Annotated in this window: 45 protein-coding genes and 1 pseudogene (1 of these 46 running past the window's edge); 25 read left to right on the plus strand and 21 right to left on the minus strand. The window is 39.7% G+C overall.

The genetic code is table 11. From position 1 onward, the window contains the following. The first annotated feature begins 1,231 nt into the window (after positions 1–1,231). The 4 genes from metA to aceK all read left to right on the plus strand — a co-directional run bounded on the left by metA (position 1,232) and on the right by aceK (position 7,350). Positions 1,232–2,161, plus strand: a complete 930-nt coding sequence (gene metA, locus PR809_RS17580; RefSeq protein WP_102140242.1) for a homoserine O-acetyltransferase MetA — start codon at positions 1,232–1,234, stop codon at positions 2,159–2,161. A 365-nt stretch (positions 2,162–2,526) separates the two neighbouring features. Further along, a complete protein-coding gene (gene aceB / locus PR809_RS17585) occupies positions 2,527–4,125 on the plus strand; it encodes a malate synthase A (protein ID WP_206277035.1) in 1,599 nt (532 codons plus the stop codon). 56 nt (positions 4,126–4,181) lie between these two features. Beyond that, on the plus strand, positions 4,182–5,489 hold the full coding sequence (gene aceA / locus PR809_RS17590; protein WP_102140209.1) for an isocitrate lyase: 1,308 nt from the start codon (positions 4,182–4,184) through the stop codon (positions 5,487–5,489). A 127-nt stretch (positions 5,490–5,616) separates the two neighbouring features. Next, the gene (gene aceK, locus PR809_RS17595) at positions 5,617–7,350 is read left to right on the plus strand and encodes a bifunctional isocitrate dehydrogenase kinase/phosphatase (protein WP_206277034.1); all 1,734 of its coding nucleotides are present in this window, start codon (positions 5,617–5,619) and stop codon (positions 7,348–7,350) included. 67 nt (positions 7,351–7,417) lie between these two features. On the opposite strand, the gene PR809_RS17600 is transcribed toward aceK, so the two are convergent. Together PR809_RS17600 and edd are read right to left on the minus strand one after the other, a co-directional pair. Beyond that, a complete protein-coding gene (locus PR809_RS17600) occupies positions 7,418–8,059 on the minus strand; it encodes a bifunctional 4-hydroxy-2-oxoglutarate aldolase/2-dehydro-3-deoxy-phosphogluconate aldolase (RefSeq protein WP_102140211.1) in 642 nt (213 codons plus the stop codon). 27 nt (positions 8,060–8,086) lie between these two features. Further along, complete coding sequence (gene edd, locus PR809_RS17605) at positions 8,087–9,931, minus strand: phosphogluconate dehydratase (RefSeq protein WP_422121528.1); 1,845 nt, start codon at positions 9,929–9,931, stop codon at positions 8,087–8,089. Between the two features lie 318 nt (positions 9,932–10,249). Here edd and PR809_RS17610 point away from each other — a divergent pair, with 318 nt between their 5' ends. The 3 genes from PR809_RS17610 to PR809_RS17620 all read left to right on the plus strand — a co-directional run bounded on the left by PR809_RS17610 (position 10,250) and on the right by PR809_RS17620 (position 13,146). After that, positions 10,250–11,041 carry an N-acetylmuramoyl-L-alanine amidase-like domain-containing protein gene (locus PR809_RS17610; protein ID WP_102140212.1) on the plus strand — a complete coding sequence of 264 codons (792 nt, stop codon included), beginning with the start codon at positions 10,250–10,252 and terminating at the stop codon, positions 11,039–11,041. A 421-nt stretch (positions 11,042–11,462) separates the two neighbouring features. Further along, positions 11,463–11,720: a helix-turn-helix domain-containing protein gene (locus PR809_RS17615; protein WP_229597511.1), complete on the plus strand. Its 258-nt coding sequence runs from the start codon at positions 11,463–11,465 to the stop codon at positions 11,718–11,720. Positions 11,721–12,258: 538 nt separating this feature from the next. Then, complete coding sequence (locus PR809_RS17620) at positions 12,259–13,146, plus strand: N-acetylmuramoyl-L-alanine amidase (protein ID WP_102140213.1); 888 nt, start codon at positions 12,259–12,261, stop codon at positions 13,144–13,146. A gap of 76 nt (positions 13,147–13,222) precedes the next feature. On the opposite strand, the gene iclR is transcribed toward PR809_RS17620, so the two are convergent. Then, complete coding sequence (gene iclR, locus PR809_RS17625; protein WP_206276779.1) at positions 13,223–14,053, minus strand: glyoxylate bypass operon transcriptional repressor IclR; 831 nt, start codon at positions 14,051–14,053, stop codon at positions 13,223–13,225. 203 nt (positions 14,054–14,256) lie between these two features. Here iclR and metH point away from each other — a divergent pair, with 203 nt between their 5' ends. From metH to PR809_RS17640, 3 genes are all read left to right on the plus strand, one after another. After that, entirely contained in the window at positions 14,257–17,940 is a 3,684-nt protein-coding gene (gene metH / locus PR809_RS17630) for a methionine synthase (protein WP_206276778.1), read from the plus strand. A 69-nt stretch (positions 17,941–18,009) separates the two neighbouring features. Continuing rightward, positions 18,010–18,600, plus strand: a complete 591-nt coding sequence (locus tag PR809_RS17635) for a hypothetical protein (RefSeq protein WP_181490022.1) — start codon at positions 18,010–18,012, stop codon at positions 18,598–18,600. Positions 18,601–18,764: 164 nt separating this feature from the next. Continuing rightward, complete coding sequence (locus PR809_RS17640) at positions 18,765–20,240, plus strand: SEL1-like repeat protein (RefSeq protein ID WP_241098751.1); 1,476 nt, start codon at positions 18,765–18,767, stop codon at positions 20,238–20,240. Between the two features lie 61 nt (positions 20,241–20,301). Here the strand turns inward: PR809_RS17640 and lysC are convergent, their stop codons facing one another. Next, complete coding sequence (gene lysC / locus PR809_RS17645; protein ID WP_195698111.1) at positions 20,302–21,678, minus strand: lysine-sensitive aspartokinase 3; 1,377 nt, start codon at positions 21,676–21,678, stop codon at positions 20,302–20,304. Positions 21,679–22,173: 495 nt separating this feature from the next. Between lysC and pgi the strand changes: the two genes are divergently transcribed. From pgi to ubiA, 3 genes are all read left to right on the plus strand, one after another. After that, complete coding sequence (gene pgi / locus PR809_RS17650; RefSeq protein WP_102140219.1) at positions 22,174–23,820, plus strand: glucose-6-phosphate isomerase; 1,647 nt, start codon at positions 22,174–22,176, stop codon at positions 23,818–23,820. Positions 23,821–24,138: 318 nt separating this feature from the next. Further along, positions 24,139–24,651 carry a chorismate lyase gene (gene ubiC / locus PR809_RS17655; RefSeq protein WP_102140220.1) on the plus strand — a complete coding sequence of 171 codons (513 nt, stop codon included), beginning with the start codon at positions 24,139–24,141 and terminating at the stop codon, positions 24,649–24,651. Between the two features lie 151 nt (positions 24,652–24,802). After that, positions 24,803–25,657, plus strand: coding sequence for a 4-hydroxybenzoate octaprenyltransferase (gene ubiA, locus PR809_RS17660; protein ID WP_206276776.1), 855 nt, complete (start codon positions 24,803–24,805; stop codon positions 25,655–25,657). A gap of 97 nt (positions 25,658–25,754) precedes the next feature. On the opposite strand, the gene PR809_RS17665 is transcribed toward ubiA, so the two are convergent. The 5 genes and pseudogenes from PR809_RS17665 to plsB form a co-directional block, all read right to left on the minus strand. Then, positions 25,755–26,822: a hypothetical protein gene (locus PR809_RS17665; RefSeq protein WP_206276775.1), complete on the minus strand. Its 1,068-nt coding sequence runs from the start codon at positions 26,820–26,822 to the stop codon at positions 25,755–25,757. Between the two features lie 92 nt (positions 26,823–26,914). Continuing rightward, complete coding sequence (locus PR809_RS17670) at positions 26,915–27,685, minus strand: ZirU family protein (RefSeq protein WP_206276774.1); 771 nt, start codon at positions 27,683–27,685, stop codon at positions 26,915–26,917. Between the two features lie 50 nt (positions 27,686–27,735). Further along, positions 27,736–29,832: pseudogene (locus tag PR809_RS20085) on the minus strand (inverse autotransporter beta domain-containing protein). Between the two features lie 476 nt (positions 29,833–30,308). After that, positions 30,309–30,461, minus strand: coding sequence for a transposase (locus PR809_RS17685; RefSeq protein ID WP_206276771.1), 153 nt, complete (start codon positions 30,459–30,461; stop codon positions 30,309–30,311). Positions 30,462–30,618: 157 nt separating this feature from the next. Next, positions 30,619–33,102, minus strand: a complete 2,484-nt coding sequence (gene plsB, locus PR809_RS17690) for a glycerol-3-phosphate 1-O-acyltransferase PlsB (RefSeq protein WP_206276770.1) — start codon at positions 33,100–33,102, stop codon at positions 30,619–30,621. A gap of 126 nt (positions 33,103–33,228) precedes the next feature. Between plsB and PR809_RS17695 the strand changes: the two genes are divergently transcribed. Beyond that, a complete protein-coding gene (locus tag PR809_RS17695) occupies positions 33,229–33,603 on the plus strand; it encodes a diacylglycerol kinase (RefSeq protein ID WP_102140223.1) in 375 nt (124 codons plus the stop codon). A 136-nt stretch (positions 33,604–33,739) separates the two neighbouring features. Beyond that, positions 33,740–34,357 (plus strand): transcriptional repressor LexA, encoded by a 618-nt coding sequence (gene lexA, locus PR809_RS17700; RefSeq protein WP_004915217.1) that lies wholly within the window; start codon positions 33,740–33,742, stop codon positions 34,355–34,357. 160 nt (positions 34,358–34,517) lie between these two features. On the opposite strand, the gene zur is transcribed toward lexA, so the two are convergent. After that, positions 34,518–35,033: a zinc uptake transcriptional repressor Zur gene (gene zur, locus PR809_RS17705; RefSeq protein WP_102140224.1), complete on the minus strand. Its 516-nt coding sequence runs from the start codon at positions 35,031–35,033 to the stop codon at positions 34,518–34,520. Positions 35,034–35,995: 962 nt separating this feature from the next. On the opposite strand from zur, the gene PR809_RS17710 reads away from it, so the two are divergent. From PR809_RS17710 to PR809_RS17740, 7 genes are all read left to right on the plus strand, one after another. Continuing rightward, positions 35,996–36,589, plus strand: a complete 594-nt coding sequence (locus PR809_RS17710; RefSeq protein ID WP_102140225.1) for a fimbrial protein — start codon at positions 35,996–35,998, stop codon at positions 36,587–36,589. 96 nt (positions 36,590–36,685) lie between these two features. Then, positions 36,686–39,175 carry a fimbria/pilus outer membrane usher protein gene (locus tag PR809_RS17715; protein WP_195698112.1) on the plus strand — a complete coding sequence of 830 codons (2,490 nt, stop codon included), beginning with the start codon at positions 36,686–36,688 and terminating at the stop codon, positions 39,173–39,175. A gap of 33 nt (positions 39,176–39,208) precedes the next feature. Further along, complete coding sequence (locus PR809_RS17720; RefSeq protein ID WP_206277050.1) at positions 39,209–39,946, plus strand: fimbria/pilus periplasmic chaperone; 738 nt, start codon at positions 39,209–39,211, stop codon at positions 39,944–39,946. A gap of 11 nt (positions 39,947–39,957) precedes the next feature. Beyond that, positions 39,958–40,449, plus strand: coding sequence for a fimbrial protein (locus PR809_RS17725; protein WP_102140228.1), 492 nt, complete (start codon positions 39,958–39,960; stop codon positions 40,447–40,449). Between the two features lie 11 nt (positions 40,450–40,460). Then, positions 40,461–40,955 carry a fimbrial protein gene (locus tag PR809_RS17730; protein WP_102140229.1) on the plus strand — a complete coding sequence of 165 codons (495 nt, stop codon included), beginning with the start codon at positions 40,461–40,463 and terminating at the stop codon, positions 40,953–40,955. Then, positions 40,955–41,509, plus strand: a complete 555-nt coding sequence (locus tag PR809_RS17735) for a fimbrial protein (RefSeq protein WP_206277051.1) — start codon at positions 40,955–40,957, stop codon at positions 41,507–41,509. The genes PR809_RS17730 and PR809_RS17735 overlap by 1 nt, the downstream gene beginning before the upstream one ends. 66 nt (positions 41,510–41,575) lie before the next feature. After that, positions 41,576–42,439, plus strand: coding sequence for an MrpH family fimbial adhesin (locus PR809_RS17740; protein ID WP_206277052.1), 864 nt, complete (start codon positions 41,576–41,578; stop codon positions 42,437–42,439). A gap of 79 nt (positions 42,440–42,518) precedes the next feature. On the opposite strand, the gene PR809_RS17745 is transcribed toward PR809_RS17740, so the two are convergent. The 8 genes from PR809_RS17745 to PR809_RS17780 all read right to left on the minus strand — a co-directional run bounded on the left by PR809_RS17745 (position 42,519) and on the right by PR809_RS17780 (position 51,024). Next, positions 42,519–42,995, minus strand: a complete 477-nt coding sequence (locus PR809_RS17745; protein WP_102140232.1) for a FidL-like protein — start codon at positions 42,993–42,995, stop codon at positions 42,519–42,521. Then, positions 42,996–43,985: a winged helix-turn-helix domain-containing protein gene (locus PR809_RS17750; protein WP_272524589.1), complete on the minus strand. Its 990-nt coding sequence runs from the start codon at positions 43,983–43,985 to the stop codon at positions 42,996–42,998. Between the two features lie 424 nt (positions 43,986–44,409). Further along, positions 44,410–46,404 carry a TonB-dependent receptor plug domain-containing protein gene (locus tag PR809_RS17755; protein ID WP_206276122.1) on the minus strand — a complete coding sequence of 665 codons (1,995 nt, stop codon included), beginning with the start codon at positions 46,402–46,404 and terminating at the stop codon, positions 44,410–44,412. Between the two features lie 133 nt (positions 46,405–46,537). Then, positions 46,538–47,383 carry a ModD protein gene (gene modD, locus PR809_RS17760; protein WP_206276121.1) on the minus strand — a complete coding sequence of 282 codons (846 nt, stop codon included), beginning with the start codon at positions 47,381–47,383 and terminating at the stop codon, positions 46,538–46,540. Continuing rightward, on the minus strand, positions 47,380–48,198 hold the full coding sequence (locus PR809_RS17765; RefSeq protein ID WP_206276120.1) for a class I SAM-dependent methyltransferase: 819 nt from the start codon (positions 48,196–48,198) through the stop codon (positions 47,380–47,382). Before PR809_RS17765 ends, modD begins: the two co-directional genes overlap by 4 nt. A gap of 11 nt (positions 48,199–48,209) precedes the next feature. Next, positions 48,210–48,977 carry an ABC transporter ATP-binding protein gene (locus PR809_RS17770; RefSeq protein WP_206276119.1) on the minus strand — a complete coding sequence of 256 codons (768 nt, stop codon included), beginning with the start codon at positions 48,975–48,977 and terminating at the stop codon, positions 48,210–48,212. Further along, a complete protein-coding gene (locus PR809_RS17775) occupies positions 48,974–49,990 on the minus strand; it encodes a FecCD family ABC transporter permease (protein ID WP_241098633.1) in 1,017 nt (338 codons plus the stop codon). The genes PR809_RS17770 and PR809_RS17775 overlap by 4 nt, the downstream gene beginning before the upstream one ends. Further along, positions 49,987–51,024, minus strand: coding sequence for an ABC transporter substrate-binding protein (locus PR809_RS17780; RefSeq protein ID WP_102140238.1), 1,038 nt, complete (start codon positions 51,022–51,024; stop codon positions 49,987–49,989). Before PR809_RS17780 ends, PR809_RS17775 begins: the two co-directional genes overlap by 4 nt. A 200-nt stretch (positions 51,025–51,224) precedes the next feature. Between PR809_RS17780 and gntR the strand changes: the two genes are divergently transcribed. The 3 genes from gntR to gntU all read left to right on the plus strand — a co-directional run bounded on the left by gntR (position 51,225) and on the right by gntU (position 54,581). Further along, entirely contained in the window at positions 51,225–52,220 is a 996-nt protein-coding gene (gene gntR / locus PR809_RS17785; protein WP_102140239.1) for a gluconate operon transcriptional repressor GntR, read from the plus strand. Between the two features lie 466 nt (positions 52,221–52,686). Beyond that, positions 52,687–53,226, plus strand: coding sequence for a gluconokinase (gntK, locus tag PR809_RS17790; RefSeq protein WP_102140240.1), 540 nt, complete (start codon positions 52,687–52,689; stop codon positions 53,224–53,226). After that, complete coding sequence (gene gntU / locus PR809_RS17795; RefSeq protein ID WP_102140241.1) at positions 53,226–54,581, plus strand: gluconate transporter; 1,356 nt, start codon at positions 53,226–53,228, stop codon at positions 54,579–54,581. Before gntK ends, gntU begins: the two co-directional genes overlap by 1 nt. A gap of 53 nt (positions 54,582–54,634) precedes the next feature. Here the strand turns inward: gntU and PR809_RS17800 are convergent, their stop codons facing one another. The 3 genes in view from PR809_RS17800 to PR809_RS17810 are tightly spaced (at most 3 nt apart) and all read right to left on the minus strand, a layout consistent with a single transcriptional unit that may run on beyond the window. Then, on the minus strand, positions 54,635–56,620 hold the full coding sequence (locus PR809_RS17800; RefSeq protein ID WP_206276118.1) for an ATP-binding cassette domain-containing protein: 1,986 nt from the start codon (positions 56,618–56,620) through the stop codon (positions 54,635–54,637). Beyond that, positions 56,607–57,059, minus strand: coding sequence for a hypothetical protein (locus PR809_RS17805; protein ID WP_206276117.1), 453 nt, complete (start codon positions 57,057–57,059; stop codon positions 56,607–56,609). The genes PR809_RS17800 and PR809_RS17805 overlap by 14 nt, the downstream gene beginning before the upstream one ends. A gap of 3 nt (positions 57,060–57,062) precedes the next feature. Further along, on the minus strand, positions 57,063–57,671 hold the final stretch of the coding sequence (locus tag PR809_RS17810) for an HlyD family efflux transporter periplasmic adaptor subunit (protein WP_206276116.1). It continues 642 nt past the right edge of the window; the window shows 609 of its 1,251 coding nt (coding positions 643–1,251); its start codon lies beyond the right edge, outside the window — the gene reads right to left on this strand; its stop codon occupies positions 57,063–57,065.

The raw sequence follows: 57,671 nt of genomic DNA on the forward strand, positions 1-57,671 counted from the left end.
TTTTTTCTTTTTTATTTCTTTATTCCTGTATTTCTCACGCTATTCCTCCCCTTTTTATCTCTTTGGCCTATGGTGAGCCATTAATACATCTTTACCGATGAGTGTGGTGAATAGAATTGTTGGAACTAAAGTAGTGAGTAACAGCTCACAGATTATTTTGTGGAAAAGAGAATTTTAAGAATGTCACGTGAGTATTATGGATTGGGTGCTTGTTCATCATGGTGATGAATGACATCACTTGAGTCAAAGTAGTAAGTAACAGCTCACGTATTTTTTAATTAAGTGCAGGTAAGTCAATAAAATCAAATGGGTATAGTGATTTGATAATTATTTATTACTCCAGAGAATGTAATCACTTGAGCCAAAGTAGTAAGTAACAACTCACGTGTTGAAGAGCGCGCGGAGAGATAAGTGATGGCTGTGGGGTAAAAAGAGTTAAGAGAGTTAGGTTAGGCAATCGATAGGTGGCTCTTAGTGGCATTGGCTCTGTGAATGAAAATTCTGGATATAAAGTAGTGAGTAACAACTCGCTCATTTCTTAATTAATCGCAATTAAATCAATTAAATCAATAAAATCAAATGGATATAGTGAGTTGGTGATTATCTATTAATGCAGAGAATGTAATCACTCGAGCCAAAGTAGTAAGTAACAACTCACTTGTTGAGGTGGGACTGTGACTGCCGGTGATGGTCGTGGGGTGACGGGAGCTAGGAGGAGCAATGGAAGAAAAGCGGTTGTATTGGCGCGATGAATGGATGTTTTAGATACAAAGTAGTAAGTAACAACTCACTTGTTGAGGTGGGACCGTGGTTACTGGTGATGGTGGTGGGGTGATGGGAGCTAGGAGGAGCAATGGAAGAAAAGCGGTTATATTGGCGTGACAGATGGATATTTTAAACGCAAAGTAGTGAGTAACAACTTACTGGCACTACAGAATGAATTGAAATAATTGGGATAATGTAGAGATAGATTTTAAAGCTAATTATTGAGTATAAATTATGTAAAAGCCTTCTTATTATTTGTAGATAATAAAAATGAGTAACTCTCAATATAAAATATGGGAAATCAATGAGTTGATTGTTGGATATACTCATTGAGAATAAGTAATAAGTTCTAGTGCTTGAAATTATTTCATTTAACCTTGAAACACTCGACAAGACGAATAACATTAGTTAGATTATTTAGCATTCTAGAAGTCTAAACGTATAAACGGAAAAAGGGGGATGAATGATGCCTATTCGTTTACCAGATGAACTACCGGCAGTTAATTTCTTGAAAGAAGAAAATGTTTTTGTTATGACAACAACAAGAGCTAGCCATCAAGAGATCCGCCCCTTGAAAGTGTTGATACTCAATTTGATGCCAAAAAAGATAGAAACTGAAAATCAGTTTCTTCGTTTACTGTCAAACACACCATTACAGGTTGATATTCAACTATTACGAATTGATCAACGAGAGTCAAAAAATACTCCGACAGAGCACTTGAATACCTTTTATTGTGATTTTGAAGACATACAGGATCAGAATTTTGATGGCTTAATTGTAACGGGTGCTCCGCTAGGACTGGTTGAGTTTGATGACGTACTATACTGGCAGCAAATAGAAAAGGTGATAGCTTGGGCAAAGCAACATGTAACATCAACCCTTTTTGTTTGTTGGGCTGTACAAGCCGCTTTAAAGGTGCTGTATGACTTACCAAAATGGACTAGAGAAGAAAAATTATCTGGTATTTACCAGCATGATACATTAGAACCATATGCTTTGCTGACAAGAGGGTTTGATGGATCATTTTATGCGCCTCACTCTCGTTATGCCGATTTTCCTGAAGATCTTATCCGTCAGCATACGGATCTGGAGATTTTAGCAAGTTCACAGGAGGCAGGTGCTTATTTATTTGGGTCAAAAGACAAGCGCTTAGCATTTGTGACAGGCCATCCAGAATATGATGGAGATACGCTTGCACAAGAATATTGGCGTGACCTAGATGCTGGAATTTCGCCTCAGATCCCATGCAATTACTTCAAAAATGATGATCCCAATAATCCCCCAATGGTGAGTTGGCGTAGCCATGGCCACTTGTTGTTTTCAAATTGGTTGAATTATTATGTGTATCAGATCACACCTTTTGATCTTACTAATATGGAACCAACACTAGATTAAAAAAAGAAATATAAATTTAGTAATGACAATAAAATAAGTGTTTTCACTGGTTATACCAGTTTAAATTAGGCTTATATCGTAGAAACAGGTGTCACAGTTAGTCTGAAAGCAGCTATTTATTAGCTGCTTTTTTTATTTCCAACGAAAAATTTCAAAAGTACAGCTTTCTATAATTAGTTGATTTAACGACTATTTAACATTTTATTTAAAGTAAAGGAATGGATGGTCAATTCATTAATTCTTTAAAAATATATTATTATTAATAAGTTACATGTTTATTTTAATAAAATGGAAATCGTTTTTGATTTATTTTTGTTTTGATCTTATGCTTAATTCATAGTCAACGATGAATGAGGGATTGGTCGATGGAGCAGCAACTACCTGTATCGGAATTAACATTCACAAAGAATATTGAACAGCTAGAAAATCAAGTTTTATCTATTGATTCTATTGTATTTCTTTCTAAGTTAGTTGAAGAGTTTCTTCCTCGTAGAGAGAGATTATTAAAAGATAGGGTGCTCAGACAGCAAAAGATCGATGCTGGCTCTTTGCCTAATTTTATTTCGGAATTTGATTCCATAAAAAAATCGAATTGGAAGATTCAAAGTATCCCAGCAGATTTGCAAGATCGCCGTGTCGAAATTACTGGTCCGGTCGAGCGTAAAATGGTGATTAATGCTTTGAATGCTAATGTGAAAGTATTTATGGCGGATTTTGAGGATTCTCTGTCTCCTTCATGGGAAAAATTGATCGATGGTCAAGTCAACTTAGGGGATGCGATTCGTGGTGATATTTCTTATACCAATGAAAGTGGAAAGGTCTACCAATTAAAATCTAATCCTGCTGTTTTGATTGCTCGTGTTCGTGGCCTTCATTTAGATGAAAAACACGTTTTATCAGGAGAGAAGCCGATCCCTGGTGGCCTATTTGATTTCGCTATTTACTTCTTTAATAACTATCAAGCGTTATTAAAAAAAGGGAGTGGCCCTTATTTTTACATCCCAAAACTTGAATCTTGGGAGGAAGCAAAATGGTGGAGCGATGTCTTTAGTATGGCTGAAGATTTGGTGGGGATACCTCGGGGCACGATCAAAGCAACCGTACTGATTGAAACATTACCCGCAGTATTCCAAATGGATGAAATCTTGTACCACATGCGCCACCATATCGTGGGGCTGAATTGCGGGCGCTGGGACTACATATTTAGTTATATCAAAACTCTGAAGGAGCACGCAGATCGCGTCTTGCCAGACCGCCAAGTTGTCACAATGACACAATCATTTTTAAGTGCTTATTCGCGCTTATTAATTAAAACGTGTCATCGCCGTGGTGCATTTGCGATGGGGGGAATGTCTGCTTTTATACCGAGTAAAGATCCTCAAGAAAATGAAACTATTTTAGCGAAAGTAAAAGCAGACAAAGAGTTAGAAGCGAAAAATGGGCACGATGGCTCTTGGATTGCACATCCGGGCTTAGCGGATACCGTTATGAGCGTGTTTAATCAAGCTCTTGGTGGGCAGCAAAACCAGCTACATGTATCCCGTGATTTCGATGAAGAAATCTCGGCTGACCAGCTATTAGAGCCTTGTGCCGGTGAGCGAACAGAAGCAGGCATGCGAGCTAATATTCGTGTTGCGGTTCAATACATTGAAGCATGGATCTCAGGGAATGGCTGTGTACCCATCTATGGTTTGATGGAAGATGCTGCGACAGCAGAAATTTCACGGACTTCAATTTGGCAGTGGATCCGTCACGGTAAAACATTGTCCACCGGTGAGAAAGTCACTAAGGCTTTATTTGAAGAAATGCTGGATGAGGAATTACAAGTTATTCAAAAAGAACTTGGTGATAAGCGTTTTCAAAGCGGTCGTTTTCGTGAGGCTGCAGAACTGATGAGGCGCATTACAACACAGGATGAACTTATAGAATTCCTAACTATCCCCGGATACCAATTATTAGATTAAGCATAGTAAATAAAAAATTCGATAAACCCTACATATTCTTATAAAGGAAGTGGATCATGACAACATCGCGCTTAGAACAAATTGCCGAATTAGAAAATGAGTGGAAAAAACCACGTTGGAAAGGCATTACTCGCCCATATACAGCCGAAGAAGTGGTGAAATTACGTGGTTCTGTGAATATTGAACACTCTTTAGCGCGCAAAGGTGCAGAGCGTTTTTGGGATCAGTTACATGGTGGTTCAAAGAAAGGCTATGTAAATGCACTGGGCGCTTTAACGGGAGGGCAAGCGCTACAACAAGCGAAAGCAGGTATTGAAGCTATTTATTTATCAGGTTGGCAGGTTGCTGCGGATGCAAATACGTCATCGAGTATGTATCCAGACCAATCACTTTACCCTGTTGATTCAGTGCCATCAGTAGTTAAGAAAATTAATAATACATTTCGTCGTGCAGACCAAATTCAGTGGGCGAATGGTATTGGCCCTGACAACAAAGAGTATATTGATTATTTTTTACCTATTGTCGCAGATGCGGAGGCGGGTTTTGGTGGTGTATTAAATGCCTTCGAACTCATGAAAAATATGATAGAAGCGGGGGCCGCAGCTGTCCATTTTGAAGACCAATTAGCCGCGGTTAAAAAATGCGGTCATATGGGTGGGAAAGTTCTTGTTCCTACTCAAGAAGCGATTCAAAAACTGGTTGCAGCTCGTTTAGCGGCGGATGTTTCAGGTGTACCAACTATTTTGGTTGCTAGAACGGATGCCGATGCAGCAGACCTTTTAACATCTGACTGCGATGATTATGATGCGGCATTTGTTACTGGGGAACGCACCTCTGAAGGTTTTTTCCGTACTAAAGCAGGAATTGAGCAAGCGATTAGCCGCGGGCTCGCTTATGCACCATATGCAGATCTTGTTTGGTGCGAAACGTCAAAACCTGACCTTGAAGCAGCAAGACAGTTCGCTGAGGCTATTCATGCTAAATATCCAGGTAAGCTATTGGCTTATAACTGTTCTCCATCTTTCAATTGGAAAAAGAATTTAGATGACAGCACGATCGCGCGTTTCCAAGACGAACTTTCAGCGATGGGCTATCGCTTCCAGTTCATTACGTTAGCAGGTATTCACAGCATGTGGTTCAACATGTTTGATTTGGCTCACTCTTATGCACAAGGTGAGGGCATGAAACATTATGTTGAAAAAGTTCAAGAATGTGAATTTGCTGCAATGAATAAAGGTTATACCTTCTCTTCACATCAGCAAGAGGTAGGAACTGGCTATTTTGATAAAGTGACAACCGTTATTCAAGGTGGGGCTTCATCAGTAACGGCTTTAACTGGTTCAACTGAAGAAGAGCAATTCTAGTTAGATTATTTTCCTTTCAATCGGTGTTTCTGGTGTCTTTATTGGTTAGCTATATCTGTTAATTTTTCAGGCACGTTTAGTGCCTGTTTTTTATTCAAAGTGAGTCTGTATTCTTATAGGAGTGGTTATGATATTGACGACAGAACAGATAATAGCGCAAACCATTTTACAGGGTTTTGATGCGCAATATGGCCGCTTCCTTGAAATAACCTCAGGCGCACAAGAAAGGTTTGAACAGGCAGATTGGCATGCCATTCAGCATGCGATGAAAAGACGAATTCAATTGTATGACCATCATGTTGGCTTAGTTGTCGCTCAGCTACAGTTTATGGGGTTAGTGCAATCTTTAACCCCTGATAAATTGGCACAAATAAAAAATATTTATAAAACCTTATTACCGGATTACCCAAGGTTTGAAATAGCAGAAAGCTTTTTTAATTCCGTTTATTGTCGGCTATTTCAGCATCGGGAGCTGACACAAGATAACCTATTTATTTTTACGTCTCAGCCTGCGAGGCGCTTTTCTATTTCGCCTAGGCCGTTATCTCGCGAATATGTTGTTAATAATAATTTAGAGGGATTATTGTTTACAATGTTAAGTGGATTACCACTAAGGCTAAAGTGGCGGAATCTGGATTTCGATATTCATTGTATTATCAATGTATTGGAAATAAGATTTCCCGATATTGAAAACCAAAAAGTCAGCTTCCATATCGCAAATGAGCTATTTTATCGTAATAAGGCAGCTTGGTTGGTCGGTAAAATTTATATTAATGATGAGGTTTATCCATTCTTACTCCCTATTCATCATGATGATTGTCAGTACATTTATATCGATACCTGTTTAACTGAGTTTGATGAAGCCAGTATTGTGTTTGGTTTTGCTCGGTCCTATTTTATGGTGTATGCCCCTTTTCCAGCAGCTCTGGTTTTTTGGTTGAGGGAGATTTTACCCAGCAAGTCAATTGCTGAATTATATATGGCAATTGGCTGTCAAAAACATGGAAAAACAGAGTATTACAGAGAGTATCTCGCCTATATTAATTTTTCACGAGAGCAATTTACTGTCGCTCCAGGCGTGAAAGGAATGGTGATGTTAGTCTTTACATCGCCTTCGTTCGACCGTGTTTTTAAAATTATTAAGGACCAATTTGCCCCACAAAAACAGGTGACACGAGAACGGGTTTTAGAATGCTATCGTTTGGTTAAAGAGCACGATAGAGTTGGTCGCATGGCTGACACCCAAGAGTTTGAAAATTTTGTGATTAGCAAATCTGCTATCAGCGATGAACTAATGACGGAGTTATTGAAAGAAGCTCCATCTCAAATTGAAGATTTAGGCGATAACATATTGATTCATCATCTGTATATGGAAAGAAAGATGATCCCATTGAATATCTATATGGATAATGCCACTGATGCGCAATTACATCATTCATTGAATGAATATGGTTTGGCGATTAAGCAATTAGCGGCTGCAAATATTTTCCCCGGAGATATGTTGTTTAAAAATTTTGGCGTAACGCGTCATGGCCGTGTTGTCTTTTATGATTATGATGAAATCTGTTATATGACAGAGGTGAATTTTCGTAAAATTCCTGAGCCATTATACCCTGAGCAAGAGTTATCGAGTGAGCCATGGTATAGCATTGGTGAGCAAGATGTTTTTCCTGAAGAGTTTGCTTCTTTTATTTGCCAAAATGAGAAAATTCGTCATTACTTGCAACAATATCATGCAGATTTATTTTCCGCAGATTATTGGCAAAAGTTACAAAATAGGATTTTGGCGGGGCACGTAGAAGATGTTTATGCTTATCGTGAGGAATTACGTTTTTGTCATAAACTCAATGAGGTTGCATAATTTTAATCGTATTAATTAAAGAGGGACAAAAACGACCCAGCAAGTGACTGAGCCGTTTTTCGGGGCACTATCTTTTGGCGCCTTGTACAGCCTCTTGTGCAAGTTGGGTAATTTTTTCGTAATTACCTGAATTCAGTGCTTCTTCAGGAACGAGCCAAGAACCACCAATGCACAGAACACTATCTAATTCTAAATAGCTAAGGTAATTAGCTAGCGATATTCCACCCGTTGGACAAAATTTGACTTGTGAGAAAGGGCCGGCAATGGCTTTTAACGCTTTAACCCCACCGTTGGCTTCTGCTGGAAAAAATTTAAACGCTTTCAAGCCATATTGCATACCAAGCATAAGTTCAGAAACGGTTGAAATACCTGGAATTAAAGGAATATTTCCTTTAGTGGCGGCATTGAGCAATTCATCCGTCAAGCCGGGGCTGATTGCAAATTGTGCTCCAGCTTCAGTGACTTCAGCAAGTTGTTTTGCATTGATAACAGTGCCTGCGCCAATAATCGCTTCAGGTACTTCTTTCGCAATGAGGCGAATAGCATCAATAGCACATTCAGTGCGTAAAGTGACTTCTAAAACGTTAACACCACCTTTGACTAATGCTTTTGCAAGAGGAACCGCTTGTTCTAATTTTTTAATAACAATAACAGGGACGACAGGGCCTTGTTTTAATACGCTTTCAGCGGTCATTTTCCAATTATTCATTTTCTATTCCTATTCAATGAAAATAGATTAAAAATCAATGCTACAAGCGCCTTCTTCGGCACCTGATAAGTGTCTTCTTAATGCACCGAAAAGTTCCCTTCCACAACCACTACGCTCAGCAGTTAAATCAGCCTCAAAGGGTTGGCGTTTATTGAGTTCTTCTTCTTCAACCAGTAATTGTAGTTCTCCGGTCAATGCATTTACCCTAATAATATCGCCATTTTTTACTTTTGCTAACAGTCCACCATTGTAAGCTTCAGGCGTGACATGAATTGCGGAGGGTACTTTGCCAGACGCTCCAGATAAGCGGCCATCAGTAACGAGTGCGACTTTGTAGCCTTTATCCATAAGTACACCAAGAGGCGGCATTAGCTTATGAAGTTCAGGCATGCCATTTGCAGATGGCCCTTGGAAGCGGACAACGATGATACAATCTTTATTGAGTTCACCTGCTTCAAAGTGTGCGGCAATCTCATTTTGATTGTTAAATACGACTGCTGGAGCCTCAATAATTTGATTTTCTTCAGGAACAGCTGATGTTTTCATCACTGCGCGTCCTAAATTACCAGACAGTAATTTTGTGCCTCCATGAGGAGAGAAAGGGCGGTCTATATCAGCAATAACATCCAGATTGAATGAGGACTCTGGTCCTTCTCGCCATGCAAGTTGGCCATTGTTTAACCAAGGCTCCAAGGTGTAATTTGTTAGACCAAATCCTGCGACGGTATGGACATCGTTGTGCAATAAACCTTTTTGTAATAGCTGGCGGATAAGTAAAGCTACACCACCCGCAGCTTGGAATTGGTTGATATCTGCTTGGCCATTAGGATAGATACGGCAAATGAGTGGAACAATGGTAGAAATATCAGAAAAATCATCCCAATTGATAATGATCCCTGCGGCTCTTGCTATAGCCACAAGATGCATGGTTAAGTTAGTTGAGCCTCCCGTCGCGAGTAATGCGACGATACCGTTAACAATCACTTTTTCGTCAACCAGTTGACCAATAGGTAAATACTGGCCTGACTGCTCAGTTAAACGTGTAATTTGTCGTGCGGCGGCTTCTGTTAATGCATCTCGTAGTGGAGAATCGGGCGGTACAAATGACGCACCGGGTAGATGTAACCCCATCACTTCCATCATCATTTGATTTGAGTTAGCCGTACCATAGAAAGTACAGGTACCTATCCCATGGTAAGACGCAGCCTCAGCCTCTAATAAAGCGAGTCTATCAACCTTGCCTTCAGCATACAGCTGGCGAATGCGAACTTTTTCTTTATTTGGTAAACCCGTAGCCATTGGGCCTGCTGGAACAAATATTGCGGGAAGGTGGCCGAATGAAAGTGCACCAAGCATTAAACCAGGAACAATTTTGTCGCAAATGCCTAAATAGAGTGCGCCATCAAACATATTGTGGGATAGACCAATGGCGGTTGACATGGCAATGACATCTCGACTTAACATCGATAACTCCATCCCATCTTGACCTTGGGTTACACCATCGCACATTGCGGGAACACCTGCAGCGACTTGGCCAATCGAGCCGGATTCTAATAATGCTTTTTTGAGTTGTTCTGGATACTTATCGTATGGACGATGTGCTGAAAGCATATCATTGTAGGAATTGATGATAGCAATATCAGAGCGAGTCATGCTTTTAAGAATTTGTTTTTCTTCGCTTTGACAGGCTGCAAAACCATGGGCAAGGTTACCACAAGCTAATGATGCTCGATGAACAGTCATACTACGAGCCTGCTCTATTTTCTTGAGGTAAGCGGCTCGAGTTTTCACGGAACGAGAAATGATACGTTGAGTGATGCGATCAAGTTCTTTATTGATCACCGAAGGATTTGTCACTTTAGAGGTGGTCATGCTCATGATAATTGCTCCATAGCGCAGTAAAATGATGAATCAAACTGCAAGTCAATTTGGGGTGTACCTATCGTTATTTGCTCGAGTACTATAGCATCAATGTTACCGGTAACATTGTTCAATGAAAATGGAGGCGTTGCAATATGGAAAATGAATATTCGAAGCTATCTGTGATCTGAATCAAATTTATATTATGGTATGGACAGGGTAGAAAATAGACAAATAAGCATGCTATAGTGGCTTTATTGATTATTTTATCATCAAATTCAATTAGATAATTACAGAAGGTTAGGTCGTATCAATGAGAAGAGCGCAAGAATGTTAAGGCTAGCTATAGCGGCATGTATATTGCTATTGGCAAATTTTGTAAGGGCTGAAGTGATTTTAGTTTCGGGCTCATATAAAGTCTTAAATGAAGTTTTTAATGAGCAAGCAGCAATGCAATTACATAATGCGTCACAAGCAGACAAAATTGATGCAATGACTCAACGTTTTTTAACGACGCCTTATAATAAGCAAACATTGAATATGAGCCCGTTATCAGCCGAAGAATTAGTCATTAATTTGAAAGAAATGGACTGTATGACATTTATAGAGTACACCGAAGCTTTTAAGCGTTCTAAAAACTATGAACAGTTTGTTTTAAATTTAATCAATATTCGTTATATCAGTCAAAATATTACATTTAAACATCGTCGGCATTTTTTTTCTGATTGGGCACAAGAGCCTGAAGCGATTGTGGTCGATATTACCAATGAAATAAGTTCACATGCAGTTAAGGTAAATAAACGACTTAATTTTAAAAACCATAATCAGATGTATATATCGGGATTGCCGGTTAAAAATAGGTTAATAACCTATATTCCAACAGAATATGTAGATGATGACTTGGTGTTGAGGTTGAATGCAGGGGATTATATTGGTATTTATTCAAAGGATAATGGGTTAGATGTCAGCCATGTGGGGGTTGTAATACGTAGGGGGAACAAGACAATATTTAGAAATGCTTCTTCACTACGTGGAAATCTTCAGGTCATTGATATTGAATTGAGTGATTATTTAAAAGGAAAGTCTGGTATTGTTGTTTTTAGACCTAAATCAGATAATTAGTCTATTTATTTTTGATATAAAAAATAAGTAAACTCAAGTTTATGTATGTATAAAATCAATACATAAAATAAAATCAATACATGCAATAAAATAGTTTAATAATGAAAATTATACAATTGTTTTTATTGGTTGCTAATCATTGCTAGTTACATTTAAAATGTAAAAATATATTAAAATATCGATTTGATCAAAAAAAATATATATAAATATTATTTTATACCAAAAAGAGAAAAACTTTTATAAAGCAATGGATTACTTTGTAAATATGACTGGGGTCTCTTTTTTTTGTATATAAAGATGATGTTTACCTATTGTTCTTGCCATCTTTGATTGTTCATAACTATTTTAAAAGGTGATAATTAATTTTATAATGAGTAATACTAGCTAAATTATTTGTCTTATTTAAATTTAGGAGATGGTTATGCATATCGCTAAAAATAAAAATGTTTATGCATTATTAGGTAATCATTTACGTAAGGCTAGAGTAAGTAAAGGATTATCAGGGAATGAGTTAGGCGAAATTATTCATTTGAGTCAACAGCAAGTATCACGATATGAGTTAGGTATTAATAAGTTGAGTTTAGATAAACTGATTGAAATTGTGATTTTTTTAGACATCGATATTAATGAAATTACTAGAATTATTGCTAAGCAGGTTGAATATGAAAAAATGAGTTAGTGGTAAACAAAGTAAAATGCTTTTTATTTTCTATTTATGAAATTATTATAAATAATTTATTTTCTTTAAAGGTTTTTAGTATAAGAATGGGGTGTCACTTATACGTATAGGGAACTAGATGATTAATTTTTCAGAACGCTAGAAAAATAAATTTTATGGTAAGTATTTAAAATTGAAAATAATTTGGAATTAAATTATAGAAATAAGAATAATCAATTTCATGTTTTTTTATTTTTAAAGTGAATTTATTAGTGTTCATAATGACAAGTTTTCTGGAGTTTATCTCTGTTTCTTCCAATGTTTCCTACCATTTTAGGTAAGGAGACCGTTCTAGTAAATATTAAAGCCTTTTTTGTTTCTAATATGAGCTAAAAAGGTTTTAACATGATGTATTTAAAGATTTATTTTATTGTCTCTTATCTATATTCTTATGAATAAAAGGCGTCGCAGTGCTGTTGATGCATGAAAATTGATAGTATTGCTGACGACACAATGCTTAAATAAAGCTTAATGAATAATAGATGAAGGTTATGGTTCGATGTTCAAGTATATAGGGATATTATTTGCCTTTTTGCTATTAGGCTGTTCGGCTTCGAACAACGGTTACTATCTTGATAACCGTTACCCATCAAAAAATAGTAGTCAACGTATTCAATATATCATTATTCACTATACAGTCTCTGATGATGCGCATTCTATAACTCTGCTAACACAAGGCAAAGTGAGTTCCCATTACCTTGTTCCGAGTGTACCTGAAACTAAAAATGGTCTGCCTGTTGTGTTACAGCTCGTTCCTGAATCGTTAAAATCATGGCATGCAGGTGAAAGCTATTGGCGACAGCATAATGGTCTGAATGATACTTCTATTGGAATTGAAATCGTCAATGCAGGATTGCAAAAGGATGTAAAAGGAAAACTGCATTGGGCCCCTTATAATGAAGCGCAAATTGTTGCCTTGATCCCTCTCGTCAAAGATATTATGCAGCGGTATAACATTCCCCCAGAGAATATTATTGGCCACAGTGATATTGCTCCACTGCGCAAGCAAGATCCGGGTAAGGCATTTCCATGGCAACGTCTTGCTCAAAATGGAATAGGGGCTTGGCCAGACCCTAACACAGTGACTAAATTTCTAGCGGGGCGTAATGCCAATGAGCCTGCAAACGTGCTACGCGTTCAAAAAGCGCTTAATTATTATGGTTATTCAACAATTCCGTTATCAGGTAAGTTAGATCCACAGACGAAAAAAATATTACGTGCTTTCCAATTGCATTTCCGCCCGCGGGATATTGAAGGACAAGCGGATGCTGAAACAGAGGCTATCGCATTGGCACTCATTGAAAAGTATCGTGATATGCAAAAATTTAAGTTATTTGAGAAGACCTCGCAGTTGCCTAATGTTTCGACAAATCAGCAAGGCGACTAGCAGGAAGTGAAAATGCTCTATTAGGTTGATTCAAAGTGAAATACAAGTTGTTTCGTATTTCACTTTTACTGTTTGGTTAGCGGTTTGCGCCATATTCATGGCTTATTTCTTTTGCAGCTTTGATAACCATGGCGCCTAATTCAGTAATGCGGTCATCGGTGATACGAGATAATGGGCCTGAAATAGAAATGGCTGCAAAAGCGTCTTTGTGCTCATCATAAATACAAGCTCCAATACAGCGTAACCCTAAAGCATGCTCTTCGTCATCATAAGAAAAGCCTTGTTTTTTAGCCTGTTGTAAATTCTCTTTTAAGGCTGATGGGTTAGTTAATGTATAAGGCGTATAAGCATGTAAACCTTTACGGCTTAAAAGTGGAACTAGTTTATCTTCCGGTAAGTTAGCAATGAATGCTTTACCTGCCCCCGAGGCGTGTAATGGCAGTTTTCCACCGATCGGTGCTGACATTCTCATTAGCGCATTACATTGTACTTGGTCAACAATAACGGCATCGTACTCGGTATGGTCTAGGATCGCTAAGTTGACGGTTTCCCCTGATTCATCCATTAAGCGGCGCAGTATCGGGTGAACAAGGGCTAATAAATTGCGACTTTCTAAGAAGCTACTACCAATGATAAAAGCATGAGAAGCAATAACCCATAGGCCTAAATCACCCGTTTGACGAACAAAACCATGTTGTTCTAATGTCATTAATAGGCGGTGTGTTGTTGAGTTTGGTAAGCCAGCTTGCATCGCAAGGTCTGTGAGGGCGATCCCCCCTGTTGATTCGGAAATATATTCCAACAGTGTTAAGCCACGACTTAATGACTGTACTTGTCCTGCTGCAGCTGCGCCACTCGCCGGCCCTTTTGCTTTTTTAAGTTTCTTAGTAATTGGTGCCGTTGCCATTAAGTCTCTCCTGACTGTCATTTTGCTTCTATTATGAACTATTTCACCTGAAAATACTCATCGGATCAGTGAAAAGTGTGCTCTTGTGCAACCTTGAAAAACTCTCATCATAACAGCGAATTTTCGCATGAGAAGTTGTGATAGGATGTTAAAAGTAAAAATTTGACTTATTTCTCAGTGTTCCATTTCAGGAGGGCAGTGCAGTGTCCGCAAAAGTTAATCAATTAGAACAAGAATTAAAAAAACGTATATTGGTATTAGATGGTGCAATGGGAACAATGATCCAACAACATAAGTTGTCGGAAGCCCAGTTTCGCGGTGAACGATTCGCGGATTGGCCGAGTGATCTAAAGGGAAATAACGACCTATTAGTCTTAACTCAACCAGATATCATTCGTGATATTCATTCTCAATATTTTGAAGCTGGGGCGGATATTGTTGAAACCAATACCTTTAACTCAACATCCATTGCGATGGCTGATTATAAAATGGAATCGATTTCCGCTGAAATTAACGAAGTTGCTGCGCGCCTTGCCCGTGAGTGTGCCGACGAGTGGACACGTAGAACCCCTGAAAAGCCGCGTTATGTCGCTGGCGTATTAGGCCCGACAAACCGTACCGCGTCTATTTCTCCTGATGTAAATGATCCGGCTTATCGCAATATTACCTTTGATCAACTCGTTGAAGCTTATCGCGAATCTACACGATCCTTAGTGAAAGGCGGTGTGGATCTGATCATGATCGAAACAATTTTTGACACATTGAATGCGAAAGCCGCGATCTTTGCGGTAGAAACCGAACTGGAAGCTTTGGGTGTTTCTCTGCCAATTATGATCTCGGGTACGATCACGGATGCCTCTGGCCGTACATTATCAGGACAAACAACAGAAGCATTTTATAACTCATTGCGCCATGCGCAGCCGATATCATTTGGCTTGAACTGTGCATTAGGCCCTGATGAACTTCGTCAGTACATTTCTGAATTATCAAGGATTGCTGAATGTTATGTTAGCGCGCACCCTAATGCGGGGCTACCAAATGCGTTTGGAGAGTATGACCTTGATGCACAAAATATGGCTGAACAAATTCATGAATGGGCAACCGCAGGGTTCTTGAATATTGTTGGTGGATGTTGTGGAACGACGCCATTACATATCAAAAAAATGGCAGAAGCAGTAAAAGGCATCACGCCACGTCAATTACCGTCACTCCCTGTTGAATGCCGCTTATCCGGTTTAGAACCACTAAATATTGGCGAAAAATCATTATTTGTGAACGTTGGGGAAAGAACCAACGTGACTGGTTCGGCAAAATTTAAGCGGCTGATTAAAGAAGAAAATTACCAAGAAGCCTTAGATGTAGCGCGTCAGCAAGTTGAAAATGGTGCACAAATCATCGACATCAATATGGATGAAGGAATGCTGGACTCCCATGCAGCGATGGTACGTTTCTTGAATCTAATTGCTGGCGAGCCAGATATTGCACGCGTGCCGATTATGATTGACTCCTCAAAATGGGAAGTGATCGAGGCGGGGCTTAAGTGTATACAAGGTAAGGGGATAGTTAACTCAATCTCAATGAAAGAGGGGGTTGAGGCGTTTATTGAGCACGCTAAATTATTGCGTAAATATGGTGCTGCCGTGGTCGTCATGGCATTTGATGAAGTTGGCCAAGCAGATACACGTGAGCGGAAAATTGAAATTTGCCGCCGTGCTTATCAGATCCTTACCGAAGAGGTGGGCTTCCCACCTGAAGATATCATTTTTGACCCGAATATTTTTGCCGTAGCCACCGGAATCGAAGAGCATAATAACTATGCAGTTGATTTTATTGAAGTCTGTAAGGATATCAAGGCTCAGTTACCTCATGCGATGATTTCTGGTGGGGTTTCCAACGTCTCCTTTTCATTTAGAGGGAACGACCCTGTCCGTGAAGCAATTCATGCTGTTTTCTTGTATTACGCCATTCGTAATGGAATGGATATGGGGATCGTTAATGCAGGGCAGCTTGCCATCTATGATGATTTACCCGCGGAATTAAAAGATGCTGTTGAAGATGTGATTTTAAACCGCCGTGATGACAGCACAGAACGCTTACTTGAGCTGGCGGAAAAATACCGTGGAGCAGGGGCTGGAGAGCAACAAGTTCAACAAGCAGAATGGCGTAGTTGGGAAGTGGAAAAGCGCCTTGAGTATGCACTAGTGAAAGGGATTACCGAATTTATCATTGAAGATACGGAAGAAACTCGCCAACGTGCTTCCAGCCCAATCGAAGTGATTGAAGGCCCTTTAATGAACGGTATGAATGTGGTTGGTGACCTATTTGGGGAAGGCAAAATGTTCTTACCTCAAGTGGTGAAATCTGCTCGGGTGATGAAACAAGCTGTAGCCTATTTAGAACCCTATATTCAAGAGCTTAAGCAATCAGGTAGTAGTGCAGGAAAAATCTTGCTTGCTACCGTAAAAGGCGATGTTCATGATATTGGTAAAAATATTGTTGGGGTTGTATTGCAATGTAATAACTATGAAATCATTGACTTAGGTGTGATGGTTCCGTGTGAAACTATTCTAAAAACAGCACGTGAAGAGAACGTTGATATCATTGGTTTGTCTGGGTTGATCACGCCATCGCTTGATGAAATGGTGCATGTGGCAAAAGAGATGGAAAGACAAGGGTTTACCTTGCCATTATTGATAGGTGGAGCAACAACATCAAAGGCACATACCGCTGTAAAAATTGAGCAAAACTATAGTGGGCCAACGACTTATGTGCAAAATGCTTCACGCACCGTGGGAGTGGTGGCTGCATTATTATCAGAAACACAAAAAGCAGATTTTGTGGCGCGCACTCGTCGTGAATATGAAACCGTTCGTCAGCAACATGGCCGTAGAAGGCCAAAAACCCCTCCTGTAGCACTGGATGTGGCGCGAGCGAATGCCGTGAAGATTGATTGGCAAAATTACCAACCTCCGGTACCAAAATTCCTTGGTATTCAAGAAGTCACAGCACCTATTTCAACCTTGAGAGGCTATATAGACTGGACGCCATTTTTTATGACATGGTCTTTAGCAGGTAAATATCCGCGAATTTTAGAAGATGAAGTGGTGGGTTCTGAAGCTCGTAAGCTATTGAAAGACGCTAATAATATGTTAGATAAGCTAGATAAAGACGGCTTATTAACACCAAAAGGTATTTTTGGCTTATTCCCTGCAAACCGGGTTGGGGATGATGTGGAAATTTATACCGATGAGTCGCGAAACCAGGTGCAAGTGATGGGGCTGAATTTACGCCAACAAACCTTAAAAACGGAATTTCCAAACTATTGTTTATCTGACTTTGTCGCGCCAAAGGATAGCGGTAAAGCTGACTATATTGGGGCTTTCGCTGTGACTGGGGGCTTAGAAGAAGATGCGCTTGCTGATGAATATGAACAACAGCATGATGATTATAATAAAATCATGGTTAAAGCGCTGGCGGATAGACTAGCGGAAGCGTTTGCTGAATATCTACACCAACAAGTCCGTATGCGTTATTGGGGTTATGCGGCTGATGAAAACTTGAGTAATGAAGAGCTTATTCGTGAAAATTACCAAGGAACCCGTCCTGCACCGGGGTACCCGGCTTGCCCTGAGCATACAGAAAAGGCAAAAATTTGGCAGTTACTTGATGTGGAAGCAAAAATTGGTATGCAGCTCACCAGTTCTTATGCGATGTGGCCAGGCGCCTCAGTGTCAGGCTGGTATTTTAGTCATCCAGAAAGTAAATATTTTGCGGTAGCTCAGCTACAAAAAGACCAAATTGAGGATTACGCAAAACGCAAAGGGATGTCAGTGACAGAGTTAGAACGTTGGTTAGCGCCAAACTTAGCTTATGATCCTGAAGATTAAAACAAGATCAATATATTGATTTTTCATGTATTCGGCACCATCTTATAGGTAATACATTAGAGGGGTCCAATGATGAGCTATGAATTTATTATTGAAGAAGAACTGCCACGCTCGGCAGTTTTTCCTTATCAGATCCAAAACAGCGCGGCGCCTGAAACCTTTATGATGAGTGAAGATGCGGTGAGTGCCATGATGAGTGTGTTACAAATCATGGACAAGCTTGATACCGATGATTCACTGGGTGAGCACTGTTTTAATCAGATTTGGTTAAGAAGTGAGCTAACGCCTGCGAGAGCAGAAGAGATTTATCTGTTTTTAGAAGAAAATTTAGCGGTGGAACCTATCCCTTCAGAGGAGGAAATCACGGCTTTTCATCAAGCCCAACTCGATGAAAATAAGCTGTTATCCCAAGAAAGCCCTAAAGACGGTATGGTACCCGTGCATAAATTTTCGACCAATGATGGTTGGCTGGTGACTACGAAAGAGTGTGAATGGATTGCCGAAGTCTTTTCACCAGAGCTGGTGAGCGAAAACCACTTTGTGGTTTCTCAGATCTCTGAGCTGTGTAAGATTAGCTATCGCACATTGGAAGCCCTGCTAATTGAGTGGGGTAAATTTAATTTATTTGCCAGCAAACACGGTGGTTACCGCGTTAATTAAGAACTGTAGCTTATTAAGGAGACAAAAGTTTCAGCAAGAAACTGGCGTCTCCTCCGTTTTCTGAATAATTCCTTTGTAATTCTACTTTTTCAGCCAACATCCCTTATGAATTTTTTATTGGAATGATATGTTAATGACATAACGCCAATAAATGGGTCATGGTGATGAAATTACGTTCTTTTCTGTTAGTTCTCTATGTTAGCGGTATTTCCCTTGCGCAAGCTGGCAATATCGTTGAAGCGCCTTCGACGAAAAATAAACCGGATACGCTACAGGCACAGCCTAAAAGTACGCCTATGCCTGATGAGTTCAAAGCCAAATTAAAGCTAGCGAATGCTGGTGATGAAGAGGCGATGGTAGATGTTGGGCTTGCTTATATGGATGGGACTGAATTTCTAGCGGTCAATGAGAAAGAGGCTTACCGCTGGTTTAAAAAAGTGGCTGACCGAGATAATACGGATGGAGACTATTATTTAGGGATGTTGCTGCAAAATCAGGAAAAATACCAACAAGCGGAAAAGTGGTATCGCCGAGGTGCCGAAAAAGGCGATGCTTATTGCCAATATGCGATGGGTTACTTATATGAACATGGTATTGGTGTTGAGCAAAATTTAAAGCAAGCGAAAGCATGGTATGCAGAAGCCGCAGAGCAAGAACACGCTAACGCACAGTTTGCCATGGGGCTATTTTACCATGATGGTTTAGGTGGTGGTATTGACTACCAAAAGGCGCGTGAGTGGTATGAAAGAAGTGCGGGCAATAATATTGCAGCCGCAGTGAATAACTTAGCAGTGATGTATGAAAATGGTGAAGGCGTAGAACTGGATGATGAAATGGCGATTTACTTATATCGCCAAGCCGCCAATATGGGCTCTGCAACAGCGCAAGTAAATATGGGGGATTTTTATCAAGAAGGCCATAGCGCAATAGAAAAAAATAGCTACCAAGCAATGTACTGGTATAAACGCGCGGCGCAACAGAACAATATTGCGGCTCAATTGGCGATTGCGAAAGCCTATGAACAAGGCAATGGCGTTGGCAAAGACCTTGCTGAAGCCTTTATCTGGTATGAACGTGCTGCACAAAATGAATCCCAAGATGCAGGAATGAAGGTAGCTGAATTCTATGAAAAAGGGTTAGGTGGGGTTAAAAAAGACCCCAAAAAGGCTGTTGAGTGGTATATATCACTTGCCAACAATGATGGTAAAGAGGCTCAAATTAAGTTAGCAGAACTGTATGTGTCTGGAGAGCTGAAAAATGTTGATGTGAATGACATTTTGAGTTGGTTGCTGATTGCTCAAGAAAATAGCATTGAGGCTCAAAACCAGTTAGCTATCTTTTATTTAACGGGAACAGGTGTGGCGAAAAACACACACAGAGCACGGCAATTGCTGGAAAAAGCGGCATTTAAAAAGAATAGCGATGCTCAAAATAACCTTGCGGTGATGTATGCACGAGGCGAGGGCGGTGAAAAAAATATTTTCCGTTCGGTAATGTGGTTTGAACGAGCGGTAGAACTCGGTAATGAAACTGCAAAAGGGAACTTGGCGCTTTTAAAACAGAATAACGGTGTGACGGGCAAGATGCTGCAATACACCAGCAATGTTACACAACCCAGCAAACAGGCTGGAGGGGATTAACTGCATAATATAGAAGGCGATCGTGACGATCGCCTTCTGGTATTTTGATCAAACTTCCACACTATTCAAATAAATTACTGTGCAAGGTGCGAACAATCTCTTCAGCATCATTTCCGGGGACCAATAAACAAATATTGTGGCTACTTGCGCCATAGCTGATCATGCGAATATTGAATGACTCAAGTGCGCCAAAAATTTGCCTTCCTAGGCCATTCACTTGCGATAGCTCATTACCAATGATTGCGACGAGCGCTAAATCCTCTTCCACTTCGACACGACATAATGCGGATAACTCAGTCATTAGCGCATTGGTGAGTAAACTACCGTTAGTTCCTGTTGAGCCTGTTGTGTCTAAGGTTAGTGCCACACTGACTTCTGAAGTGGTAATTAAATCCACTGAAATATTGTGGCGCAGTAAAATGGTGAAAATTTCCGCTAAGAAACCGCGTGCGTGCAGCATTTTTAGGCTGTGCAAGGTGAGTAGCGTTTGTTTACGGCGCAGTGCTAATGCCCTAAATTGCGGCGGATTAGTGGTTTTATCACACACAATGGTGCCGCCAGCTTCGGGCGCTTTACTTGAACCAACAAAAACAGGGATCCCTGCGCGCACTGCAGGAAGGAGTGTCGCAGGATGCAAAATTTTTGCGCCAAAGGTCGCCATTTCAGCCGCTTCATCGAAAGCAATTTCATCAATGCGTTGGGCACTCGGTACGACGCGAGGGTCAGTGGTGTAAATTCCAGGAACATCAGTCCAAATATCGACACGTGATAAATTAAGAACCTCGGCTAACAGGGCAGCGGTGTAGTCACTTCCACCACGACCAAGAGTTGTTGTACGGCCTTTTTCATCACGGCCAATAAACCCTTGGGTGATCACAACTGACTCGGCAAGGCGTGGCATGAGTTGCTGCTCTGATAATGCTTTTAGCTGAGCAAGTTCTGGTTCAGCACGGCCAAAGCTATCATTGGTTCTCATTACTTTGCGTACATCAAACCATTGGGAGTTAGCGTTGCGTTGGCGCAGTACTTCAACAAATAGCAAGGTTGACATTAATTCGCCGTGACTCACCATTTCATCCGTTAATGCGTCAGAAGTGGCTAAAGCAGCCGAATCAGCTAAATGAGCAATATTATCGAGTAAGCGATTGATTTCTTCACGAATAACATCAGCAGTTTGTAGGTTATCAATAATTGCGTATTGAATATCCTTCACTTTTTTCAGCAGTTCATTGCGTTTATCTGCGTCGCAGCCTTCGGCCAGTTCGATTAATAAATTGGTAATGCCAGCAGAAGCTGAAAGTACCACAACTCGTACATTTGGGTTGGAAAGTACGATATTGGCGCTGTTATTCATTGCTTCAAAGTTAGCGACGCTGGTACCGCCAAATTTGGCGATAACATACGGATGGTTGTCTGCTGAAGACGCTGCGATATTCATGGTGTCAATCCCTTTGGTTAAACCTAATCTTTATATAGATTTATCGGGTAAATAGGATGGCGTCAATCAGGAATCGAAGGAAATCAGTAATTCTAATGATAGGTAATTTATTATCGCTTTTCTCAATGTACCCGTCATACTCGTCATACTTCAAGCTGCATGGGTGTTGACTGCGCTCAGATAACCGAATCACATACTTTTGTATGCTCATCGGTCTATCTTCGCTTGTCGCCTACATGCAACTTGAATTATTTAGAGTATATACTCGCCATACTTCAAGCTGTATGGGTGTTGATTAGCGTTCAGCTAGCTGAATCACATACTTTTGTATGCTCATTGGTCTAGAAAGTGCGTATTTCAATAAAAGGGACAATTAAGTCTGGAAAAGTGCGGCAGAATTGGGGAATATCAATATAACGCAGAAAACCGATAAGTCTCGTTTTCGTGACGGGGTACAATCTATTTCTATTTAAAATTATTTGGAGAGTGTTATCCATGAGAAGTATTAATCCAAGCCAAACGGCTGCATGGCGGGCGCTAGAGCAACATTTTGCGCAAATGAAAAATGTCCATATGCGTGATTTGTTTGCACAGGATAAAGACCGCTTTACTCATTTTTCGGCGACGTTCGATGGTCAAATCTTAGTGGATTTCTCCAAAAATAGAATTACTCAAGAAACATTGGAACATTTATTGGCTTTAGCAAAAGAAACAGAGCTAGAAAGCGCTATTAACAGTATGTTCCAAGGTGAGAAAATTAACCGTACTGAAGACCGTGCGGTACTACATACTGCTTTGCGTAACCGCGATAACACCCCTATTTATGTTGATGGCAAAGATGTCATGCCAGAAGTGAACGCGGTATTGGATAAAATGCAGCAATTTAGCCAGCGCATTATTAGTGGTGATTGGAAAGGTTATACCGGTAAAGCGATTACGGATGTGGTGAACATCGGTATTGGTGGTTCAGACCTTGGTCCATTCATGGTGACAGAAGCACTGCGTCCATACAAGAACCACCTAAACATGCACTTTGTATCGAACGTGGATGGTACGCAAATTGCGGAAACACTGAAAAAGCTGAACCCAGAAACAACCTTGTTTTTAATTGCGTCAAAAACCTTTACAACCCAAGAAACCATGACTAATGCGCATTCTGCTCGCGATTGGTTCTTGGCTGCGGCAAAAGATGAAAGCCAAGTGGCTAAGCATTTTGTGGCACTTTCCACAAATGGCGAAGAAGTCGCGAAGTTTGGTATTGATACCAACAATATGTTTGAATTTTGGGATTGGGTTGGTGGCCGTTATTCATTATGGTCAGCGATTGGTTTATCCATTATTTTATCGGTCGGCTTTGATAATTTCGTTCAATTATTGAACGGTGCCCATGCGATGGATAAACATTTTACCCAAACGCCGCTAGAAAAGAATATTCCTGTGTTGTTAGGTTTGATTGGCATTTGGTACAACAATTTTTTTGAAGCGGAAACTGAAGCGATTCTGCCATACGACCAATACATGCATCGTTTTGCCGCTTACTTCCAACAAGGCAATATGGAATCGAACGGTAAATATATTGATCGTGATGGAAAACCTGTTACTTATCAAACAGGCCCGATTATTTGGGGGGAGCCGGGAACCAATGGTCAACATGCGTTTTATCAGTTGATCCACCAAGGAACGAAGATGATCCCATGTGATTTTATCGCACCTGCGGTAACCCATAACCCGTTAGGGGATCATCACGAAAAATTATTATCTAATTTCTTTGCGCAAACGGAAGCATTAGCATTTGGTAAAACTCGTGAAGTGGTTGATGCCGAGTTTGCTGCGCAAGGGAAGAATGTCGCAGATATGGAATATGTTGCGCCTTATAAGGTGTTTGAAGGTAACCGCCCAACTAACTCCATCTTATTGAAATCAATCACACCTTATTCGTTAGGTGCATTGATTGCGATGTATGAGCACAAAATTTTCACCCAAGGGGCGATTTTAAACATTTTCACTTTCGACCAATGGGGTGTGGAATTAGGCAAACAGCTCGCAAGCCGTATTCTGCCTGAATTAGAAAATAGTGATACGGTGAGTAGCCATGATAGTTCGACCAATGGTCTGATTAACAGCTATAAAGCTTGGCGATAAGTTAACAACGTATTATTTAAATACTTCAATATAAGGTAGGGAGTTCCTGCCTTATATTGTTCAACAAATCATTGTCAAATTGTTCGTTTTTCAAGCAATTAAATAAAATTTATTATGATATTAATAAATTTTATTATTATCGATAACTCGCTAGTAATTAAAATATTTTTCACTATATTTTTACATTTTGTGTTGAAAATGTGACTTTTTATATAAATTGTTAGCTAACTTTAACCTTGTCGTAAAACAACGTGATATCCTATTGCGTAAGAAATACAGTAAATCATAACCATGTTACCCATGGTGGAATTTTAAGTAATGGATGAAACGCTTTTTACTTCTCAGCCGATTCATTGGCTGGCGGAGAACGATAAAAACGATAAAATAGTGCCTGCTAATATATTAGATTGGCTATTAGAGCTTGGCTCAATGACAAAGCGTTTTGAGCAGCATAGCCAGCAAGTGACCGTGATACCTTATTTAGAGTGCTATGTATCGCAAGATAAGCTGAGTGCAGATGAAGTGCAGTCTTTACCTAAAAGCCAGCGCTATTGGGTCAGAGAAGTTGTCATGTATGGTGATGGTATCCCTTGGTTACTGGGCCGAACTGTAATCCCTGAAGAGACACTGACCGATGATGACCAGCAATTGGTGGATATTGGGAGAATGCCATTAGGACGTTATTTATTTAGCCGCGATAGTTTAACTCGAGATTATATCCATATTGGTTCTTGCGCAAATCGTTGGGTGCGTTGTTCTCGGTTAAGGTTATCGGATAAACCCTTATTATTAACAGAAATATTTTTACCTGAATCACCTGCATATCGTTAACTATCCTAAGTATTTTGAATTTTCAGGTCTCTGCAATGACACTATGCCAACAAATATAAATCAGTAAGTTGTAGAGTTTGGTGGTATTAAAATATACCCAATTTGAAGTATGATGGAATTCGAAAAGGAGCACGACAAAGTGGAGGGAAGTATGACGCTAAGTAAATGGCATGCATACAGCCGTTTAATGCGTATTGATAGACCCATTGGTTCACTGTTGCTACTGTGGCCGACGTATTGGGCATTATGGATTGCGGCTCAAGGTACGCCAAGTTTACATCTTTTAATTGTCTTTACTGCTGGCGTATTTTTTATGCGTGCCGCTGGCTGTGTCATTAATGACTTTGCTGACCGCCATTTTGATGGTCACGTAGAGCGGACTAAACACCGCCCTCTCCCGAGTGGTGACGTGACAGAAAAAGAAGCAAAAATATTGTTTGCAAGCCTTGTTGGCCTTTCTTTCCTGCTGGTTTTAACACTCAATTCAATGACTATTTGGTTGTCAGTTGCCGGTTTGGCCTTGGCATGGGTTTATCCCTTTGTTAAGAGGGTCAGTAACTTACCTCAAGTGGTATTAGGCGCGGCTTTTGGTTGGTCAATCCCAATGTCTTTCTCTGCTGTTGGCGAAACTTTACCTGTTGTTTGTTGGTTACTGTTTTTAGTTAATATTATTTGGTCTGTGATCTACGATACTCAGTATGCGATGGTAGACCGTGATGATGATTTAAAAATTGGTGTGAAATCAACCGCTATTTTATTCGGGCAGTATGACAAACTGATTATTGGCGTACTGCAATTCCTGATGGTTGGCTTGCTGGTGGCTGTGGGATCATTGGCTGCTCTGGGGAGCATTTACTATTTTTCTCTGGCGCTGGTTGTGGGGTTATTTGTTTATCAGCAAAAACTGATGGTCAATAGAGAGCGTGCTCCCTGTTTTAAAGCTTTTATGAATAATAACTATGTTGGTTTTATCTTATTTGTCGGAATTTTTTTGAGTTATTGGTAAACAGGTTGTTGACGATTAACAGGAGCATGCTTTTCAGCTTTTCCTCTCAATGGCTGGAAAAACCCTAACCAAATGGCTAGGGTTTTGAGTGAGCAAATTACCGACGCTGCAGTACTATTTTAGACGATGTCGCGTGGGCAAATTTGCCGTTTGGAAAATCAACGCGGACCACAAGATAAATAGTTTCCCCGATACTGGAGCTTGCATTATCTCCAAACTTTATAGTGTTTCCGTCGTCAGTAACAATTGAACCAATGTGAGTCTTCTTACCAACCTGATAGTTATTTATCACACTGATATTTCCGTTCCTGTATTCACTGATGATTATTGATATCGGTTTGCCATAACCGAGGTGCGAATAATTTATCACCATATTGTACCCATATCCGGAGCGATTCCCTATTTGGTTGCCGTTATATATTTCTACTAGATGTGATGGTATTGCTTTAGCTACAGTGACCTTCTTCGATTGAATTTGCGCACCTGTACTCGGTGTTCCGCTTGATGAGCGAGGGATGACATTGAAATAAATTTCACACCCTATATCTGCATCTTGTATGTGATAAGTTCTGCTTGTTGATATCGCCTGATGATTCTTGTTACGCAAACAGAACCACTCGAAACTGGTTCCACTCTCAGGATCGCTCGGGCTGTCCCCATCATGGTAGCGATAATTTCCGGTCAGTAATCCACCAGGCTCTGGCTGACCATCAATTTTCACATCATGAGCTTCTGGTGCCAGCCCTCTAGTAGTGAGAGTTGATGAAGTGAATATAGCGCCAGTTGCTGGTTCTGTGATTTTAGGGTCGGTTTGTGGCGTGACCTCGACCGACAGTTGTTTTCCATTGCCATCGCCGGGGACGAGTTTATAGCTATTTTGCGTGGCTCCTGAAATATTTTTACCATCGAGTTTCCATTGAAAAAGTGATGTTTCTAATGCATCCTTATCTGCATCCGTTATCTTTGGATCAGCGGTGACCGTGTCATTAACGGCGGGTGTCTTATTATTAAATTGAACATCAGTCACGACAGGTGCATGACCGATAACGGGAAGCGTTTGGGTATTGACTTCGATCACAGAAGCGGATACGCCTCCTACGATGACCAATCCTGCAGCCAACGTTATCAGACGAATAAGGGGGATAATTTTTGTCCTCTCTGCCATTTTATGAATATCCTCTTCTGTTATCGCAGTGTGTTATGGATGCTTATTATCAAAAATACCGCAGCGAAATGTTTCGCTGCGGGGGATAGTGATTATTTGTTCGAAACGATAACCTGAATTTTACGTTTCTGCTCTGTGCCCTTAACCGTGTATGTTGCTGTGGTTGCACCTGAAATGTCTGTGTATTTGCTCGAATTCACAGAGTCTTGAATCTGCCACTTGTAAGTCAGGTTATTATCACAAGTCCCGTGACAGGTGACATTTGCTTTCAGCGAATCACCAACCAGCGGTCGTGACCCAGCTCCAGTGAGACCCGAAATAGTTACTGATTTCACGATATTGCCATTCACTGTTGGGATATTAGTGCCGCCCACTATTGTCTTACCACCGATATCGATGAAGGTTGCTGCTGCTACGGCTACACTCTCTGACGGCTCCGTCTTAGCTGGATCCGTTTTTGCGACGGCCTTAACGGTAATGTTTTTACCTAACAATGCCGATGTCAGTTTCAGCATGTCGCTCGTTTGCCCTGCAATAACATTTTTGCCGTCATGCCATTCATAGACGATAGACACTAGTGTATCGCTGTCTTTATCACTGAAGTCAAAACCTGACGCTTTCAACTCATCATTCTCACCTAATACACCGTCATTGTTCTTATCTGTGGCCGTGATGGTACCCGCTTTTAGCTCTGGTGCATGACCAATAACCGCAGTTGTTGCTGGGGAGGTTATCGAGATCGGAGTCTGAGTCGTGGCAGCGAGTGCCGATGTACCAAAAGTCATGCCTAACACGGCTCCCGCAATCAGGACAGATAGGTTGTTTTTGCGGATCATTGGGGTTTGTTGATTTTTGTTGCTCATCTAATTATTACCTTATATTTTAAATTTATTAAGTTGCCCTATAGGCGTATTTATTGTGCGGTCGCTCGCAACCTGCGTTTTTGCGTGTCTGCGGTGACTGTATATGTCATGGCTGTAGCGCCATTAATCGCTTGATACTGTCCTGATCCTTGTATTGTCTCCACTTCCCATTGCCAAGCTGTCGGCAAAATGCAGTTGACTTGGCACTCTGGTGTTGCTGTTAGGACATCCCCAACGACGGGGCGCTTTTTTATAACACTGCCGTTATGAAATATTTGTAATCCTACGGGGGCTGCCATCACTTCTATTTTTGTTGACGCTAGATTGATCCCCTCTACCTTCGGACTAAAAATGAGGGTGCCCGGCAATTTTCCAGTGGTGATGGTGGTGGTATAAACACCCGGTGCCGTTTCTTTCAACGCCTCCAACTTAACGCCACTTTGCGAAGGCGATAGTGATGACCCGCCTTTTTGTGTCGTGAAGGCGAACGGCAACTGAATCGATGAAGCCAATTTAGTCATCGGTGCATTCTGCTCATCCCGCATCGTCAGCGTTAATACCTCCGACTGATCGACATTCAGTACACCTGATCCAACAGTCAAACTTGAGTAGCGGTTAGAAAACCCTGCGTCGACAATCACTTTTATATAGGCCGGTTTTGATGCATTTCCCTTTCCATCCCATGCAATAGCATTTAGGGTATAAGTATTGCTTTTACCCGCCTGCCAAGCAGGTAGGCGAATTTGCCAAGCTGTTAAACTTTTGCCAACAGACTGTACTTTCCCACAGTTGGATGAAAACTCTGTCAGCATTCCCCATTTCACACGTTCAGCACCATATTTCGCTTTTAAGATAGCGCTCAGTGACTGTAGGCTGGCACCTCGACCACGGATTTCCTGCGGCAGTATTAAACTGATCAAATCCTGTTTACGGTATTCGAGTACAATGTTGTTATTGCGCTCAACCAGTGCCATTAGGCTGCCTGAGAGCGAACGCAGGCGAGCAACTGAACTCGATGATATTTGGTCTTTCCAAGGCACACCGAATGAATAGGTCAGTTGTGCCTGAAGTTGCAGATCATCAGTTCCTTGTCCTGTACGCCAGTCAGCTCCAAGGGTAATTAATGGAATAGGTGTGTAATTCAACCCTACAGTCATTGTTTTTGGCGACTTACTACGAGAGTCCTTACCTTTCATTGCCACTTCATCACCGAAATATTGTTCATATTTCAGTTTGCCACCAAGTTGTGGATAAGATGGCAACCAAGCACTGGCGGTCATATCAAATCCGTTGGCGGGGCGTTCATCGTAGTCGTCAAAATCCCGTGACTGATGCCAGTTGTTGAGTCGCAGATAACCATTGGTTGAAAAGCGTAGATTATCGGATCACAATTCTCCGCCAATACCGAGTCGGCTGTTCCCACCTGTAATATCAGCGTCATAAAAGGTGTTGACGCCATACATCCATTGCTCATTGAACCGACGAGCTCCCACTCCTAAGTTTAGGGTGGTGCGATCATTAAGGTTCCGACCTCCTAACTGGGTGAACACCAGCCAATCTGGGTTTTGATATACAGGTAACAGCATGTCGGCAGACAGCGTACTTTGTGACAGTTTATCTCCCGGCTGTACACTAATTTGTGCGGTACCATATTGATTTAACCAACTCTCCATGGTTGATGACGCTGTGCTCACCGCCATATCCTTGGCCTGTTTAGTCAGGTACTCCTCTGCACTTTGTGTGTTCATCGCTTGGAAAAAGTTAGGGGCAGTTTGGGCCAACCAGTTCTCAATTTCACTATCTGAGTCGTTTACTTGTACACCTTTCTTCGTCGTTTTATCTGTCGTATTGGCGATGTAAGTGCTTGGTACATCGATTTGATCTCCAGCTGAAAGTTGTTCAAAAGCGCGGGCGAAATTGCGTTTTTGATTTAATGTTTTTAATTCCTCCACCGTCAGATTGTATTGATGAGCCACACTGTGAACGGTCTCTCCTGTCTGCAGGTGGTAAGGCTTCACTTTGATTTCATCTACAAACCCAGTAGCAAAGACTGAACCAGTTGGTATGATGGATACGGACAGTAAAACGGGAATCAATAAGGGCATCTGAGATGATTTGATACTGTAACGGTTAATACCAAAAATCATTTATTTATTCCTTTTATTCCTTCCTTTAAGTCGTTGTTTCCATAATTAGGATATTTCCATTGTGAATAAATGAACTATCAAAGGTGCTAAACACCAATAATAGAGTGAGATAAGCAGATATTGAGTTGCTGTTATAAATTTCAGTTATGTAATCTAATGTCTCATTTTGGTGGTGGATGTTAATACTCGACTCAATGATTGCATTTCGTCTTGCGGTGAAATTTATATATTTAGATTGATAATGTGAACGTACTTGTTTGGACTAAATAAGAAGTCATAGAGAGTGGGATTAATTAAGAAATGATAATTTATTATGAATTGAAATTATTTTTTGATATTTACCATATTTCAAACTGTGTGTTTTTTTGAATTTATTTGCTATTTATCAATTTTTTATGTTGGGTTTTGGCGGCTTTTCTTTTATTAAAATAATATTGAATACACATAAAAATCGCCTATCCTTCTAGCTATCAATATTAGGTATTGGCTGTTTTGGTTAGTGTGGCGGAATTCGATACTTTTTCAGTGAGTCCTATATCTAGGAACCAAAAGTAAGCGCCATTGGTTTGGATTTCTTTAACGAAGCGATGCTCAGAGATAATACTAGATAAATAATTCAGCAACATCACCTTGATTAATCGAACTCAGTGGTTTCAAAAAACAATTCATCATTGGTGCGGCACTTCGAATTATTTAGGACATAGATTATTGTTAGCACTAGCTCTATTAAATAAAAGGGGTAATGTGAATAACATTACCCCTTTTACTTATTTAGCTCCAAGATTTTTAGTCTGCATTTGTTTCAGCTTCTGTATTCTTCTCTATCGCAGTGGAAAACTCATCGTCTTGGCTAACACTTTCAATGGTTAAGCGAATCTCAGGTGACATCAAGCGAGCCAGAACGGCATACAGTTTCTGTGCATTGGTTACAAAGATATCATTTTCATTATTATCAATGTAGCCTTCTTCTCTGAGGGTATCGACTAATGTCGAGAATACCGCTTTATCAAAGAATTCAGGTGCGTTAATACCATGCAAGACAGAAAGGCGTTGCGCAAGGATACGGCTTTCTTTTTCCAACGTATTACGGCTGATTTCAGGGCTCGCGTTGAGTAATGATAATGTGATTGCATAACGTTGCAAGGTTTCACGTACACCAGCGGCTAAAAGCTGTAATGGACGAATACGGCGAGGATTTAACACCACAATATCGCCTTCTCTTAAGCAAATTAGTTTTTGGTTATTCAGTTCATCGATCAGCGTATCTACCGCTTCATGTAGCTCATCACTGTTATAACGCATAAACAGTTCTGCTTTTAAGAACGGATAAATTTGACCGACTTGATAGTGAATATCTTGGCGACTAATGCGCTCATGGTGTAACACAATGCTAGTTATTAGAGATGGTAATACCAATAAATGATGGATATTGTTACGGTAATAGGTCATTAAGACGGCATTTTCACGAGGAAGGATAATAATATCCCCCATGCTGTCTTTTTCGACTTCGAATTTATCCATTTGCAAAGCATGTTCTAACAATTGCTCTGCTGTTTTATTTGGGGTTGTTGCATCTGCGGTGTATGGCACGTTGCGTAATAATTGCAGGTAACATTCGACTTGTTCAATCAGTTGCTCACGAGTGAGCGAGCGTTGACGAGATGCCAGCAATGCGGTCGCACAGAGGTTAATCGCATTGGCTGCGGCTGCATTATTAATATTAACCATAATGTTATCAGCTAACGAACTGACCGTTGGGTTTAACCAGGTCGGCCTTTGTGGTTCGATAGGATCGATAGAGTCGCGCCAATCAGGTACACGCTGATTGAGGTAATGAGGTAAAGAAATAGGTTGACCGAAGTTAACATACCCTTGACCTAAGTTGCGCAATTTACGTAACCCGCGAACCATTGAGAAAAAGCCTTCTTTCTCTTTTTCTGCACCACGAAGTTCTTTGGCGTAAGTTCCTACTTCCATGACATGTTCATACCCAATATAGATAGGAACAATAGTGATAGGGCGTGAGTCACCGCGCAACATCGCTTGCAATGTCATTGAGAGAGTACCTGTCTTCGGTTGTAATAAACGACCGGTACGTGAGCGCCCACCTTCCACAAAGTATTCGATGGAGTAACCACGTGCAAACAGTTCACTTAAATATTCGCGGAAAACAGTCGAATACAGTTTGTTTCCTTTAAACGTTCTGCGAATAAAAAAGGCCCCTAAGCGACGGAAAATTGGCCCTGCTGGCCAGAAATTAAGATTGATCCCCGCTGCGATATGAGGCGGCACTAGCCCTTGATGGTATAGCACATATGAGAGCAGTAAGTAGTCCATATGGCTGCGGTGAGAGGGGACATAAACGATTTCATGGCCGTCTTGTGCGAGTTGGCGAACCCGTTCAGCGTGCTGAACATTGATACCTTGATAAAGGCGGTTCCAAGTCCAACTAAGAACTCTATCGGTTAAACGTACGGCTTCATAAGAGAAATTGGCTGCAATTTCTTCCATCATCCCAACGGCATTTTGCTGGGCTTTTTTGAGTGGAATTTTTTTACTACGCGCTTCGTCTTCAACGGCTTTTTCAATCGCTTTTGACGTCAATAGCTTATTAAACAGCTCATAACGTGCAGGAAGTTTTGGCCCAACTGCTGCTAAGCGTTGGCGCGAATAGTGAATACGCGCGACACGAGCGAGTTTGTTGGCAATAATAGTGTCTGTACCGTGGTCTTGTGCCATTTTCCCAATTGAGACAATCGGTGATAAACGCACAAAGCTGTCACGCCCTAACCATAAAACTGCAAAGAACTTTTGGATACCGTTTAACAGCTTCAGTGGCGGTGCTGGAGTATGGCCTTCACGCCCAGGTGAACGCCCAAACATCACGGATGCAGGTAGCATTTGAATATCTAGATTTGGATTGTTTTTGTGCAAATCTAAATAAGCATGGAATGTTTTTACTGAATCCTTACGTGGATTCGGTGAATAATAGCGAAAAACACGTGGGCCATCATCGATAAAAACGTAAGCCGGAAGCTTCGTTCCATTGATATCATTGTCGACTAGCGGGTCTGGCAGACCGATAGCTAAGCATTGATGCCGTAGCGTCAGGAGGTCAGACTTCGAATGATAAGGTAATACGTACAGAGTTGGCCTGTTGACATCAAGCTGCAACTCAGTGACGGGATCCGAAGGAATTAGTTTACTTTTTACCAATAATTTAAGTGGCAAATTCAACGTGTTGTAATATATTTTACGCCATAGTGACATAAATGATTATAGCCTCTTGTTAACAATGCTGTGCAATCATACCAGAAATACCTGGTTAGATCTGTTACTGACAATTCACTTTGACCGTAAAAATCGATTATTGTTTGTATTTTTTAAGGAATAAATATGGCGAGTCAAGTTAAGGGGTTCACGCGAGTGATTAAAGCGGCAGGATATTCCCTTAAAGGTTTGAAAGCGGCTTGGGTTAATGAGGCAGCATTTAGGCAGGAATCAGTTGCAGCAATCATCGCAATTTTTATCGCATTTTATTTAGATATCAGCTATATAGATAGGATTTTGTTAGTGAGCTCAGTTGTGCTGGTGGCAATAGTCGAATTATTGAATAGCGCGGTAGAGGCTGTAGTTGATCGTATTGGTAGTGAGTATCATGAACTTTCAGGAAGAGCTAAAGATATTGGTTCTGCTGCAGTATTTGTGAGTATCGGTTTAGCGCTGTTCATTTGGGCGCTGGTATTATGGCAGCGTTATTTTTCTGGTTAAGGTGTTTGGTTACTTAATCGGGCAAAAAGAGAGTAAATCGATAACAAATGCTTAAATTGCGCGATTTAACTGTTTCAAATCTTCATTTACCTGTATATACTCACAGCTTGACTGTATAAACAAACAGGGGAACGGAATGAAAGCACTGACGGCTCGACAACAGCAGGTTTACGATCTGGTGCGAGATCACATTTCGCAGACAGGTATGCCACCTACACGTGCTGAGATAGCAGCAAGCCTTGGTTTTCGTTCGCCTAATGCGGCAGAAGAACATTTAAAGGCCTTAGCACGTAAAGGGGTTATTGAAATCGTTTCAGGCGCATCCCGAGGTATTCGTCTGCTTCTTGAAGAAGAAACCGAAGATCAGGGGTTACCTCTGATTGGGCGTGTTGCCGCTGGCGAACCATTATTAGCGCAGGAACATATTGAGAGCCACTATCAAGTTGACCCGGAGCTGTTTAAACCACATGCAGATTTTTTATTGCGTGTGAACGGGATGTCCATGAAAGATATTGGCATTATGGATGGCGATCTATTAGCTGTGCATAAAACGCAAAATGTACATAACGGGCAAGTTGTTGTCGCTCGTATCGAAGATGAAGTTACGGTTAAACGTTTTAAGCAACAGGGTAACCGCGTTGAATTAATAGCAGAAAACCCAGAATTCGAACCTATTGTTGTTGATTTACGTCAGCAAAACTTCACTATTGAAGGTTTAGCTGTTGGGGTTATCCGTAACAGTGATTGGTATTAATTTCCGCTAGTAGCCAGCTGTCATGGTAGGTTACACCCGGGAATGACTATTGCAGGCAGATTTCATTGCTTTATTTTGAGGTCTGCCTGTTTTGTTTCCTTCCTTATATTTTTTCTCTTCTCTCTTTTGTATTCATCAAACTATTTAGCAATACAGTAATTTATTTCTTTTTTGATGCTATAGGTTGTTCGTGGTTATGATGACAATGTTCATGATCTTGGCAGCTATTCACTTCGTCACAACTTCTGCATAAGCCATGGTTTTCCACCACGGTATGTCTTAAGCGGAATTGGTGTTCGTCGGCTAAATTAATAATGGCAGCTTCTATTGTTGTACAGTCACTTTCCGTTACGCTTCCGCAATGGTCGCAAATCAACATAACAGAGATATGGCTTGGGTTATCAAAATGATGGCAGACGACATAGCTGTTTGTTGATTCAATTTTATGGATAAAACCTTGCTCCATTAAAAACTCAAGGCCACGATAAACCGTAGGGGGTTTAGCTTGAGGTTCAATTTCACGTAGTAAGTCGAGTAAATCATAAGCGCTGATTGCACCATGTTGTTGTGCTATCAAGCGCAATACCGTTTCTCTTTGTGGTGTCAACCTGACGCCTCTTGACTGGCAAATATGTTCAGCCATCGCAAGAACTTTTTTTTCACTCATCTTTTCCATTTTACTGACCCACCCGTTGAAAAATGCAAATGTTTACTGTTCACAAGTTTATCACAGTTTCTTGAACTATAGAGAATCAAGAAATGAAAGCATTACCATCAAAAAATTTTAACCTTGCTAAGTATTTTTTTGATTCATAAAGAAAGTAAATGAGGGTAATAAAAAATATAAAAAATATAAAAAATGATATTTAAAATTAAATAGAGAAAATAGAAACAAATATTAAACAAATGCATGATAAAAGCGCAACGCATTGTGAACAATTAATTGAAATATTCCGTTTCAATTTGATGTAATCTCAATTAAGACTTATCTTAACCTCACTTTCTAATATTCTTTTTGTCGCTTCTTTTTTGTCTTGCTTGGATTTTAATTGCGGTTTTTCTGTTATTGCTTGGTTTTAATATCTATCTTTGTCGATAAATATAGATTTAAATTCCGATATAAATCTATCTGTAATTTGACATATTTTGAGATATTTGTAAGTGAAAAATGAGGGTTTTATATAAGTTTTTCTAAGTAATAAATTTGAAATGTATATTTTGATAGCGTTTTGATTTTATATTTTGCTGCTTTTGAATTCACTAGTCATTTATTCTTTGTTAACTCTAATTATGTGTCGGTTTTGACAATAAATATCGGTTATGTAGAATTGACATCAGAAAGTATCGGAAGGCATGTGTAAAAAGTCATTTTCTATTTCTATGTCAATTTTAGCGAATTACCCCTCATGGGAATAATTAATATTGAATAGAAAATAAAGAATTAAAAATTTTAGGTATTTTAAAAATTATAGATGAAAGGGATCTTATTTATATATTCACCTCTAATCTGAATGAAATTAATGATGTTGGATGACTGAAGAATTTCACTGTTAAGTAATCAAAAAAATAAAATTGATTCCTTATCAATAAAAATCAGAAAAGAGGCAGCTACTTCCTACTCATTTAAAGGAAATGTTTATGAAACTGAATAAATTAGCGTTAACTCTGGCTTTAGGTTTAGGTGTTGGAATTTCTGGTGTTGCAGTGGCTGAAGATCCAGTAACGCCACCAACAGTTGAAAGTTCACAAGGTGAAGTCCGCTTCACTGGTTTCATTAACGATGTTCCATGTTCAATTGATGCAAACAACTTAAAACAATTAGTTGAGTTTGGTGAAATTGCATTACATGAACTGACATCTAACCAATATCGTTCAGATAACAGAGATTTCGATATCGTATTGAAAAACTGTTCAACAGAAACGTATAAAAACGCAAAAATCACCTTTACTGGCCAAACTATTAATGGTTTCCAAGGTTTTGCCGGTGACTTACTTGGCTTAGGTGGAAAAGTTAAAAATGCCGGTATTGTAATCACTAATGGTGCTGACAAAGTTGTTGAATTTGGTAAAGCATTCCCAGGTACAGGTGATGGATACGCATTAAATGCTGGTGATGGAAAACAAACTACACTGCACTTCTCTGCATACGTTAAAGGTAACGAAGCAGCGGATGCGAAAGCAACAACAGGTAGCTTTAACACTGTTGCTAACTTCAAAATTATTTACCAATAAGTTCAAGCTTAGTTAAGTAAAAACATGTGGCGTATTCATGACGCCATATGTTTCTACCTTCTTTTTCATTTTTAGTCTGATAGGCGGCATAGTTGAATGAAAAGCATGAAACTCAATTTAATTACAAAATTAATGCTTTTAATATTAACGCCGATGATTGCATTTTCTGAGGAGGCAGTTGATTTCAATACTGATTTTTTAGAGGCAGACAGCACTGAAAATGTCGATTTTAGTAAGTTTTCTCATGCTAATTATATTCCACCTGGAAATTACTCTTTAGCTATTGCTGTAAATAAAGTCAAAATTTCCATGGAGCAGTCCATTATATTCTTTACGCCTAATTATGATGAAAAAATATCATTAGCTTGCATTACACCTGAGTTATATGGGCAACTAGGATTAAAGCCAGAATGGAGTAATAAAGTAACTTGGTTACTTGATGGAAAATGTTTAGATATTCGCTCTGTACCAGAAATGCGGACTCAAGGTGATCTTGCAAAAAATATTGTCGAAATCAGTATCCCACAAGCTTATATGGAATATGAAGACCCAAATTGGGATCCTCCGTCACGTTGGGATGATGGCATTCTAGGTGCATTTATCGACTACAATGCGACGGGTCGGGTTGTTAAAAAAGAAACGGGTGACAAAGGAACGGATTCAGGTATTACAGCGACAGGGACAATGGGGACAAATATTGGTGCTTGGCGTTTTAGAGGTGATTGGCAAACGCAAAAAGGCCAATTAAATAAAGGTGGCCAATCATGGTCATGGAATCAGTTATATGCGTATCGCGCCATACGTTCTTTAAATTCAAGGTTAACGTTTGGTGAACAATATCTGTCTTCAACGCTATTTGACAGTATTCGTTATATTGGTGCTAGTTTAGAAACCAATGAATCTATGTTACCACCGCGTTTACAAGGTTATGCACCTGAAATTGCGGGGGTTGCCAAAACCAATGCGACCGTCATTGTGAAGCAAGATGGCCGTATTATTTATCAAAAAGAAGTTAGTCCTGGGCCATTTCGTATTCAGGATGTGAACTCTTTTGGTGGCGGTACGTTAGATGTTTCTATTCAAGAACAAGATGGTAGTGTGACTAACTATAAAGTGGAAACATCTCGTTTAGGGACATTGACTCGACCGGGTCAGCTGATTTACCAGTTTGTCGTTGGTAAACCGACTAAAAATGAACATGATACTCAAGGTCCTGCATTTAGTTTGGGCTCCTTATCATGGGGGGTAACTAATAATACAACCGTTTATGGTGGTATGCTTGGTTCATCAGAATATCAAAACATTGCGATTGGTTTAGGGCGTGATTTAGCACCATTTGGCGTATTGTCAGGGAACTTAAGTATCTCTCGTGCTGAAATGGGCAGAACCGAAAATAACCAAACTTTGACGGGTAATTCATATAACGTCACTTATTCCAAACAATTTGATGATATTAACAGCCAAATTACATTCGCAGGCTATCGTTTTTCTGAAAAAAATTATATGAGCATGAGCCAATTTATCGACCGTCGCTATAACGAAAGTACGGTTGATAGTGGTAAAGAGCTTTATACTATTATATTTGGTACTGCATTCCCTGAATATAATACTAATATGTATTTAAATTACTCACATCAAACTTATTGGAATAGGTCATCATCGGATCAATATAATCTAACAGTTTCTAATTATTTTGATTTGGGAAAAATAAAAAATTTAAGTCTTAGCTTAACAGCTTACAAAACAAAATCAGACCAAAATGATGATGACGGAGTTTATCTAAATTTAAATGTACCATTGGATAATAACCAAGCAAGTATTAGTTACTCAGGTTCTTATTCAGGAAATACGAACAGTCATAACGTTAACTATTATGACCGTATAAATGAACGTAGTACTTATTCTATTTCAGCGGGTACATGGGATAAAGACAAGGTAACAACATCAGGTATGTATAACTATGATGGTGATACCGCACAACTTAATTTGAGTGGAACTTATATTCAAGATAATCAATCTACTCTTTCAATGCAGTTGAAAGGGGGACTGACCATGACCCAAGAAGGTGGTGCTTTACACCGTAATACCTCAATCAATGGTGGGTCAAGGATACTGTTAGATACGAGTGGTGTTGCTGATATTCCTGTGCAAACAGGGGTAACGCCGATACGCACGAATCGATATGGTAAAGCCGTTATTACCAGTGTTATGGATTATAACCGCAATAATATTCGAATAGATTTAAATAGAGTGCCAGATAATGCGGAAGCAGTTCAATCGACACAGCATGCGACATTAACGGAAGGGGCTATTGGATACCGGAAGTTTAATGTCATTCAAGGTGAAAAAATATTGGGAACAATTCATCTTGCAAATAATAGTTATCCACCATTTGGTGCATCCGTCAAAAATGAAAATAATGTTGAAGTTGGCATCGTTTCAGATAACGGATTTATTTACTTAGCGGGTATTAACCCATCAGATGTTCTTGAAGTGACTTGGGGAAATAATTCATCTTGTCACATTCAATTACCTGAAAAAATAGAAAGTGGCATGGAACATACAATGTTATTACCATGCAAATAATTATAAATATGTTTTAACGTCAACGGTGAAAATATGAAATTTATAAATAAAGTTCAAATTGTAACAGCGATAAGTCTTTCTTTATTAGCACAATCGGCTTATTCAGCGATTGCACTAGATAGAACTCGTATTATTTATAATGAACAAGACAAAACAGTCGGTATGGGACTGACTAACGAACATTTAACTAGCCCGTATTTAGCTCAGGCATGGATAGAAAATGACAAAGATGAAAAAGTAAATTCACCTTTTATTGTGACTCCTCCGGTGCATCGTATTGAAGCTAATTCAAAAAGCCAAATTAAAATACAGGCAATCCCTGCAGTAGCGCAGTTACCTAAAGATAGGGAAAGTGTTTACTACTTAAGTGTGAGAGAGATTCCACCTCGTAGTGAGAAAGTGAATGTATTGCAAATTGCATTACAGACAAAAATTAAGCTTTTTTACCGCCCAGCAGCAATTGTAATTAAAGATAGAATGGAAGTGATCCCTCAAGAAAATGATATGAAAATTCTTAAACAGGGGGCGAATTATATTGTGAAAAACCCGTCACCTTACTTTTTATCCATTACAAAACTGAAAAAAGGCAATACTGAAGTTCAAAATTTTGAACCTGTAATGGTTGCTCCATTTAGTGAAGCGGGTTTAGGCAAAGTTACTGGAGATTTAGGTTCATCTCCAACTTTGGTTTATCTCAATGACTTCGGTGGAACTATGGATTTGAAATTTAGCTGTCAGTCAGCTGAATGCTCAGTGCTGCCAAGAAAATAAGGTTTGACGCCATGATGTCTATTAAAACATTAACAAAGGTATTTGTGTTATTGCTCACTTTACAGATATCGAGTGTATTTGGTTTTTCAGGATTCCTATACATTGATATTAAAGGAGAAGTACTATCAAAGCCTTGTTCAATTAATAATGGGCAAACAATAGAAATTGATTTTGGCGATGTATTAACAACACGTGTCCAAGATGAGGTTTATAAAGCACCCATTGACTACACGGTGACGTGTAAAGATGGCGTCCAACCTAAACTGAACATTTTTATTGAGGGAATATCGGCAAGTTTTGATCAGCGCTTATTAAAAACGGATATTGATAACCTTGCGGTGTTATTTAAAGCAGACACCAGCGATTTCCCGCTGAAAAAGAAACTTGCTTTTAACTTTGCAAATCCATTGAAATTGTATGCCGTATTAGTGAAAAAAAGCGGTACAGATTTACCCGCAAAAAGTTTTACGGCAAATGCAACGTTGAAAGTGGTGTATCAATAAGGGGCTGAGATGTGAAGACTGTTAATAACATAATCGGTTTGGTGTTCCTCAGTGCCATTTTATCTTTTACATCAACCGCAAAAGACTATGAAACAGGGATTAATATTAAAGGTAATTTAATTACACCACCGCCTTGTCATATTGATGATGGTAAAGATATTGAAGTTGATTTTGGTAATGTATCAATAAAATCAATCCAAGGTAATGACCAAAAAAGGCAAGTTAATTACCAGATCCAATGTGGTGAAAATAAAAATAACTGGTCTATGTATCTGATGTTAGATGGAATAAAAAGTGATTTTGATATAAATGGGTTAAATACTGGAGTTAATAATCTAGCAGTAAAATTTCAGCTTGCGGATACCGAATTGGAGTTAGGTAAGAAATACCTTATTAACCCTAGCTCTCCCGGTGTACTTTGGGCCGTATTAGTCAGGAATGGCGATAATGAACTAAAGACGGGTGATTTTATTGCTAATGGCACCATGGTTGTGGAGTATCAATAATGAAAAATACGACCTCACTATTAATAGGGACACTGTTTACTTTGATAAGTACGGCATTTTTAAGTAGCAATATTGTCTTTGCCGCTAAAAATAATGTCAAAGTGAAAGGGACACTGGTGAATTCACCTTGTGTTGTTCTGCCGGAAAATAAAATGATGGAAGTAGATTTTGGCGATATTCGGTTATTAGATATTTACGACCCGACTTACGAGTTGCCTCGCAGAGAGTTAACGTTGGTATTATCTAATTGCGACTTAACTATTGCGAAAAAAATGAAAGTGAAGTTTACCGGAGCTGAACATAGGCAAATGTCAGGATATTTGGCATTAACAGATACGGAACACAACCCTGGATTAGGGATTGGCATTGAGCTAGCTAGCGGTGAAGAAATTAAAGTGAATAAGTTTTCTTCGCTAGTACCAATCACTCAAGCTGGGAAAAATGAACTTAAATTTAATACTTTTCTCAAGGCAACCCCTGAAGCAATCAACAATAAACAAATTAAAACAGGGCAGATTGCTGCAATAGCCACTTTTTTATTTGAGTACGAGTAATTTCATTCTCAGAACCTTATCCGGTACTGATATCAAAACATTAAAATGAATATAAAGAGATATGAAATGGGAAAACGAATTCAGCAATTATTATTAGCCATACCATTTTTGTTCTTTGGTTTGGGAAGTTATGGTTCAACCTATTTTTCGTATGTGGAAGAAGTCGAATCACTATCGAAGCATGAAAATATTTATCATTTTGTTATCGAATATTGGAAAGAAAACTCACCTTATGAAGGTAACCCATGTCAATCAGTGCTTGGAAGTACAGGTGCTAAACGGTGTTATTTTACAATTAATCACCTACATTCAGGGAAAGAGACTGGGGGGATAGCTTCTCGTGCAGATTGGTCGTGTGATGTCAATTTTGCAACTTACACGACAATGGCCGCAATTATCAGAGATGCCAATGCGATTTGTGGCCTTTCTTTTCCTCGAACAGGGAGTAGTCAACATAGTGGAGCAATCACAACGGATGAATGTGTAGGGATCTTTCTAGCTACATCAAAAGGAGCTCAAGGTAAAATGTTACCAGGCGGAATTTGCGGGATAGCGCCTCCTCCAGCAGGAAAATGTTACTTTACTTCTCCGACTGGTAATGCGAATTCTCTCGAATTAGATCACGGTCCTTTAAATGCGGATGAGCTCAATGGCGATGTAGAGACGGGGTTATTTTATATTCAATGTAATAAAGATATGAGTGTGAAGGTTTCTTCAAACTTGCAGCAAGATAATGTTTATCTGCGTCCGAATGGAGAATTGCAGTCCCATGTTACATTAAATAATCAGTCGGCAGCAAAAGGGGTGGTTCAGTCAGTAAGAGCAAATCAAGTATGGCCTGTGCAGGTGGCGTCAACCTTAAAAACTAATGGCGCTGTTGCACCGGGGAAATTTAGTGGTCGCATTACCCTCGTTTTAACTATTCCATGATTTAAATAGATATTTGGATTCGTCATTTCCCATGTTGACGGTTTTGCCTACTTAAACGTAATTGTTGGTAGGCTTTTTTTTATTGAACTTGACAAGTAAAAGCGGAATAGGATTCATCTTTGATAATATAAATATTGTCTTCCATTTTAGTAATGTTGACATAATATTTTATTTTATCTTCTTCTAATTGAATAAAGTTAGAAAATAATTTCTCTGGTATATTATCTGAATTGGTTACAGATGATGAAGTAAAGGTGACGGCATAGTTACCTTTATGGTCAACATCTTGATAATCAAAGTAAAGAGCTCTATCTAGTCGGTAAATCTGACTATTATCTTTTAAGTAACCATACATATTCATTCGCCCTTGTTGGCCTGCAGAAAGTTGAACATTAACTTTTGATTTTAAACTCAGGCCATCTTGAGTATTATTATCTTTAATCCATAATATTTCGGAATGGCAAATTTGGACATCATGGCTACTTTTTTTGATCATCAGTGATGCAGTTGATGCAGTTGCAATTAAAAACAGTGAAGTTAAAATATATTTTTTCATTTAAATCCTCTGATCATTGATTGAGATACAATCAAATTTTTTATTGATTTCTTTGCAAATACTAATAGATATGTTTTTGTCGATAGAGTAGGATTTATTTAAATCCGATAAAAGAATAATTCTTTTTGGCTCATCACATGGGATGTTGTATTTATTCAGCTTTTTATTTACGGTAGCAATATTATCGCTGGAAATTTTACCGACCATATCAACCGGTGTTTGTATTACACAGTTTTCATTTGTACTTACAGTCAGATAATTATTGATTGGATTTGGATTATCCATTGGGTGCTGAATAAATAAATAGATTAAATAACATATTGTAAACGTTGAAATAGCTAGGAATAATATCTTTAAGGGTTTTTTACCACTTTTTTCTATTACCTCATCCTTCCGGTGTTGAAGCGATAAGGCTTCATTAATATCCATATTATAAATATGGTTATTTTTCGTTTCATCAATAGGGGATGATGGTTCATCAATAGGGGATGATGGTTCATCAATAGTAGTGATGAGCGGGGGCTGGGTCGTTAATTGGCTATCAATTGGCTGAGGGAAATATTCTAGGTTTTCAATATAATCATATTTATCATTGAGATAAATAACATCTTCCTTCACATTACTATCTTCAGTTTCTATATTTTCATGTATAGATATATGATTATCGAGTCGAAAGCCTTTTTTAGGTACGGTAACGATCGATTTAGGGTCGATACCAATTTGTTCAAGTTTTTTTCTTATTTCACTAATATAAGTATTTAAATTATTATTAGAACCAACCAGCCCATATTCCTCCCATACACTAGTTAAGAGTTCATCTCGCGTTGCAATTCCTTTTTTTAAATTTAATAAAATGATTTCATTGAATAACCTTGCCGCAGGCTTAGATAATTCAATATTTTGATTTCGATCATATTTTAGGTATATTAAACTTGTTTTCTGCTCGAAAATATATTTTTCATCAATAGTATAATCATGCATTTCGATCATAAATACTGTTTGCTCTCTCTAATTAAAATGACTAATAGGAAATTTAAATTAAGGGAATTAATTTTGGATAAAGTATGTTGTTTTGACTTTTATTATTATGCTTATAGTCTAAATACGGAATCAATTAACTGCAAGTATTGTGAGGTGAGCTTTTTTGTAATGAATTAGCAAATTTATTGAATTGACAGCTTAAATGTTATTAAAAACTATTTAATGGTATATTTAAAGCCTTAAAGGTGGTGAGTTAATCACATTTGTAGTTAAAAAGATATAATAATCTATATAAATTAACTCATGTAGAAATACATTTTTTTATAGGAAATATCTTAAGTGTTATTACTTAATTATTTCAATGTTAACTAATTTAAGTCTATATAATAAATATTAGGCAAAGAACTTAATTCTCTGCCTAATATATTAATGATTAATATTTATATTCAATACCTAGCCAATAGTTACGGCCTTCTTCAATATAGCCATTAGTATATTCATATGATTTATCGAATAAGTTGTTCACTGAGGTGTTAACAGAAATACCTTGGCCAAAATCATAATCTAAGCGCAGGTCAGTTTTAGCATAGCCACGTACTTTGCTATCGGTATCAACATAGTTGAAGGCCCAACTTCTGGCTTCTTCTGTTACTGTGATACTGAATGGCTCATAAGGGGTAAATTTCACCCAAGCAAAGGCTTTGTGAGTCGGTAATTCGGTGACGTGTTTTACACTGTAATGTTTTGGATCCGCATGAATATAGCCGTAGCTTAAACCGGCTTCCATCCAATCCGTAATTTGACCCGTGGTGCCTAAATCAATGCCAAAGTAATCGACTTTTCCGCTATTACGATTTTCGAGTATATAGCCTCCATTCTTATTCGTGCCAACACGATGCGCCATAATGGCATCAGAGACATGGTTATAATAGAGACTTGAAGTATATGACCAAGTGGGTGAGATATGTCCCTTGTAAGTCAAATCATAGGTAAGTGCCCGTTCTGTATCGATATGTGGGTTAATGACGAAAGTGTCGTCACTTTTCATTTTTTCTTTGGTATAGCGCTCTTTTTGCGTTGGGAAACGACTTCTTTCTGATATCGAGAATTGTACTGTATCTTCATTTTCTAAGTGGTAGCGAGCCATCACTTCCCAGTTGAAGGCATGTTGGCTGTTACCATCGTATTTCTCAAAATCCCCTGATTTATAGTCATAGCGTTTGCCGTCAGCACTCTTGCGCCAGTCATAGCCGATACCCCCGATAATATCAAGGTTATCCATGGCAACCCATTGATATTCTGTAGCAATAGAATAGGTATTGTCTTTATAACGGTCGAATGGGACATCTCTTTTTGCACGCGCACGGTGAACATCTTCTTTCCAGTGGGCAGCAAATGACAGCATATCTAATTCACGCACGGTGAAGTCAACACGCATATCAGCCCCGTTGCTGTAGTCGTCATAACGGCTGTAGTTATAGATACCTTTTTCATAATCTTTGATAGACTTATATTGATGAAGGGTATTCTTAAATGTGTCGTGGTACAGACGGCTCTGTAACGCGATATCATTGGTTATTTGGGTTGTGCCATTGAAATAAAAACTTTCTTTGTCATAAGCCGGCCATTGCCATATTTGAGGCTTGGTATTTGTCACACTCGGGGGGCTATTTTTATCTCCATCTTGTTTGAGATAGGTAATGACATATTCGTCGGCTTCACGAGGTGTCCAGCCCACTTTCACCATCATGCGCTTGTCGTCAGTAGCTGAATTCGGGCGACGGCCATTATTTCCTGCTAATGGATTGTTATTTTCAGACCCCGGTATTCCCATAAAACGTTGTTTATATTGGCTGCCACTCACTTGGATAAAGCCTAGATCATTACGTCCACCTAAGCGCGCACTGATATTGTGGGCATTATCGGCACCGCGAGCAAAACCTTGATTCAAACTAATATTGGCTTCAAAGGGTTTTTTAGGCGTGGCGGTGGTTAGGTTAATAGCTCCGCCCATTAGGTTTGGGCCTTGTAATAGAGAGGTATAGCCAGTCGATAACTCAACACTGGCCAGCTCGCTAGTCATAAAGCGCCCGAGGTCTAATGTGCCGTCGTAAGGTACGTAGGTTGGAATACCATCAAAGAAAATAGGCACTTGGCGGCTATCAAAACCACGTACATTGACTTGGGTTTCATTGCGGTTACCTGACTTTTGAATGGAAACTCCTGGCATTGTGCTCAGCGCCTGTGCGACGTTGGTTTTATTCAACTGTTTCATTTGACTCTCTGTGATGATGTTTGCATCAGCCGCAAGCGGGGTACTCCAAACGGACATCACATCGGTATTTTTTTCGGTGTTAGGTGAGGCGGCGTATCCTTGTGATGTGAATAAAGCCATCCCGACTAAATAGGTAATTTGTTTTATTTTCATTATCTCTTTCCAGTTTCATAAATAACGATATATTATTTTTTATATAATGATGTGCGTCATTAACCATAAGTGGATGCAGCCTACGGGGTAGGCTGTTTTTGCAAATGGTTTTTTTTGACGCTAACTTCTTTGGTTACTGCTTAAAAATCTTCACTTTGATATCTCGTGGTGCTGCGTAGTAAGGGGCTGACGTAACCAATAATGGCACCCCTGTTTGTGCGAATGTTTCTATTGTTTTTAAATTAATTCCACCAGCAATGGATAGTCGACAAGGCCGGCTTTGTTGCTTGGCGAGTTCTTGTAGTCGCTGAATTTGCTCAATGGGCAATTTATCCAGCTGAATAATATCGGCTTGCGCATTGATGGCGAGAATGGCTTGCTCGTAGTCATCAGCCTCAACAATAATCATTTTTTCAGGAGCGGCTTGGCGTAGTGTTTTAATATGGCCCGCCCAATCATCTGGTTTTTCAAGACATTGGCGATGATTGGTGAACAGTAGGATACTTTCTGCACTGCCTGCACGATGAATAATAGCGCCCCCAGCCAAAATCGCAGTTAAGGCAAGGGGCTTTGTCTGTGGAATGGTTTTTCGGGTGCAAGCAAGCTGCCCATCCGGTTGATATTGACGCAAAATACTGACCATTTGCTGGGTGTAGTGACTTACACCTCCACACCATTCAAGCACGTTTTGCACCGCTTTCCAGCCTTGATGTAAGGCTTCAATAGGCCCAGTCGCACGAATTAAAATACTTTGTGGTTCAACCTGTTGGCCATCTTGGCAGTGGCACTCGCAAGTGATACCGAGTTTTTCTAACATGCGTCTGGCGATAGCTATTCCACTGACACAGCCGCCAAATTTGGATGCAAAGGTCATGACACCCAGTTGGGATTGTAGGCCAAGTGCCCGTGTAGTGAGGTCCCCATATTGGATGTCATCTAGCAGTAGTTGGTCGATCAATGCATCGGGCACGTAAATCATAACGTCAGTTCCGATTCATCTACCACATCCCAAGATACCATCGCCCAATCTCTGGAAGGATAAGGGACTGTTTTGCCTAAAGCGGTTTGTTCATCATAGTATTGACGTAAGACCGAGGTTTCTTCTGGCGTGATATTTTTAAGGGACCAATTGACACTATCAGCGAAAGCCTCAAAGCTATCAAATCCCCCTTTATTGGGGTTTTTAATGAAATCAACACGCGCATTAATACCCATTTGATGCAAAATATTCACTGCATAAATATAGGTAGGTAAACGAACAACTTCACGGCCTATTTTGCGAATTATTTTCTCATCAATAAATGTTGGGTTGACGGTATGGGTTGTGTACACCCGTAATTTTGTTTGGTTATTAAGTTTCAATAAAGCAGCTTTTAAATCATCAACCAGCGTTGAACGCGATGCCACAGAAATATCCACTTTTGGCAATGAACGCCAATCATCTTCCCATGCGAGCTGTTCAAAGCGTGCATGTGGGATAGCGAGCTCTTTAGCCCGTAGTTCAGCCATTTCGAGCATGCCACGGCTATAATCAATTCCAATCACATCTTTAAATTCATTCGCTAGGCAAAGGCTTATGGAACCGGGGCCGCAACCGACATCAAGTAAGGTTTCAGCACCTGTTAAATCCATTAGTTCACGAAACCGTACTAAGTATGGGTCATGAGGATTAGCACAGTTTTGTGCCATTTGTTGTGCTTTTTTATCCCAATGCTCTGGTTCTTTGCGGCTACGTTGTGCCTGTTGCATGTGCTGTTGGTACATTTTTGAAAAATCGATTTGATTGATTAACATGATCCCTGACCTTAACAAGAAAACGTTGATGGAAGCTGGAAGTGAGCTTGAATGCTGCGCTCATCCACATTATAAAGTGCTGCCAAGTTAGTAAGTGTTAACATACATTTGGATAACCCTTGCCTCGCTTTGTGGTGCTTATCAAGCAAAATGACGTTATCAGCGATAGCTGCGGCATGCTGTGGATGATGGGTTGACATCAATATCGTCATACCATGGGATTTAAGCTTTTCGATTTGCTCAAGTAAGCGAATTTGGTTACCAAAATCAAGGCTAGCGGCCGGCTCATCCATAATTAGAAGTAATGGTTTTTGTATTAAAGCCCTTGCTATCAATACTAATTGTTTCTCTCCGCCACTAAGTGTGCTGTATAGACGTGTTGCTAAGTGTGAAATGCCCAGATGCTTTAGTTGTTGATATGCTAAGTTTTTTTCGGCCTCTTTAGGGACTGAAAATATTGAAATATGGAGTGTTAAACCCATCATCACCATATCAAGTACAGTGAAAGTAAAGGGGGTATCATGGGCTTGGGGAACATAAGCGACAGTTTTGGCTATTTCACGGGGGTTAAGACCTTGAATGTCTTGCCCATTGAGTAGGATCTCACCTTTAATTGCGGGTAATAACCCCAGTAATGTTTTCATCAAGGTGGTTTTACCGCAGCCATTTGCGCCTAACAAGCAACTAATCTCCCCCTTAGGTAATGAAAGGTTAATACCATCAATGATGGCAGTGCCATGATAACCAATTGCGACCTTTTGCAAAGACAGAATGCTCATTTCACCCGCCTTGTCTGCAATAAGATAGCCAGAAAGAAGGGGGCGCCAATTGCGGAGGTTAAAATGCCTATTGGTAATTCAATTGCAGCAATAGTCCGTGCTAAGGTGTCAGTAACTAGCAATAAGATGGCACCAATTGCCAGTGATGCCGGGAGCTGATAGCGAAAGTTAGCACCCACTATCATTCTAGTGATGTGTGGAACAATTAACCCCACCCAACCAATAATTCCTGCGATTGACACCGCGCTTGCTGTAAGTAATGTGGCACAAACAATGAAAACAGCGCGGGTTAAACTGACATTGATCCCAAGGCTTTTGGCTTCTTCATCCGATAAGCTGAGTAAATTCATACGCCAGCGCAATAATAATAGTGGAATAATACCGATAATCATCAGCGGTAATACTGACACTAAGTCTGTTTGGGTAATCGATGACAATCCACCTAATAACCAAAAAGTGATGGAAGGCAACTGGGTGTAGGGGTCTGCAAGGATCTTCATTAAGGATATGGCGGAACCACATAACGCACTGATAGCGACACCGACAAGAACCAAAGATAAAATAGGGTCATGTTGCCGTGCTAGGCGGGCAATAAAACACACTAAAGTCACGGTAATTAGCCCACCAATAAATGCACTTAATTGAATGTAAAACAAAGATTGGCCGAAGAAAATACCAATGACAGCTCCCACGCCCGCACCAGCAGAAACACCTAAAATATCAGGCGAAACTAGTGGGTTACGAAACATTCCTTGGTAAGCTGCGCCTGCAATCGCTAGCCCTCCGCCAATAATAATAGCGGCTAATGTGCGTGGAAAGCGTATTTGCCAGAAAACGGTTTCATGGCGTGGGTTACTCAATTCACTGTGAGATGATAATTGGCTGGCAAATAGTCGATAAAGTTCATTAAGTGTAAGTGAGTACTTACCACTTGTTAACGCAATAACAAAGCTAATCAGTAATATGATGACCAATAAAAGGAATTTTCCCTTTTTGTTCAAAACATCATTCATGACTTTTCCATGAGCAAATCAATTTGCTGTGTCGTTAATGATGAATGGTAGAAACGAGTAAAAAACTCAGCAATATCATGTTTAATATTCATGGCAATGTTTTTATCAAAATGGCTTTGTAGCCGCCTCATTCCTAGTAGGCGGTTAACGCCTGGAGGCCCATCTAACCAACCAAATGGCATGCCACTAAATACAAGTAATTTGCGATTAGCAATAGCATCAAGCCCTTGCCATAATGCAGAACTTGTCATCAGTTCAATGGCTTCGTCATATTGCGTTATAATGATGTCAGGGTTCCATTGGTAGAGCTGCTCCATAGAAACCGTAGTAAGGCCATGAAAATTAGGGATATCCACTACATTGCGTAAGCCTAGCATTTCAATCGCTTCAGTATGAATTGAGCCTTTAGCGCCAGTTTCTAAACCTTTTGCCCCTCTCGCGAGGTAAAAACTCAGTGATTTCTGTTGGTTTTGATGAGCAAATAAGGCAGCATCATCAATATAGCGTTGAGCAAGTTGGCTCAATTGTTGTGCTTGTGGTAAAACCCCTAAGATTTCACCCAGTTGCATTAGTTGCTGCGGTGAGTCTTTTAGGCCACCTGCGATTAACAAATAAGGAACATGGGTTTGTTTGGCGACTTTTTCTGCTTGTGAGCGATAAGTTTCATCAATGTTTCCTGTGTCAATAATTAAGTCAGGGTTATAAGACAACAGTTGTTCAAGGGAAAGGGTACTACCACGGCCTGCCAAGCGGCCATAAACCGGTAATTCAAGCCATTGTGGTGCAAAAAGGCCCGTTTGCCCTTTTTTCAATGAAATAGAGGCGAAACCCACCATTTTTTCTGGGGCTAAGGCAAACATCAGTAAATCGGAAGGGGGCCCCGAGCTGATGACGCGATGAATATCCTTGGGTGTTGGGAGTTTACCGAATATCGCGGCTTCAACTTCTGGGCGAGTTTGTGCGAAGCTTGGTAAGCAGTAAAAAGCAGTGAGGACGGCACTGGATTTAAGAAACTGTCTACGATTGATAGCCATAGTCTAATTTCATCTATTCGTTATGATAATAATTATATAGCGCGAAAATTAGCGGAGTCATGATAGAGAGTCAACTACAAAAGTGGGTTGGTTAAGAAAAATCAACGTTTATGTGATGTAAATCAGTAACAAAGATTGCTATCTATTGATGGATAGCAGAACATTGTTATCGTTAACGAATTGAATATGACTTTGGACTTATGAAGAAAAGAAGACCTTCTTTGCAGGATGTTGCCGACCAAGTTGGCGTCACGAAAATGACGGTGAGTCGTTTTTTACGAAACCCAGAGCAGGTTTCAGAAGCTCTGCGTGATAAAATTGCTCAGGCGGTGGAGGCTTCCGGGTATATTCCGAATAAAGCTCCCGATATTTTATCGAATGCAACCAGCCATGCCATCGGGGTGTTGCTTCCTTCATTAACTAACCAAGTTTTCGCCGAAGTGATCCGTGGAATTGAAGCCGTGACAGACCGCCATGGCTACCAAACCATGCTCGCTCACTATGGCTATTTGCCCGAAAAAGAAGAGGAGCGGCTGACTTCGCTACTTTCTTATAATATTGATGGTGTGATTTTAGCTGAACGAACCCATACAGAGAGAACGCTGCGTATGCTTAAAACTGCGGGGATCCCTGTGGTTGAAATTATGGATAGCGTTTCTCCTTGCCTAGATATTGCAGTGGGTATTGATAACTTTGAAGCGTCCCGCCAAATGACTCGGGCAATGATTGAGCGCGGCTGCCGTAAGGTTGTGTATTTAGGCGCAAGGCATGATGAGCGTACTTTTATCCGCCTGAAAGGTTATGAGCAGGCCATGCTCGATGCCAATCTTGAACCACGTAATGTGATGACACAGGCTAGCTCATCGTATTCGTTAGGCGCTCAATTGTTGCACGATTGCCGTGATAAGTATCCAGATACTGACGGCTTATTTTGTACCAATGATGACTTAGCAATAGGGGCTATTTTTGAATGCCAACGTTTAGGTATTCAAATTCCACAAGATCTCGCTATTTCAGGTTTCCACGGCCATGATGTAGGGCAAGTGATGACGCCAAAACTGGCGAGTATTTTGACGCCAAGGGACCAAATGGGGCGTAAGGCGGCAGAAGTCTTGTTGGCGAGAATGTCTGGTAAGAAGCTAACGGATACGCATTTTGATGTGGGGTTTTCTGTCCTTACTGGCGAAAGTATCTAATTATTCCTCGTCATCCTTCGCGCTGTCGCGTTGTTGCCTGTACTCGCCAACCCTAGTCACATACTTATGTATGCTCCTAGGGCTTGACTCGCTTGGCGCCTAGCGACAACACGAATTATTTAGAGGAATGTTTTAAGACGAGCAATAAAGTTTAAATATACTTTTTGTTTTTTTGTTTTTTTGTTTTTTTGTTTTTTTGTCTTTTTGTCTTTTTGTCTTTTTGTCTTTTTGTCTTTTCGTCTTTTCGTCTTTTGTTTCTATATTGCATTGCGAGTTTTGCTTTGTTCTTCACCTGCCTATTCTGAAGTCAGATTGAGAGTATCATCACAGATCTGTTCTCTTCTTCACCAATTTGATTGCCAAATAAATCCGCACTGATGATAATGTTACCCGTAACTTGTTACCGGTAACAAATGCCGGTTTTTAACTAAAGCCAGGACAATAGTGAATATCTGAGGAGTTTCCTATGAATGATACCCAAAAACAAAACTATACATTTGTACTAATGGGGGTATCGGGTAGTGGTAAGTCTGCTGTTGCTACCGGTGTTGCACAGCAACTACAAGCTGCCTTCCTTGATGGTGACTTTCTTCACCCTAAATCAAATATTTTAAAAATGGCATCGGGTCACGCATTAAATGATGACGACCGTAAACCTTGGTTAGTCGCATTAAATAATGCCATTTTTGCAATGCAAAGAACCAATAAGGTATCGCTGGTGGTTAGCTCCGCACTGAAAAAAAGCTATCGCGATATCTTAAGAGAGGGGAACCATAACCTCTATTTTATTTACCTAAAAGGTGATGCGGTTGTTATTGAAGAGAGATTGAAAGCACGTAAAGGGCATTTCTTTAAGCCTGAAATGCTGAAATCGCAATTTGATGCTTTACAAGAACCTGGTGCGGATGAACCTGATGTGCAGGTTGTTGATATTCGACCATCCTTAGAGAACGTGATTGAAAATACGTGTTCTACTATTCGTAAGATTGTCGCTGGAGATAACTAATGAATACCCCAGAAACATTAAGCACGTTAACGCTCGTGCTAACGGCGGTTGGCTCTGTCGTTTTACTGCTCTTTTTAGTAATGTATGCTCGTTTACACGCATTTGTCGCGCTAATGATCGTTTCTATTGGTGCGGGTTTATTCTCCGGCATGCCAGTACAACAGATCACTGAAACCATGCAAAAAGGTATGGCGGGAACCTTAGGTTTCCTTGCTATTGTGGTGGCGCTTGGGGCAATGTTCGGTAAAATTTTACATGAAACAGGTGCGTTAGACCAAATAGCGAATAAGCTACTTAATCTGTTCGGTGAAAAGAATGCTCACTATGCAGTGGGTGTCGCAGGGTTGATTTGTGCGCTACCGCTTTTCTTTGATGTGGCTATTGTCTTGTTAATTGGCGTGGTGTTTGCGGTAGCGAACCGTACTGGCCATAACGTTGTCCGCCTTGCTATCCCTCTATTTGCTGGTGTTGCCGCCGCGGCAGCGTTCTTATTACCGGGACCAACACCGATGTTGGTTGCATCACAAATGGGCGCGGATTATGGCTGGATGATTTTAATTGGCCTGTGTGCTGCTATCCCTGGCATGATTTTGGCAGGCCCTTTATTTGGTAAATTTATCAGTAATTATGTTCATATTGATATCCCTGCGGATTATCAAGCGCCAAATACAGAACATGGCAAAATGCCAAGCTTTGGATTTAGCTTGTGTTTAGTGCTTTTCCCATTGGTATTAGTGGGTTTAAAAACAATCGGGACTCATTTAGTTGAAAAAGGAACCACTCTTGAGCATTGGTTAGAGTTTATCGGTCACCCTTTTACTGCCTTATTGTTAGCGTGTTTACTGGCGATTTATGGCCTAGGCTTCCGTTATGGTATGGATAAAGAAAAAGTCATGGCGATTTGTTCTGCTGCGATCCAACCTGCTGGGATCATTCTACTTGTGACCGGTGCTGGTGGCGTATTCAAACAAATTTTGGTGGACTCAGGTGTCGGTCCCGCGCTAGGTGACTCTTTAATTGGTGCAGGTTTACCTATTGCGGTTGCTTGTTTTGTACTAGCGGGTGCAGTACGTGTTATTCAAGGGTCAGCAACTGTTGCATGTTTAACTGCTGTAGGTTTAGTGTTACCTGTTATCAGTGAGTTAGGCTACTCAGGAGCACAACTGGCAGCATTAGCCGTTTGCATCTCTGGTGGTTCTTTGATTTTAAGCCATGTAAATGACTCTGGTTTCTGGTTGTATGGGAAATTTACTGGCGCGACAGAAGCGCAAACGCTAAAAACGTGGACGGTAATGGAAACTATCCTTGGTACGACAGGGGCAATTGTCGGCATGGTGTTCTTTATGTTCTTGTAATGTGCTTCATAAAAAGGTAATCAAAGCGCCCACAATCAAGTGGGCGTTTTTGTTTAGCTTAAGCTAATTTTAGGAATGATAATTTCATTGTGGGGTTGTGGGGCGTTAATGTGTTTAACATGGCCCGGTGATAGCGCAATATGCTTCGTAAAAAATGAGGTCAGCCCTAAGTCGTGAGTAGAAAAGAAAATAATTGATTTATCTAATTCAAACTCTTGTTTTATTAATTGTAAAAATGAGATCGCATCAGAGGTTGCCATAAATGATGTTGATTCGTCTAAGAATATCATTTCAGGTTGTTTTATCAGTGCAAGAACGAGCTGTAACTTTTGTTTTTCCCCTGTAGAGGCAGCGATGTCGGTGACGAGTGTGTCGTCTAAGGTTTCTTTGCTAATCAGTAAGGTTGGGCAACATAATTTGGTCAGGCGAACAATCGTATTGTTATCGAAAACACCGTAGAAATTAAAATTGTCACGTATGCTGCCATGAATAAATGTTGAAATACCATTATGGTAGGCAATTTTTTCTGTTAAAAAGGATTGGGAAATTTCATCAATTCCAATACTATTGATTGTAATATCCCCTGAAGAGTATTCCGAAGTCCCACATAATGCTTTCATTAAAGATGTCTTTCCTACCCCTGAAATACCAGTAATACCGATAACATCACCGGGTTTGGCTTCAATATTGAGCTGGTTAATAATGGTTTTACCATTAATATTAACGCTAAGATTTTTTGCACTAAAATGCTTTATCGAATCTGTTGCTATGCCATCTACTTTGAAATGGATAAGTGGATTGTTTTTTAGCTGATCAATACTGGATTTGATATGAAATAGATGTGTTTTCACCATAAATAAGCGATTAATTGCACTTGTAATTGCACCTGAAAGTCGGCCATTAATGATCATTACAGCGATAACGGAGGCCAAACTTAAACTCCCTTCACCAATAGCTAAATAGCTAGCCACGTACATGATAATCATGGATAGAAACGTATTTACTTTGATGATTTCCATCCAATGGTGGTTTGCCTCATTCAGTTTTAATTTTATTTTTTCATCTTCATTGGTTTTTGTACTGATGTACTGCTTAAAGTGGTTATCTCTGGCGAAATACAGCTCATGTTTTTTCTGTTCTAACGAGTAGTACATGGCTGATTTTTCATAGTTTAAGGTATTCGCTCGAAGCATATTTTTATAGGAAAGGAAGCGGACATGTAGACATAAAAAGATAAGCCCAGCGTAATAGCTCAATAGCAATAATGAATAAAAACCTAGCATGCCAAAAATACAAAATGAAAATAAAATGGCTAAACCGATATCATAAATAATTTGTGGTTTGATTTCCCATACCTGTAAAATCGATGCTTCGGCAGTTCTCACTTTAATCGAGGCACTTTTACAACTAGACTGCTTTAATAAATTAACAAAGTAACGATTAAAAATGCTGATGTTAAGCTTTGTTTTTTTTATATTCTGTTCATGAATAATGTGTTTAATAAAGAACTCTAAGCCAATAACAACAATGAAAATAAAACTAATATATAAGATTGAGCTTATGGACTCACTGTAAACTAATCGTGAGTTAAAAAGATTTGAATATAAAGGTAATAACAGTGCAAATACAATTAAAGGTAATGAAAATAAACTGGATTTTGGGGTTAACTTAATTAGTGATGTGTATATACTCTCTTCATTCAATGTGTTTTCACTCGCAGAGAATGAAAATAAGTTTTTACTTTCAATTAGTTGGTGCGTTATTGTGGTGTCAGTTGTGAGGTTGGTTAGCTGGCCCTTATGATTTTTAATGATAATGTACTTTCCATTTTCTATTTCCATAATGAAGAGAGCGGGCAGGTTTTTTTCACTAAAATCAGAAATGGAAACATATTGATAAGTGAAAAAATCATTATTAATAAATTCATTTATATTATTTAATATATATTTATTATCATACGATAGGGCGGGAGAGATAAATGACTCCCCTAATATCTTAAAATATTGGTTAATGACATCATGGAAACTACTTTCTTTCATTTTCTTCACTCTTCAGGAAGCAAGCGTTAACACCTTGATTATCTTCAATAGGTTTCAATGCTTTAATGTGTACATTAGGCGTGCTTTTCTTAATTAATACGGTGTTATAAATGGTGTAGGTCATTGCCACATCAAAAGAGATGTTATTTCCATAACTGCAATAGATATCAATAGATTTAACCTTTTCATGGTCAATGAATTTGATGGTGTCATGGCTAAATATTAATGACTTCATGATGTTCTTGCCATTGCCATTATTACTATCGGTATTTATAGATGCAGAAGCTTCAGTGTTGCTGTTATCAATTCCTATCAATGCTGCTTTACCTTTATTTTCTTCAGCGGCCATCGTACTTGATAACACATTTGCTAAAAGTACGGCCATAAGTAATGTCATGGTTGCTACAGCAGCAGATAATGCAGAAATAAAACCTAACATAGGTCACCAAACGTTAAATGTAATGTTATCGCTAATTAATGCGGTTAAATAATGAAGCACTGAAATCTCTTTACTCGAGATATAGAGCATCACCGGTAGGCCATCATGCTCTGGATGGAGCACAGTATTTTGTTCCGGTGTAATTTGTACGGAATAATAGCGCTCTTGGTTGGCTCGTTCCCTATCACTAAAGGAGTCAGCACTGATTTTTGTGACTTTTCCGTTAATGATTTTTTTAAATCCAGGGGAGTTCACCACAATTTTTGCTGGCAACTGTTGCGTTATAAAAGGACGATATTTCGCTAATACTTTACCTTCAATGACCCGTGTATTTTGCTGTTTTTTAATTACCATGACTAAATTTGAGGCTTCAACGTAAGAGCCTTTTTCTAAATCTTTTTCGATACTTAATACAACCCCATCTGCTGGCGATAGTACGCTATTTGCTCTTATTTTATTGCGAAGTAATTCCATCTGGCCGCTGTTTTCTAATTTCTCTTTTTTTAGCCGATTAAGTAGAGTTTCATTTTCTTGGATTTCACCGATAAGCCGTGCAGTATATTTCTTTTCTAGCAGTGAGATTTCTCGCAATAGCCCTTGAGCATTTAATTC

Origin of the sequence: Providencia sp. PROV201, from assembly GCF_028479545.1 — a bacterium.
Lineage (GTDB): Bacteria > Pseudomonadota > Gammaproteobacteria > Enterobacterales > Enterobacteriaceae > Providencia > Providencia huaxiensis.

Excerpts from the sequence above, each read along its gene's own strand:
- gntK (WP_102140240.1), top strand. The coding sequence starts at position 52,687 with ATGAATGATACCCAAAAACAAAACTATACATTTGTACTAATGGGGGTA.
- PR809_RS17620 (WP_102140213.1), top strand. The coding sequence starts at position 12,259 with ATGTTCAAGTATATAGGGATATTATTTGCCTTTTTGCTATTAGGCTGT.
- gntU (WP_102140241.1), top strand. The coding sequence starts at position 53,226 with ATGAATACCCCAGAAACATTAAGCACGTTAACGCTCGTGCTAACGGCG.
- PR809_RS17780 (WP_102140238.1), bottom strand. The coding sequence starts at position 51,024 with ATGGCTATCAATCGTAGACAGTTTCTTAAATCCAGTGCCGTCCTCACT.
- PR809_RS17770 (WP_206276119.1), bottom strand. The coding sequence starts at position 48,977 with ATGAGCATTCTGTCTTTGCAAAAGGTCGCAATTGGTTATCATGGCACT.
- iclR (WP_206276779.1), bottom strand. The coding sequence starts at position 14,053 with ATGGCAACGGCACCAATTACTAAGAAACTTAAAAAAGCAAAAGGGCCG.
- PR809_RS17725 (WP_102140228.1), top strand. The coding sequence starts at position 39,958 with ATGATGTCTATTAAAACATTAACAAAGGTATTTGTGTTATTGCTCACT.
- PR809_RS17635 (WP_181490022.1), top strand. The coding sequence starts at position 18,010 with ATGATGAGCTATGAATTTATTATTGAAGAAGAACTGCCACGCTCGGCA.
- PR809_RS17710 (WP_102140225.1), top strand. The coding sequence starts at position 35,996 with ATGAAACTGAATAAATTAGCGTTAACTCTGGCTTTAGGTTTAGGTGTT.
- PR809_RS17800 (WP_206276118.1), bottom strand. The coding sequence starts at position 56,620 with ATGAAAGAAAGTAGTTTCCATGATGTCATTAACCAATATTTTAAGATA.
- aceB (WP_206277035.1), top strand. The coding sequence starts at position 2,527 with ATGGAGCAGCAACTACCTGTATCGGAATTAACATTCACAAAGAATATT.
- PR809_RS17750 (WP_272524589.1), bottom strand. The coding sequence starts at position 43,985 with ATGATCGAAATGCATGATTATACTATTGATGAAAAATATATTTTCGAG.
- PR809_RS17755 (WP_206276122.1), bottom strand. The coding sequence starts at position 46,404 with ATGAAAATAAAACAAATTACCTATTTAGTCGGGATGGCTTTATTCACA.
- ubiA (WP_206276776.1), top strand. The coding sequence starts at position 24,803 with ATGACGCTAAGTAAATGGCATGCATACAGCCGTTTAATGCGTATTGAT.
- PR809_RS17740 (WP_206277052.1), top strand. The coding sequence starts at position 41,576 with ATGGGAAAACGAATTCAGCAATTATTATTAGCCATACCATTTTTGTTC.
- PR809_RS17615 (WP_229597511.1), top strand. The coding sequence starts at position 11,463 with ATGCATATCGCTAAAAATAAAAATGTTTATGCATTATTAGGTAATCAT.
- PR809_RS17775 (WP_241098633.1), bottom strand. The coding sequence starts at position 49,990 with ATGAATGATGTTTTGAACAAAAAGGGAAAATTCCTTTTATTGGTCATC.
- PR809_RS17695 (WP_102140223.1), top strand. The coding sequence starts at position 33,229 with ATGGCGAGTCAAGTTAAGGGGTTCACGCGAGTGATTAAAGCGGCAGGA.
- PR809_RS17805 (WP_206276117.1), bottom strand. The coding sequence starts at position 57,059 with ATGTTAGGTTTTATTTCTGCATTATCTGCTGCTGTAGCAACCATGACA.
- plsB (WP_206276770.1), bottom strand. The coding sequence starts at position 33,102 with ATGTCACTATGGCGTAAAATATATTACAACACGTTGAATTTGCCACTT.
- PR809_RS17610 (WP_102140212.1), top strand. The coding sequence starts at position 10,250 with ATGTTAAGGCTAGCTATAGCGGCATGTATATTGCTATTGGCAAATTTT.
- ubiC (WP_102140220.1), top strand. The coding sequence starts at position 24,139 with ATGGATGAAACGCTTTTTACTTCTCAGCCGATTCATTGGCTGGCGGAG.
- PR809_RS17765 (WP_206276120.1), bottom strand. The coding sequence starts at position 48,198 with ATGTTAATCAATCAAATCGATTTTTCAAAAATGTACCAACAGCACATG.
- PR809_RS17735 (WP_206277051.1), top strand. The coding sequence starts at position 40,955 with ATGAAAAATACGACCTCACTATTAATAGGGACACTGTTTACTTTGATA.
- PR809_RS17715 (WP_195698112.1), top strand. The coding sequence starts at position 36,686 with ATGAAAAGCATGAAACTCAATTTAATTACAAAATTAATGCTTTTAATA.
- pgi (WP_102140219.1), top strand. The coding sequence starts at position 22,174 with ATGAGAAGTATTAATCCAAGCCAAACGGCTGCATGGCGGGCGCTAGAG.
- PR809_RS17670 (WP_206276774.1), bottom strand. The coding sequence starts at position 27,685 with ATGAGCAACAAAAATCAACAAACCCCAATGATCCGCAAAAACAACCTA.
- PR809_RS17665 (WP_206276775.1), bottom strand. The coding sequence starts at position 26,822 with ATGGCAGAGAGGACAAAAATTATCCCCCTTATTCGTCTGATAACGTTG.
- PR809_RS17745 (WP_102140232.1), bottom strand. The coding sequence starts at position 42,995 with ATGAAAAAATATATTTTAACTTCACTGTTTTTAATTGCAACTGCATCA.
- lysC (WP_195698111.1), bottom strand. The coding sequence starts at position 21,678 with ATGAATATCGCAGCGTCTTCAGCAGACAACCATCCGTATGTTATCGCC.
- modD (WP_206276121.1), bottom strand. The coding sequence starts at position 47,383 with ATGATTTACGTGCCCGATGCATTGATCGACCAACTACTGCTAGATGAC.
- aceK (WP_206277034.1), top strand. The coding sequence starts at position 5,617 with ATGATATTGACGACAGAACAGATAATAGCGCAAACCATTTTACAGGGT.
- zur (WP_102140224.1), bottom strand. The coding sequence starts at position 35,033 with ATGGAAAAGATGAGTGAAAAAAAAGTTCTTGCGATGGCTGAACATATT.
- lexA (WP_004915217.1), top strand. The coding sequence starts at position 33,740 with ATGAAAGCACTGACGGCTCGACAACAGCAGGTTTACGATCTGGTGCGA.
- edd (WP_422121528.1), bottom strand. The coding sequence starts at position 9,931 with ATGACCACCTCTAAAGTGACAAATCCTTCGGTGATCAATAAAGAACTT.
- PR809_RS17640 (WP_241098751.1), top strand. The coding sequence starts at position 18,765 with ATGAAATTACGTTCTTTTCTGTTAGTTCTCTATGTTAGCGGTATTTCC.
- aceA (WP_102140209.1), top strand. The coding sequence starts at position 4,182 with ATGACAACATCGCGCTTAGAACAAATTGCCGAATTAGAAAATGAGTGG.
- PR809_RS17720 (WP_206277050.1), top strand. The coding sequence starts at position 39,209 with ATGAAATTTATAAATAAAGTTCAAATTGTAACAGCGATAAGTCTTTCT.
- PR809_RS17600 (WP_102140211.1), bottom strand. The coding sequence starts at position 8,059 with ATGAATAATTGGAAAATGACCGCTGAAAGCGTATTAAAACAAGGCCCT.
- metA (WP_102140242.1), top strand. The coding sequence starts at position 1,232 with ATGCCTATTCGTTTACCAGATGAACTACCGGCAGTTAATTTCTTGAAA.
- gntR (WP_102140239.1), top strand. The coding sequence starts at position 51,225 with ATGAAGAAAAGAAGACCTTCTTTGCAGGATGTTGCCGACCAAGTTGGC.